Source organism: Plantactinospora sp. GCM10030261 (assembly GCF_042666615.1).
Taxonomy (GTDB): Bacteria; Actinomycetota; Actinomycetes; order Mycobacteriales; family Micromonosporaceae; genus KBS50.
Genome location: NZ_JBHTDD010000022.1, coordinates 57,235 through 114,905 on the forward strand (window position 1 = coordinate 57,235; position 57,671 = coordinate 114,905).

Below are 57,671 nucleotides of genomic sequence, written 5' to 3' on the forward strand. Positions count from 1 at the left end.
CGGACGAACGACTCACCGGAGGGCATGTTGCAGTCCGGCTCGACCCACCAGCCGCCCACCATCTGCCAGCGTCCTTCCGCCACCCGCTCACGGATCCGGGCGAAAAGCTCCGGATCGGACTCCTCCACCCAGGTCAGCAGGACTATCTGGTTGCAGGTGAAGACGAAGTCGGGGTACTCGTCCATCCGGTGGATCGCGGACCAGAACGTCGCCCGCGCCTCCTGGTAACCCTCCTGCCACGGCCACAGCCACACCGGGTCGAGGTGTGCGTTCCCGATCATGTGCAGGGTGCGGTCCGGGGTGGCGGCGGGACGGTCGGCGGGGCGCAGCTCCGCAGGCTGGTCCCCGGACGGAGCGTTGGAGACCGGTGCCTCCGGCCGCTGCCGAGGCACCCGCCCAGCGCTGCCGATCCGGTCCTCGGTGTGTCCGGTCACGGGGTGGGCTCCTCTCCCGCGGCCCAGGCGTCGACCATCTCACTGATCACGTGCAGCATCAGCGTGTGCATCTCCTGGATCCGCTGGGTGCTCTTGGACGGGACGAGCAACGCCCGGTCGGCGTGGATCCGGGCCGGACCCCCGTCGCCGCCAGCGAACAGCAGGGTCGTGGCGCCCTTCGCCTGCGCCGCGGCGAGCGCCGCGACCACGTTGGACGACCGCCCCGAGGTGGTGAACGCGACCACCACGTCACCCGGCCGGGCCAGCGCCTCCACCTGGCGGGAGAAGACATCGGCGTACTGGTAGTCGTTGGCGATGCAGGTCATCGCGCTGGCGTCGGTGCTCAGGGTGACCGCCGGCAGTGGTCGCCGGTCCCGCTTGTAGCGGCCGATCAGCTCGCCGGTGAGGTGCTGGGCGTCGGCCGCGCTGCCGCCGTTGCCGAACGTAAAGACGGTGCCGCCGTTCGCGAGCCGGTCCCGGACCAGCGTCCCGACCTCCCTGATCTCGTCGGACAGGGTGGCCGTCGCCTCGGCGACGGCCAGGTGCTCGCCCAGTTGGGTCGTCAACCAGTCAGACATGTGCCCGTTCCACCTCAAGATTCTGGTCAGGCCGTCCGGTGCGTCCACCGCCGGACGGGTTGAGATCGGGGGATCCGTCGAGGGTCGCGCCGGTCAACAGGTCGTAGCCGATCGCTCCGGCACCCACGACACAGACCAGGTCGCCGAGGTCGGCGAGGACGACCCGCGCGGCGCGGGCCGCGGGCGCCATGGCCTCCCGGGCGACGAGGTCGCGGACCGGGTCGAGCAGCATGGCACCCGAACGGGTGACGCCGCCGCCGAGGACGACCAGATCGGGCTCGAAGACGTTCACGAGGTCGGTCACCGCCGCGCCGAGCAGGTCGATCGTCTCGGCCCAGATCCGCACCGCCAGCGGATCGCCGGCCACCGCCGCCGCGGAGACGTCCGCCGCGGTCAGGGTCGGCACCGCGGCCAACGACGACGGGGCGCCGCCCGCCAGCGCCTCCCGGGCGCGCTGTGCGATGGAGGTGCCCGAGGCGTACGCCTCGACGCATCCGCGTCGCCCACAACTGCAGAGCCGGCCGCCCCGGTGGACGGTCAGGTGCCCGAACTCGCCGCCGTTGCCGGCCGACCCCCGGTGCAGCTGGCCGTTGATGATCGCACCGCCACCGACGCCTGTCGACACGGTGAGGTAGAGCATCGTGTCGGTCCCGCGGCCGGCGCCGAACCGGTACTCGGCGATGGCGGCCACGGTGGCGTCGTTCTGTAGCGCGAACGGGACCCCGAAAGCGTCCGCGGCCAGCGGACCGATCGGCACGTCGAGCCAACCGGGCAGGTGCGGGGGACCGAGCAACCGTCCGGACGGCACGTCCAGCGGGCCGCCGCAGGCGATGCCCACGGCCCGGACCGGAACCGTCCCGGCCAGATCGATGGCGCGCCGGCCCATGTCGAACAGGCGACGGGTCACCACTCGCCAGCCGTCCTCGCGGCGGGTCGGTTCCACCAGGAGACCGTGGGCCGCACCGTCGGCCGTCACCACGGCCACCGCCAGTTTCGTGCCGCCGATGTCGAGGGCCAGGACCGGCCCCGGATCGCCGTCGGGCGGCGGGGCGGACGGTTCAGGGTCGGTCATGCGAGTCCTCTCGGTCGGCCCTGCGCCGGTGGGGGGAGGGTGTCTCCGTCATGGCGCCGGTCCGCGGGTCAGGAGAAGTGAGACCATCTATGGGATCGATCCCAGACAGAGCCTATGAGGCACCCCGAATGCCGTCAAGTGACAGCCGACCGGATGGTCCACGGTGCGCCCGAGCCGCCCAGCCACGGCCCGGCCTGCGAAGATGCCGGCTCGGCTCAGCCCGCCGGCGGCGGTGCGGTCGAGCCGCGCGATGCCACCCTGGCCGACAACAGCACAGTCCGCACGGGTGCGAGCGGTGCCTGGATGCGTTCGAAGAGTTGCGAGATGGCGGCCTCCCCGAGGGCGACCGGGTCCTGGGCGACCGCGGTCACCCCCGGCCGGACCAGACTCATCCATGACACGTCGTCGAACGACACCAGGCTCAGCTGCCCGGGGATCGACAGGCTCAACTCGGCCGACGCCCGCCAGACGGCCTCGGCCAGCACGTTGTTCGCGGCGAACACGGCCGTCGGCGGCTCCGACCGGCTGAGCAGCTTGTGCGCCTCGATCCGGGCGGCCTCGACGTCCCACCCGGCGGTCACCACGAGCGAGTCGTCGAACGGCACGCCGGCAGTGGTGAACGCCGCCCGGTAGCCGGCGAGCCGGTCCCGGCCGGTGGTCCAGTGCATCTCGTCGATCACCAGGGCGATCCGGCGATGTCCCAGCTCCAGGAGTTGGGTGGTGACCCTGCGGGCCGCGCTCTCGTTGTCGACGACCACCGCGTCGCAGGCGCCGGCGGCGAACTGCCGGTCGACCTCCACCACCGGAATCCGTTGCCGGGCCAGGTAGGTGCTGATCTCGGCCGAAACGGGCGTCACGATCACGCCGGCGACCCGGAGCGCGACGAACGCCTCGGCCGCCTCCGCCTCCACCTCCGGCGACCCGCCGTCGTCGGCCAGCATCATCGTGTACTGCCGTTTGCGGGCCTGTTGGCTGATGCCGGCCGCGAGCCCGGCGTAGAACGGGTTGTTCAGGTCCGAGACCAGGACGCCGATCGACTGGCTGGCCTGTTGCCGCAGGTGGCGGGCCGTCGCGTCGGCCACATACCCGAGCCCGCGAGCCACCTCGCGCACCCGGTCCCGCACCGCCGGAGCCACGTAACCGCGGCCGGTCAACGCCCGGGACGCCGTCGACCGGGACACCCCGGCCGCGTCGGCGACCTCCCGTATCGTCGCCCGGCGCGGCGGGTACACCTCGTCGGGTGCCACCGGCCCACTCTTCATTCGGCCACCTGTCCAGCCATCGTCACGTCGACCCGCTGTGGGTCACGTCCACCAACGCCTCCGCGTGCTGGCCCAGTCGGAGGTCGCCGATGCTCACATCGACAGCCATTCTGGCCCGGCGCCGCGTCGGCCCGCCCACCGTCACCTCGACCTCGACCTCTTCCCTGCCCAGCGGGGGCAGCGAGATCGATGCGACGTCCGGCACGGCGACCCAGCCTACCGGCAGCACGAGACGTACCACCGCCTTCTCGGTCGAGGGGCGCGGGTTGGTTACGCCGACCCGGAAGCGCACGACCGCTCCAGTCTCCGCCCGCGAGTAGTAAGGCGCAATCCTGGCGAGTACGCCATCGGCGCCGAACTCGTACTCTTCGAGCGGGAGCAGGTCGTGATGGATGCGGACCTGCTCCTCGCCCTCGTGGGTGAGCATGTCGAGGTAGTCGTCCGTCACCCACCGTGGCGACCAGTGACCGGACACCATCAGGCCGGGCGCCACCCGGCGGTACAGGTCCGCGCTCGCCTGGTAGTCCCCGATCCGGAACCGGTTTCGGTACTGGTAGTTGAGCACCTCCCGGCGCCCTCCCGGAACCCCCGTCCCCACCTGCTGGTCGCTGGTGACCAGCACGGTGACCCCGTCCACCACGAACTCGTACGCCGCGGCGTAGCGGGTGTGTCCCGGCAGGTCGTGCACCGTGATCTCGTACTCGTGCCAGGTGAAGCTCTCGCCGAGGGGGAGTTGCCGGTCCACCGGGATCGGGTCGTACCAGGTGCACGGCAGGTCCTGGACCATCGGCGCCTTGAGGATCCCGGCCACGTTGGCGGGGGCCCAGATCTGGGTGCCCTCGACGTCGCGGAGCAGGTTCAGGCCGGCCACATGATCATCGTGGTAGTGCGTGGGCAGCGCCACCTCCACCGCGGTCACGCCGTGGTTGCGCCGCAGCGCCGGGAGCGAGGCGAGCCAGGGACGGCGGGACGCCCGGTCGCCGCCGGCCGGCAGGCCGGTGGTCATGTCGTACCCGTAGTCGAAGAACAGGGCCGCGCCGGTCTCGGACAGCAGCACGTAGCTGCAGGAGTTGCTGCTCCGGTTGAGCAGCAGGTGCTCGGTGAGCGGGGTGAACGGGTTGTCCAGGCGGTCCCGCAGGTCCCACGGGTAGGGCCGGCGGGAGTCGACGTACCGGCTCATCCGGGTGGCTAGCTGGGCGAGGGCGAGCTGCGGCCGGCCCATCGGCTCGCCGTGCGAGGGCAGCAGCAGGTCCAGGTCGCGTTCCATGAGTTGGTAACAGCTCAGCACGGTCATCGCCGGGCCTTCATTGTCGACGTACGACCATTGGGTGGCGGCCAGCGACCAGACCTTGCCGGGGGCGTAGATGAGGTCCCCCGTGAAGGCCAGGCGACGCCCGTCCCGCTCGACGAGATAGCTGACCGATCCGGTGGTGTGGCCCGGGGTGGGTACCACCTCGACGGGCGTCCCGGCGTACGTCCGGGACCGGTACTCGGGGACGACGTCGTGCACCGGTACGGACTCCAGCAGCGAGAACTTGTCCTGTCGCAGGTTGTAGTCGTTGTAGAGGGTGCGGCCCTGCCACATCTCCTCGACGTCGGCGAACAGGTCCCGTTCCACCGGCGGGACATGGATCCGGATGTCCTCGGCGACGGCGCGGGGGAGGCCCTGTCCCTGATCTCGATGGTGATGGGTCATCAGGACGTCGGTGATCCGGTCGACACCCATCTCGTGCAGATGATCGAGGACCAGGCCGGATCCGAAGTCGATGGTGAAGGCGGTGCGTCCGCGAGCCGCGGATTCGTCGGCGTTCGCCGGGGAACACACCACGTAGACGTTGCAGGTGTCGGCTACGCGGAAGATGCCGGGCGCTATCTCGGATACGGGCGACTCCGTCATGCCGGGCATGGTATCGATTCCATCCCATCGTGAGAAGTTCGGTTATTTCCACCAGGACAAGTGTTTCTAGAAAAGGCGAGAGGCCGCTGATAACGTTCCCATGATGTCGGCCTCCCCCTCAGTCACTTCTTCCGCCATTCGCGAAAAGCCAAAGCTGTCGATGCGTGGCACCGTGGAGGGTTTCTACGGTCCACCGTGGCCGCACGCCGAGCGGCTGGCACACCTTGAGTTCTCCGCCCGGATCGGCTTGGACACGTACGTGTACGCGCCGAAGGACGACCCGCACCACCGGGCGCGATGGCGCGAGCCATACCCGCACAGCGAACTCACCCAGCTCGCCGAGTTGGCCGCGACCGCCCACGGACTGGGCATCCGGTTCGTCTACGCGATCAGCCCGGGACTCAGCATGCGGTTCACCGACGACGGGGATCACCGGGCGCTCGTCGACAAGGCCATCCAGGTGTACGACGCCGGCATCCGGTCGTTCGCCGTGTTCTTCGACGACGTACCCATCGAGCTGTCCCGGCCGGAGGAACTGGAGCGGTGGCCCGGGTCGGGTGCGTCGGGGGCCGCGCATGGCGAGACCTGCGCCCGGTTCGTCGCCGACTTCCTCGCCCCGCACGGCATCCGGGAACCGCTGCTGGTCTGCCCGACCGACTACGCCGGGACCGACGACACCGACTACCGCCGGCACTTCGCGCGGACCGCCCCGCCGGACGTCCTTGTCGCCTGGACCGGTCGGGACATCGTGGTCGGCGACGTGAGCCGTGACGACATCGACCGGGCGGCGGCCAGCTATCGACGCCGCCTCGTGTTGTGGGACAACTTCCCGGTGAACGACTTCGAACCGAGCCGGCTCTTCCTCGGCCCGCTGACCGGCCGGCCCGCCGACCTCGCCGGCTCTGCCCTGGCCGGGGTGCTCACCAACCCGATGGTGCAGGCCGTGCCGTCCCGGATCCCGCTGGTGTCCGTGGCCGACTGGTCGGTTGATCCGTCCGGCTACCACCCCACCGAGTCCGCCGAGCGGGCCCTCCCGCTGGTCGCCGGCACCGGGGCGGCCGACCTGGCCCCCCTGGTCCGGGTCTGCGCGTCCTGGCCACCGAGCGCCGACCAGGACGCCGAACTGGTGGACGCGGTGGACGGCACACTCGCCGGGCGGACCGGTGCCGTCGAACTCCTCACCGCCCGTCTCGACGAGCTGGCGGTGCGCAGCCGCGCCGCGGTGGAGCCGGAGCCGCTGGTGACCGCGCTCCGACCATGGTTGGCCGCGGCGGGCGCCATGGCGGAGGCCGGGCTGTCCGCCGTACGCCTGCTGGCGGCAGCGACCGCCGCCGGCACCGGGGCCGCCCCGGCGGGGTCCGCGGGCGAACGGATCACCGAACGGCGGGACGAGACCCGGCGGGCGCTCGCGGCGGCCGAGAGCCACTACGCCAACGTGCTGCGTTCCATCATTCCGCCGTTCGTGCGGGACGTGTTGGACCGGACCCGACCGCCCGGATCCGGGGACGACGACCTGCCGACGGGAACGGCACCGGCGACCGACACGGCAGCGGTGCCGGAATCGGCACGGGCGACCGACACGGCAGCGGTGCCGGACGCGACCACGGCGGGCGACGGCCCCGCAGGCGACCGCCCGGTGGCGTTGCTGGTCACCGGCGCCCGGCGGACCGCCAGCGACGAGGCCCTCACCGAGCTGCTCGGCCGGCGCGGCCACCGGGTGCGGCGCCGCGCCGAGCCGCAACCCGGCGACCTCGCCGATGCCGCCGTCGTGCTCGTCACCCGGGGCGCCACCGATCCGGCGATCGAGACAGTGGCCCGAGCGAACGTACCCCTGCTGGCCTGGCACGGTCTCGTGCCGCTCGGTCTCGCCCGCAGCCACGAGGTCCTGCTGGCCCGGCACCGGGTCCGGATCGTGGCCCCCGACGACCCGCTCGCCGCCGGCCTCGACGGCGTCGTGCCGGTGTACCGCGGCCCGGCGAAGCTCACCACCGCGGTGGTGGGACCGGACGCGCGGGTGGTGGCGCGGGTGGTCGACGAGGACCGGCCGGCACTGTTCCGTTACCCGGCCGGGGCCCGCCTCGCCGACGGAACCGTGGCGCCCGCGTCCCGGATCGGCCTGTTCCTCGGCGCCGACGGGCTCGCGCCCTGGCTGTTGACCAGCGGCGGCCGGGCGCTGCTGGACGCCGCGCTGGACGCCTGCCCGGCCCGGTAGTCCCGCCAGGTGCCGGCCACCAGGGCCAGGTCGTCGTCGGTCAGCTCCTCGCCGGAGCGGTCGATCCGGTCGACGTAGTAGAGCGCCGGTACCCCGAGCCGGTGCTGCGCCTCGACGTACCCCCGCCACTCGACCCGGTCGGCGATCGGCCACTGATCGGTGTCGACCAAATGCTCCGGCAGCGAGGCGGTGACCACCGCGTGCCGGAAGGCGAGCTGGTCCGCGGCCGGGACCACGCCGCCCTGCGGGTCCCGTTCCAGGACGTCGTTGAGCCGCACCATGTCGCACACGTCGGCGAAGCCGGGGTGCGGCGTGTGGGTGACCACCAGGGCGTCGGGCTTGGCCGCCTTGGCAGCCCGGTACAGCGTGTCGAGCATCCGGTGCAGGGCCGCGACACCCCAGGGCGCGTCCGGCGTCGCCCCGGGCCGCCGCAACCCGCGGCCCGCCGGGGCCCGCTGGGTGAAGTCAATCTTGAAGCCGTCCGCGTCCAAACCGTCCGGACCCAGCAGCCAGGACACCATGCGGGCCAGCCGTTCCCGGTACGCCGGACTGCCGGGATCCACGGCGATCGGCACCCCCGCCGGGTCGGTCACGCACTCCGCCGCCGGCAGCCCGGTCGGGTCCCACGCCTTCCACCACAGCAGCACCCGCTGACCGGCAGCGTGCCGCTCGGCGATCCAGCCGCGCAGGTCGGGCCAGCGCTCGGGATCCGGCTCGCCGGTTCCGTACGCCAGTTGCCAGCGGTCGTCGATCACCACCGTGCCCGGCACCACCCCGTGCGCGGCGAGCCGTTCCAGCCAGCCGTCGTACCGGTCCTGCCGGGCCAGGTCGAAGGCGACCGGCAGCCCGTCCGGCACCACCGCCGGGCCGAGATCGTCCAGATAGTACGGGTGGGACATCGGCTGGCCCGGGATCGGCGCGGCGGCACACTGCGCCCCCCAGCCGCAGAAGATCGGCTCGGTCCACCAGTCGGCCGGCGCCGCCACCGGTCCGGCCGGCGCGAACCCCCGCGCCACCAGATCCTCCCGGTACTCCGCCAGCCCCCGCCACGGGTCCGCCGCGGGCCGGAGCACCACCGTGGGGGTGACGAACGAGCCGGTCACCTCGGTGTGCCCGTCGTAGTCGAGTTCGAGCAGGAAGCCGCCGTCCACCGGGTCGTACCGCAGCTCGGTGAAGCGCAGATCCTCGACGGCGGCCACCAGCCCGGCGGTGAGCCAGCCGCCGTCCGGGACGTGCGTGGCGTGCCGGGCGGGTTCCCGACCGAACGCGAGGCACAGCGGCGGCGGCGAGAAGATGCCGTGCAGCCGGCCGGGCGACGCGTCGCCGACGACGCCGAGAGCGACACCGGCGGCGGCCGGCCGGACCACCTGCACCGGCTCGGTCGGGGTCGGGTTGAACACCGAGGCGTGTTCGATGGAGGAGCGGAAAGTGCCGCACGCGCCGGTCGGCAGGATGGCGCGACCGCCGAGCAGCCGCACCTCGCCGAGCGGGCCGGAGCCCTCGACGTGGACCGACACCTCCACCCGGTCGGAGTGGCAGCGCAGCAGCACCGACTTGGCCGACCAGGCGGTGCTGCGGCAGGCCATGGTCACCTCGACCACGTCGGCGCCGTCGACCGACCCGGCGGTCACCTCCGGTTCGCCGAGGTCGAACGACTCGTCCGGCAGGTCGGCGCGGTCCACCGAGCCGAGCAGGCTGAGCCGCGACCAGATCCGGCCGTCCGGATCGGCGAGCACGGCGACCCGCTGCGGGACGCGTACCTGCAACAGGTATCGGGCCGCGGTGATGGTGTGGACGCCGGGCCCGGAGGTGAACTGCATCGAGAGGCTCCTTGCACTGATCGGTGTCGGAGGTCAGCCGAACGGGGTCACGGGAGGGCCGGCCTCGGGAAGCCGGCCGGTGGCGGCGATCCGCGCGTACGCGTGGCCGGAGTCCTTGACGGTGAGCCGGCCGGACGGGTAGTCGACGTGCACCAGCCCGAACCGGGGCCGGTAGCCGAGCGCCCACTCGAAGTTGTCCAGCAGCGACCAGTGCAGGTAGCCGCGGACGTCGGCCCCCGCCTCGATCGCCTCGGCGACCGCGCGCAGGTGGTCGATCAGGAAGGCGGTCCGCCGCCCGTCGTGCACCAGCCCGTCGTGGGTCGGCGTGTCGCCGTACACGCCGCCGTTCTCGGTGATCATCATGGGCACGCCGGGGTAGTCCCGGTGCAGCCGGATCAGCAGGTCGCGCAGGCTGTCCGGGGCCACCTCCCAGCCCTCGTCGGTGCGCCGCACGTCGCCGGACGGCCCCACCACCCGCCACGGGAACGGCCGGTCCGGGCCGGTGGGCGCCGCCGCCATCACCCGCCGGGTGTAGTAGTTGACGCCGAGGAAGTCGCTGCGGCCGCCGATCCGCTCGACGTCACCGGGCCGGATGATGTCCTCCAGACCACCGCCGAGCGCCCGCTCGTAGTGCCCCCACATGTCGGCCGGATAGCCCGCACCGAGCAGCGGATCCAGGTACCACCGGTTCACGTACCCGTCCGATCCCCAGGCGGCTGCCCGGTCCGCCGGCTCGCCGCTGGCCGGGTCGCACGGGAACAGGCTCAGTGCGCAACCCACCCGCGCCCCGGACGCCCGCTCCCGGATGGCGTCGGCGCCGGCGCCGTGGCCGAGCAGGACGTGGTGCCCGGCCGCAACGGACCCGCGCAGGTCCCGGATGCCGGGGGCGTGCAGGCCGAGCTGGTAGCCCAGCAACGCGATGATCCACGGCTCGTTCTGGGTGATCCACCAGCCGACCCGGTCACCGAGCCGGTCGGCGACCGCCGCCGCGAACTCGGTGAAGGCGTCCACACTGGACCGATCGACCCAGCCGCCGTCGGTCATCAGCGCGTCCGGCATGTCCCAGTGGTTGAGCGTGAGAACCGGGGTCACCCCCCGGTCGAGCAGCGCGTCGACGAATCGTTCGTAGTGGTCGAGGCCGCGCGCCTCGATCCGGCCACGCCCGTCCGGCACGATCCGCGCCCAGGAGACGGAGAACCGGTACGCGGACAGTCCCAGCCCGGCGATCAGGTCCACGTCCCGGCGCCACCGCCGGTACGAGTCGCAGGCCCGCGAGCCGTCGCCGCCGCCTTCCACGGCCCCCGGCCGGGCGGCGAAGGTCTCCCACACCGAGCGGCCCCGCCCGTCGGCGCCCAGGCTCCCCTCGATCTGGTACGCGGACGTCGCCGCGCCCCACAGGAACCCGGCCGGGAAGGTGGTCGTCATTGGTCCTCCAGATCGAGGGTGCCGGGCAGGTCGAGGGTGACGGGCTCGGTGTTCCAGGCTTCGACCCGCACGGCGGCCGGCGACGGGGCTCCGGCGGCCGTCCCGAGCACCGGCTCGGGGTGCCCGCCCGGCGGCCGGTGGTGCACCGCGAAGGTGCGGGTCTCGCCGGGCAGCAGCGGCCGAGGATCGCCGTCGGCGACCAGCCAGCCCGGCGCGTCGACCGGCCGGTCGTCGACGACGCGCAGGCCGACCACGGTCGGCCCGGCCCGGTGGGTGACCTCGACGCCGCCGCCGCCCGCGCGCACGTCGAGGGTCGCGGCGGGCAGGTCGAGCAGCGGCGCGAAATCCGCACCGGTGCAGGCCAGCACCGCCTCCCGGTCGATCGGTTGACCGTCCGCCGACTCCCAACGCAGGTCCCACACCACCACCGCCTCGCCCGGCACGTCGGCGGCGGTCACCTCGATCGTGCCGACCGGCCGGGGGTGACGGACCGGATCGTCTATCCGCCACCGCCGCTCGCCGAGGACCGTGCCGTCTGCCGTGAGCAGCCGCGCGGAGACCCGGCTTCCCGACCCGACACCCCGGTCCGCCCAGACCCACGGCTGCGCTGTCAGCCGCTCCGCGCCAGCCCAGACCGAGGTCGGCACCCGCGCGGTGACGCGGCGCGGCGCGAACGCCCGGGCCACCGCGTGGAAGGCCGGCTTCGGCTCGCCCCGATGGTCCACGCAACTCGTGCAGAAGGCGTTCGGGTACGACTCGTTGAGCTGCCACGGCAGCACCATCGAGCAGGCCGGGAACCGTCGCCGGTCGGCCTCGACGGCGTACGCCAGTCCGGTCGCCTGGAGCAGTTGGCTGGCCCGCAGGACCGCGTCCAGATCGGTGAGCCGGTGCCCGAAGCTCTCCTGCACCAGCGGCGTGTTGATCCACCAGTCGCCGAGGTGGCGGTACGCGGGGTTGGTCCGGTCGGCGGGCCACCGGTCCGCCTCGGGCAGCAGGTGGTCCAGCACCCGCCGGTTCGTCATGCCCTCCACCCCGAACTCGGTGTGCGCGAGGGACGTGCCGGCGTTGGCGAGCGTGTACTGCTCGCGCGGCCCCTGGTGCTCCCACGGCCCGTGCACGTCGTGCTGATCCCCGGGCGCGGCGGCGATCACGTCGAGCCGATTGTGGAACACCGGGCCGGACGGCGAGGTGGGCAGCCAGGCCCGGTCGGGATCCAGCCGGCGTACGGTGTCCCGCAGCGCCGTCAGCACCGGTGACCGCTCCTCGGTCAAGGGCACCCCGTCGGCGTCCAGTTCGTTCCCGCCGCCCCAGACCAGCAGCGAGGGGTGGTGCGCCCGGGCCGGCACGACGGCCGCCGCCTCCTCGGCCATCAGCGCGACGAACTCCGCGTCGGTGGCCGGCGCGCTCTGCATACCCGAGCTGGACTGCGAGAACTCCTGCCAGACCAGCAGCCCGGCCCGGTCGCACGCGGCGTAGAACTCCTCGGTCTCGACCAGCCCACCGCCCCAGATTCGCAGGATCCGGGCGCCGGAGCGCGCCGCCAGGTCGACGAGGTGCCGCACCCGCTCGGGGTCGACCGAGCCGTACTGCGCGTCGGCCGGCACCCAGTTCCACCCGACCAGCGGCACCACGGTGTCGTTGACCAGCGCGGTGTATCCGAGCGCCGGCGCCGGAGCGCCGGCGTTGGCCACCAGGGTGGCGCGCCGGAAGCCGACCAGTCCCTGCCACGCCGGTTCCGCCGCCCCCGCCAGGCACAACCGGGCGGTGTACGTCGTCGGAGCGCCGAACCCCCGCGGCCACCACAGCTCGGGTTCGGGGATCGTCAGGTCCACCCGGAAGTCCTCGGTGACCTCGACCCGGTCGGCGGCCACCACCCGGCCGGCCGTGTCGAGAAGGGTGACGTCGGCCGGCACGGGACGGTCACCGCTCGTTTCCACCGACCCGGTGAACGTGACCACGCCGTTGTCGGAGGCGTCGAGCCGGGCGGTGACCGAAACAGTGGCCAACTGCGCCGCGCCGACCACCAGCCGGACGTCGCGCCAGATGCCCTGGTGCGGCAGGCGCGGGCAGAAGTCCCAGCCCTCGGTCATCCGGGGCCGGTGGGTGCGGACCAGTTCGGTCCGGCCCACCTGCGGCTGCGACGGCGGCACCGGGTCGACCACGACCGCCAGCCGGTGCGGCCCGGGCGCGGCGGCGTCGGCCGGCAGCGAGAACCGGGCGCTGCGGTAGAGACCGGGAACCCGGCCAAGCGGCCGGCCGTCCCAGAACACCGTCCCGGACGGGTCGATGCCGTCGAACTCCAGGACCGCCCACTCGTCGTCGGCCAGCGCCGGCAGGTCCACGGCCCGGCGGTAGACCCAGGAGCGGTCGCCGGTCCACTCGGCGGCCCGGCTGTTCCGCCCCCGGTACGGGTCCGGCAGCTCACCGGCCCGCCACAGGTCGGTGACCACCGAACCCGGTACGGTGGCCGGCCACCAGCCGGGCGCGGACCGGCCCCGGTCGGCGGCGGTCGCCACGTTGTTGTGCCACTCGTCCAGCGGTGCGTCGACGTACCAGCGCCAGGTCTCGCCCAACGCCTCGCGCACCGTCCACCATGGACCCGTCAGGTCGCGTACGGTCATCGGTCCCACATCCGAGCGGCGCCGGCCACCTCGGGCACCGAGTCCGTCGCGGTGCCGGTGCCCCGCCCGTCGTCGGTGACCAGCCGTAAGGCGGGCGCCCCGGGCGTCAGGTCGGCGGTGAGCACGGCCCGCGCGGTGCCGTGGGTCCAGGCCAGTTCGATTCCGTGCGGACCCCGCCCGGCGAAGGTGAACTCGCCGTCGAACGCGGGATGGTGCGAGCGGAGCCCGACCAGCGCGAGCTGTGCCTGGGTGAGGCTGCTGCCGAGCGCGGCCCGGACCTCGTCGGGGCCGTAGTGGTGCCGGTTGACGTCACGCCCCTGGCCGGTGCGCTCGAACAGCGCCATGTCGTTGGTGCCGCCCAGCAGCCCGACGTAGTAGACCTGCGGCAGCCCGGGCAGGAAGAGCTGCACGGCCCGGGCCAGCAGGTACGCTGTGGCGTCGCCGCCCAGCACGCTGAGGAATGTCGAGTTGACCTGGTGCGGCAGCGCGGCCCAGGCCACCCGGTGGGACGCGCGAGCCGACTCGCCACCGGTGAGCTGGCCTGCCCGGTCGAAGACGGCCGCCATCTGGGCGTGGTCCAGCAGGCCGGGCCGGTCGCCGGCCGGACCCGCGTCCACCACCCCGATCCCGTCGTGCGTGTCGAGCACCGTGATCGCGTTGGTCGGCCGGATCCGCAGCCAGCGCAGCAGGGTATTGACGTCGCCGGTGCCCAGCGCGTGCAGCAGCAGCGGGGGCAGCGCGAAGTCGTAGACGTAGTCCACCAGTGGCGCGATGAGTTGCTGCAGGCTGTAGTGGGAATGCACCTCGACCAGCACCCGCAGGCCGTATTCGCGCGCCATCGCGGTGATCCGCTCGACGAACGCGAGCGTGTGCTCGGTCATGAAACTGTCGGTGCCGGGCGTCTTCACCGCGTACCCGACCGCGTCGAGCCGGACGATGCCGATCCCGTTGGCCGCCAGGACGCCGAGGATCCGCCGCAGGTACGCCTCGGCCGCCGGATGGCGCACGTCGAGGTCGACCTGGCTGGGCATGAACGTGGTCCAGACCAGCCGCCGCGAGCCGTCCGCGAGCTGGTACGGGGTGAACGGCAGGCCGACCCGGGGCCGGTAGATGGCCACGATGTCGCGTTCCCGGGCACCGGCCGGGAACACCGTGTCGTAGGTGAGGAACATGCCGTCCCAGCGGGACGCGGGCCCGTGCGCGATCCAGTCGGTGAACTCGGCCGAACTCGCGGAGACGTGGTTCACGATGAGGTCGGCGGTGACCGTGCCGCCGGCGGCGAGGGCCCGGACGTCGGCCCAGTCGCCGAGGCGCGGATCGACGGCGCCGTGGTCGACCGGGTCGAAGCCGGCGTCGGCCCCGTCGTACGGGACGAAGAACGGCAGCAGGTGTACGCCGGAGAAGGCGGCGAGCGGCCCGTCGACCAGCAGCCGACGTACGCCGGACAGGTCGCCGGCCAGCCGGTCGGCGTACGTCAGCAGGTGCACCCCGGGATTCACGGTGCCGCCTGACCGTGCCCGACGGCGTGCAGCAGCGCCGCCACGCCACCGGCCGGGGAGCTGAGCACCGGCACCGGGACCTCGGCCAGTTTCGCGGCGCGGGCCATCGACGCCTGGGCCAGCACCACCACGTCCGCCTCGGCCGCGGCGCGGCTGACGGCGGCGGCGACCAGGCTGTCCACCCGGTCGCGGTCGCCCGCGTCGTGCGCCTCGGCGGCGCTGGTCACCACGTCGGCGGTCACCGCGACGGGCCGCGACGCGGCCCCGGTCGCGCGTTCGACCAGCCGCCCGGTGGGTCCGAGGGTGGACGACAGGGTGGCCAGCACCGCGATCCGGCCTCGGGCTTCCGGTCCGCTGGCGATCGCGGTCGCCTCGTCGGCCATCGCCGCGTCCACCCGGATCACCGGTACGCGTACCGCCGCGCCGGCCGCCTCGGCCGCCTCGCCGATCGAGGAGCAGGTGACCAGCACCGCGGCCGCGCCGAGCGTTTCGAGATGCCGGATGTGGTCCAGCACGGTCGCCCGGACGGCGTCGGTGACCCCGGTCCGGCGGGCGGTGTCGAGCAGCCAGGCGTCGGCGAGGTGGATCCGCCGCAGCTCCGGCGCGGTGGCGCGGATCAGGTCGTCGAACGTCGTGGCCAGCGCGGGAACGGTGTGCAGCAGGCCGACCGCCACGGAGGCCTCCGTCATCGGGCTGGCTTCCGCCCCAGGGGCCTCCGTCATCGGGCTCACGCCTTCCGCCACGGGGTCGCCTCGCGGTCGACCACCTCGACCAGCTTCTCCAGCCGGGGCACCGAGATATCCGCCAGCGCCCGGTCGGTATCCGGCCGGCCCACCACATCGCTCCACAGCGCCCGGCCGGCGAGGAACCCGCTGGCCCCGCCCTGGCACGCCGCCCGCACCGCGGTCAGGAAATCGTCCCGGTCGACGCCCTGGGAGAGCACTACCCACGGCCCGTCGATGGCCGATCCGAGCGCCTCGGCGGCGCGCCGGAGCTCGGTGAGCGTCCCCTTGCCGCGCCGCGGCACCTGCGCCTTGTAGAGGCTGGGGCGGAGCGGGGAGAGTTCCCGGGCCGCCTCGACGATGGCCCGGTCCTCGTCCCACCGGCCGGCGGACAGCTCGTCGGGGGTGGGTCGCACGACCGGTTCCAGCACCGACAGCACGCCCCGCTCGGCGGCCAGCGCGACGAACCGGCGGGCCAGTTCGACGCGTTCCTCCCGGTGCGCGTCGCGGCGCCAGAGCAGCAGCAGCTTGATCGCCTGTACGCCGGTGAGGTCGTACTCCGGGTCCGCCACCACGTCGTCGATCCAGGTGTCCTCGACGGGTTGACCTGGCTCCTGAGCCAGGGCGTCGGCCGCGAGGATCAGTCCGCAGCCGGCGGGCAGCATGCCGGCGCGTACCCGGTCGAAGCCGAACTCCCGGTCGATGAGGAACCCGGACGCCAGCGGACCGAGCGCGCGGGCGACGGCGATCTTGAAGTCGACCAGCCGCGCGTCGTCGGCCGGGCCGGCGCCCACGTCGGCGAACATCGTCCGCAGGCTCTCCCGCTGGTCCATCGCCACCATGGCGAACCCGCCGGATGGTCGCGCGATGGCGTCCAGCGTGGGAGCCGAGCTTCCGGATGCCGTCACGTTGCCTTCTCTCGTTGTTGATCCGGGTCCGTGGCGGACGCCACGAACCGGGCGAACGACTCGTCGTAGTCGGTGCCGCCGGTGCCGGTCGGCGAGGTCGGATGCCCGTCGAGCGTGGGCACCACCGGCCCCACAAGTCCGGCCCGGGCCGCGGCGATCACCGCCGCGCCGGCCGCCACCGGTTCGGCCTCCGGCACCACCCGCAGCTCGTCGGGCAGGACCTGGGCCTTGATCCGCACCCAGGCCGGGTTGGCCGCGACGGCACCGCCGAGCAGCGTTACCCGGGCCGGATGCGACCGGCCGGCGAGCCGGGACTGCTCGGCGAGCATCCACCGCGATTGCAGGCACAGCCCTTCGAGCATGGCCTTGGCCAGCTCGGCAGTGGTGTGCGTCGGGCGTCGCCCGAGCACCCGCAGCCGGGCCGCCGGGTCGGGCTCGGGAGCCTGCCGTCCGGACAGGTACGGCAGCACGATCACCCCGGTCGGCTGGTCACCGGCGGCCAGCACCCGGTCGAACAGCTCGTCCGGGGCGATGCCGCCGGACTCGTGAGCCAGCCACCAGCCGACGGTGGCGCCGGCACTCGACGACCCGGCGAGGATGGCCCGGTGCCGCCCGCTGACCGTCACCACGGTGCTCATGCCGGCCCGGCCCACCTCCACCGGGTCGGGCGGTTCGGCGACCACGGACATGATCGCCTCTGCCGTGCCGAGCGAGTCGGCGACGTCGCCGGGCTCGCGCACCCCGCAGCCGTACGCGCCGACGGCATGGTCGTGACCGGCCACCACCACCGGCGTGCCGACCGGCAGCCCGATGGCGACGAAGTCGGGGTCCTCGACGTGACCGGCGACCTCGTCCGGCCCGGCGACCGCGGGCAGCCGCCTCGGGTGCAGTCCCACCTCGGCCAGCAGATGCTTGTCGAAGCCGGCCGGCGGTGCGTCGCCGGGTCGCGGCAGCCGGTAGGCCATGGTGCGGCCGGCCAGCGTGTGGTCGGTGACCAGGCGTCCGGTGAGCAGCCGGCAGCAGAGGTCGGCCACCCCGGCCCAGGCCGCCATCGCGGCCCACCGGTCCGGCTGCCGCGCACGGAGCCAGGACCAGGTGGCGAGCGGCACCTTGGCGGCGGGTCGGACGCCGGTGGCGGCGACCAGTTCGGCCCAGCCGAGCCGCCGGGCCAGGTCGTCCGCCTCGGCGCCGGCGCGGTGCCCGTCCCACCGCAACCATGATCCGAGGGGTACGCCGGACCGGTCGAGCGGCACACCCGTCTCGGCCATCGAGGCGATCCCGATCGCCTCGATGGCGGGGGATCCGGTCAGCACCTGCCGGAGCAGCGCGAGCAGGACCGGCTTGAGCGTCGCGGGCTCCGGCGTGGGGGCGGTGGCGACGGCGCGCACCCGAAGCTGTGTCGCGTCCACCATGACGAGGGCGACCTTGGTATTGGTCGTCCCCACGTCGATGCCCACGGCGAGGCAGCTCACCGACCCATTGTGTTCACTTTCGAACGAACGGGTCAAGGTCAGTTGTTCGTATATTGACAAACATCCGAGGGCGTCCTTGGATGGACGGGTGCGTTACACGCAGGCCCCGGACCGACGCCGTGAACTGCTGCGCCGGGTGTCCGAGGCGGGCTACGTCGCCTCCGGCGACGCGGCGACCGCGCTCGGCGTTTCCGAGATGACCATCCGTCGCGACCTGCGGCAACTCGCCGCGGAAGGACTCGTGAACCGGGTCGCGGGCGGCGCCAGCCTGCCCACCGCCGCCTCCGGCGCACCGTTCGAGGAGCGCCGGGACGCCGCGCCCACCGAGAAGGAGGCGGTCGCGCGGGCGGCGGTCCCGCTCGTCTCGTCGGACGCCGTGGTGGCGCTGGACGCGGGCACCACCGTCGCCGCTATGGCCGCTCAGTTGCCCGGCGGCCGGACCGTGGTCACCCACTCCGTCCCGGTCATCCAGGTCTGCGCCGCCCGCACCGACATCGACCTGATCGCTCTGGGCGGTGCCTACCACGCGGCGACCCGGTCCTTCACCGGCCCGATCACCCGGGCCAGCCTCGAAGACCTCGCGGTGGACGTCGCGGTGCTCTCCGCGACGGCGGCCGGGCCCACCGGCGTCTACTCCGCGAACGCCTCCGACGCCGATACCAAACGTGCCATGGCCCGCAGTGCCGCGCGGGTGATCCTGCTGCTGGATCACGGCAAGCTGACCGCGCGGGCGCCCATGCGCTTCCTCGACCTGGCGTCCGTCGACGCGGTGGTGATCGACGCGGGTGCGAGCGCCGCGCAGGTGGAGCGGCTGCGGGCCGTCTGTCGCGAGGTGGTGGTCGCGCCGCTGGTGCCGGACCAGCGGAGCGCTGGCGAACCGGCCCGGACGGCGGCCCGATGACCCGCCCCTGGCTGGGGGTCGTCGCGGACGACCTCACCGGCGCCGGCGACCTCGCGGACGCGGTGTGCGAGGCGGGCGGGTCGGCGATCGTTGTCGTCGGTACGCCCGGCGCGCCGCCGCCGGACTGCGACGCCGCGGTGGTCGCGCTGAAGTCCCGCACCGCGCCGCGGGACCGCGCCGTCGCCGAGTCGCTCGCCGCCGGGCGCTGGCTGGTGGACGCCGGCTGCACCACGCTCTACCAGAAGTACTGCTCGACGTTCGACTCGACCGACGACGGCAACATCGGCCCGGTGGCGGACGCGCTGGCGGACCTCGTCGCCGGAGACGGCACGGCGCCGGTCAGCGTGGGAACGCCGGCGACGCCCCGGGTGGGGCGCACCGTCTATCAGGGACACCTGTTCGTCGGCCGGCAGCTGCTGTCCGAGTCGCCGCTGCGCGACCACCCGCTCACCCCGATGCGGGACCCCGATCTCGTCCGGGTGCTCGGCCGGCAGACCGCGGCGCGGGTGGCGCTCGTCGACCGGGCGACGGTCGCCGCCGGCCCGGACCGCGTCGCCACCGCCATCGAAGCCGCCCGCCGGGACGGTGCCCGACACGTGCTCGCGGACGCAGTCGGCGACGACGACCTGGACACGATCGCCGCCGCCCTGCTGCGGGGGCCGACCCGACCGCTGGTGGGCGGCGCCGCCGGGCTGGCCGCCGCGCTGGCCCGGGCCCGGTCCGGCGCCACCGCCCCGGCGTCGACCCCGGGTCCGGCGTCGGGCGGGAGCGGAGCGGTGGCTTCCAGTTCGGCACCGGCCGGAAGCGAGGCGCGGGCTTCCAGTTCGGCGCCGGCTGGGAATGACCTGCCGGCGGCCCGGGTGGTTCCGGTGGTGCCGGCCGGGCGGCGCCTGATCCTGTCCGGGAGCTGCTCGGCGCGTACCCGGGAGCAGGTCGACACGTTTCCCGGCCCGCGGATCCCGCTGTCCCCGGTCGACCTCGACGTCGACTTCGCGGGCGCCGTGGCCGGTGTCCTCGCGGCGCTGGACGCGGCGTACCGGTCGGTGGAGGAGCCCGTGCTGGTCTCGTCGTCGGCCGATCCCGCGCAGGTGGCCGAGTTCGAGGTCCGGCTCGGAGCCGGACGCTCGGCCGAGCTGCTGGAGGCGGCGACCGCGGAGATCGCCGTCCGCGCGGTGGCCGACCTGGCGGTCCGGCGGTTGCTGGTGGCCGGCGGGGAGACTTCGGGCGCCGTGGTGCACGGCCTGGGCCTGGGGGCGCTGCGGGTGGGACCGGCGGTCGGTCCCGGGCTGCCGTGGATGGTCCCGGATCCCGGTCCACGGCTGGCGCTGCTGCTCAAGTCGGGCAACTTCGGCGACCCGGACCTGTTCACCACGGCCTGGCACCGCTGTCCCTGACAAGCCCCGCTGCTCGCCCCTGCCGGTGCCCCTGGACGTGCCCGCCGCCCTACGTGGTGCCCCCGGGACTGGGCGTCGGGCTCCCTTTGCGCTGCTGCAACCCACGCAACACCGATCGTCCGATAATCGGACAACAGGTGTTGCGTCCGCTACAGCAGCGCAAAGTCTTTCGGGGCCCCCTACACGGCGCCGCGGGTGACGGGGACCGGCCGAACCATTGCCGGCAATGCCTCGTGTCGGATGCCGTGGGACGGGTCGACTCAGCGCGGGCCGTCGGGGTGCCGGTCGACGAACGCCGCCCACGGGTCCTCCGGCGGGGACGGGTCCTGCCACGGCGTGCCGGCCGGTGTCGGAGGTGGCTGCGGTGTCGCCCCCAGCGCCTCGGTCTGCCGCGGTACCTCGGCCGGGGCGGCGGCCGGACCCGCGACTCCGCCGGTCGCCGGACCGGTGGCGGTGACCGGCGCCGCCTCCACGGCCGCCCCGCCGGGATCCCAGCGGGTGGCGAGCAGCGCGGCCAGCGCGGTGGTGATCGGTACGGCGGACACCAGACCGATCGTCCCCACCATGCTGCGGATGAGTTCCTGGGCGATCAGCTCCGTGGTGAGCAGCTCGCCGACGGGCGTGTTACCGGCCGCGAAGAGCAGCATCAAGGGCAACGACGCCCCGGCGTAGGCAAGCACGATGGTGTTGATGACCGAGGCGATGTGCGCGCGGCCGACGCGGGTCGCGGCGCCGTACAACTGGCGGAAGCCGTACGCGGGGTTGGCCCGGGCCAGTTCGGTGACCGTGGCGGACTGGGTGACCGTCACGTCGTCTAGCACCCCGAGAGACCCGATGACGATGCCGGCCAGCAACAGGCCGCGCATGTTGACATCACCCTGGGTGATGTTCAGGTAGCTGGTGGCCTCGTCCGCTATGCCGGACAGGTGGGTGACGGCGATGGACAGCGCGGACAGCACCGCCGTGATGGACAGGCTGGCCAGCGTGCCGGCCACGGCCACCGTCGTGGTCATGGTGAAACCGTGCGTGAGGTACAGCACGGTCAGCATGATCGCCGCGGCGCCGACCACCGCCACCAGCACCGGGGACCGGCCGTCGAGGATGGCCGGGACGATGAAGAGCAACAGCACCGCGAAGGTGATGCCGAGTCCACCGAGCGCGGTGACCCCGCGCCACCGGCCGAACGCGATGACGGCCAGGGCGAAGGCCGCGCCGAGCAGCCACAGCCCGGTGGACCGCTGGTGATCGACGATCGAGTACGTCGGCTCGCCCCCCGGCTCGTCGGAGATTTGGAGCAGCACCACCTCGTCGCCGGAGGAAACGGTGACTGCCCCGGGGCCGGCCGGAATCTCGGTCGCCACCTGGCTGCCGGCACCGGCACCGTCGGTGATCCGCACCGCGACGGTGCCGCAGACCGGCGCCGGAACCCCCGTTGCGGCCTCGCCCTCCGGAGCTTCCGGCAGCTCGGGGTTTTCCGGGCACGCCTCGGGCGTCACGGCCAGCACCGTGCCCATGGCCCGGACCGTCTCCCCGCCCGTCGGCGTCTGCGGCGGGTCCTGCGGCCAGAGCAGCACCATGCCGATCGCGGTCAGCACCACGGCCGGGATCAGCAGCGCCAGGGTGAGCCGGCGGGCCGTCCCGGACATCGTCTCGCGATCCCGCTCGGTGTGGTGATGGTGCCCAGGGCTCATCGCTGTCCTCGTCCTCACGACCGGTAGCCGACCCGACGAGGGTACGACCAGCCGGAGGTCCGAGCCGACATCCCTCCCGTCAGCGGGGTGAGCGGCCTCATATTCGATCTTCTCGGTTCTGCTGCTAGCGTTTCCCGCAGGTCATGAGCGCCAGCGTCAAGCCCCGGCTCGCTGGCCGGCAACCCTCCTCCGCGGTGGGGTGCCCCGGGTGAAGACCAGGCACCGGCCAATCCCCGGTGCAAGCGTGGCCTGGTTTCCAGGTCATCGACCTGGAGGAACCATGTCTGCTCGCGCTGCGGCGCCACCCCGCCCGGTCCGGACCCTGCTGGTGAAACGCCGGCACGTCGACCTGATGCGGGTGCACAGCGCCGGCTGTCGCCGCCGCCAGGCGTAACAGCAACCGCGAAACCCCTTCCCACCGGTACGCCGATCCGGCGCGCCGTCCATCGACCGTGCCCATGGCCGGTCGTGCTTGATCCTGGAGTTCTCCATGCGCATCCGTTCCATCCTGACCAGGGCCGCCGCCGCTGGCGCGGCCGTCGTTCTCAGCCTCACCACGCTGACCGGGTGCGGTGACAACGCCGCCTCGGCCGACAACCCGTACAAGTTGGTGCAGGCCGGGGTACTGCGCGCCGGCACGCTTACCGACGCACCGCCGAACGTCTTCCTGAAGGACCGCAGGTTCACCGGCTTCGACAACGACCTGCTCACCGCGGTCGCCGCGAAGCTCGACCTGCGGGTGGAGTTCGTCGGCACCGACTTCTCCGCCCTGCTGTCGCAGGTCAACAACCGCAAGTTCGACGTCGGTAGCTCGTCCATCACGATCACCGAGGCGCGCAAGCAGACCGTGGACTTCGGCAACGGCTACGACTTCGGCTACTTCGGCCTGGACGTGCCGGCCGGCTCGTCGATCACCGGCTTTGACCAGCTCGGCGGCAAGCGGGTGGTCGTCGTGCAGGGCACGGTGCAGGACGACTACGCCACGAGGCAGAACCTCGACCCGGTGCGGGTGCCCGACTACAACGGCGCCGTCAACCAGCTCAAGGCCGGCACCGCCGACGCCTGGATCGCCCCGGCCGAGATCGGCGACAAGTCCGCCGCCGACAGCGGCGGCAAGATCAAGGTGGCGGCCAAGGAACTCAGCCCGGCGCCCACCGCGTATGCCGTGGCGAAGGGCAACGACGCGCTGCGCGAGGCGCTGAACAAGGCCCTCGACGAGGTCATCGCCGACGGTACGTGGAGCCGGTTGCAGGAGCAGTACTACCCGGGCCGGCCGATCCCGGCCGACTTCAGGCCGGGCAGCGGCGCGGTCGCCGTCCCCAGCGGGGCCGCGGCGACCCCGACCGGCGCGGTGACCCCGACGACCACGCCGGCTTCCTGACCGGTACGCGACGCAGGGAGGCGGTGACCGACCGATGGACGTCCTGAGCACGTTGTGGTCGACCTTCTTCGACTGGTCGGCCATGAAGCAGGCGTTTCCCGAGATGCTGAAAGTCGGGTTGCGCAACACGCTTGTGCTGTCGGTCTCCGCCGCCCTACTCGGCTCCGTACTCGGGATGCTGCTCGCCTTCGCGGGCCTCGCCCGTACCCGATGGTTGCGCTGGCCGGCGCGGGTCTACACCGACGTGTTCCGCGGTCTGCCGGCGGCGGCGACGATCCTGCTGATCGGGGTCGGGCTGGCCCCGGTCGGCATGGAGATCTGGGGACCTAACCCGTACCCGCTGGGCATCCTGGCGCTGTCGCTTATCGCCGCCGCCTACATCGGGGAGATCTTCCGGGCCGGCATCCAGAGCGTCGAGGCAGCCCAACTGGAGGGGGCCCGGGCGCTCGGCCTGTCCTGGGGCGAGGCGATGCGCATGGTGATCATCCCGCAGGGGATCCGCCGGGTGCTGCCGGCCTGGGTGAACCAGTTGATCTCCTTGATCAAGGACTCCAGCCTGGTGTACTTCCTCGGCCTGCTGGCCAGCCAGCGGGACCTGTTCCGGATCGGTCAGGACCACGCGGCCAACACCGGCAACGAGTCGGCCCTGCTGCTGGCCGGGCTCTTCTATCTCGTGCTCACCGTGCCGCTGACCCACGCGGTGAACTGGATCGACCGCCGGCTGCGCGACGGTCGACCCGCCCCCGCGCCGACCGGGGACGACGACACCGACCTGGCGCTGGCCGGCGAGGCCGCGCCGCCTACTCCTCGACGGGAGGACCGCTGATGACCGGCACCACGAGCGCGAACCCGGGGAACGCCCCCGTGACAAACGTCCCGACCGTGACCACCGCGACGGACCGCTCCGCGACCGGGGACGAGGCCGCCGTGGACGCGGTCCCGGTCAGCCTCAGCGTCCGGGACGTGCACCTCGCCTTCGGCGCCAACCGGGTGCTGCGCGGTGCCGAGCTGGAGGTGGCGCGGGGCGGGACGGCGTGCGTCATCGGGCCGTCCGGATCCGGCAAGTCGACCCTGCTACGCACGATCAACCGGCTCATCGAGCCGGACCGGGGAGACATCCTGCTCGACGGGCGCAGCGTGCGCGCCGACAACCCGGACGCGTTGCGGCAGCGGATCGGCATGGTGTTCCAGCAGTTCAACCTCTTCCCGCACCTGACCGTCCGGCGCAACATCACGCTGGCGCTGCGCCGGATCAAGAAGCTGGCCGCCGACGAGGCCGACGCGGTGGCTCGGGCCCAACTGGACCGGGTCGGGCTGGCCGACAAGGCCGACGCCCGCCCGGCCCAGCTGTCCGGTGGTCAGCAGCAGCGGGTCGCCATCGCCCGGGCGCTCGCCCTGCGACCCCAGGTGATGCTCTTCGACGAAGCCACCTCCGCGCTGGACCCCGAGCTGGTGAAGGGGGTCCTCGCGGTGATGGCCGATCTGTCGGCCGGTGGCATGACCATGGTCGTGGTGACCCACGAGATGGGCTTCGCCCGGCAGGTCGCCGACACCGTCGCCTTCATGGACCGCGGCATGGTGCTGGAGGCTGGGCCGCCGGCAGCGGTCTTCGACGAGCCGCGCCATCCCCGGCTCCGGCAGTTCCTGTCCCAGGTGCTCTGAACCGGTCCAACCCCGGCCGACCCGTTCGTCAGGACAGTGGCTTCCCACCGGTCACGCCGAGCACCTCGCCGCTGACGTAGCTCGACTCCTGGGACGCGAAGAAGACGTACGCCGGGGCCAGCTCGGCCGGCTGTCCGGCGCGGCCGAGCGGGGTGTCGCCGCCGAACTTCTCCACCTTCTCCTCCGGCATGGTGGCACTCCCTTCCCCCAAGGATCGCCGGTAATCGAGGCACGGGTCACCATCCCGTCGGTGATCCTCAGCTGCGGAAGCTGGCCCGGAGCACGTCCGGCTCCACGTCTGTCCACAGATCGTCCGGGGCGACCCAACCCACCGCGTACGCCCGCTTGCCCGGTCGCCCGTACAGCATCCGCACGCTGCGCATCCGCTCACCGTGCGGCGCGGTCCAGCGCAGCTCCCACTCGGCTCTGTCCCGGCGTGCGGTGAGCCCGATCCGTTGGTAGTCCGGCAGCGTCCCATCCCCGATGGCCCGTTGCTCCTCGGCGCGGAAGTGACTCACCGGATCGATCGTCAACGAGACGGCTGGGTCGACACTCAGGGCCTGGCTGGACCGGGGATCCTGAAAACAGGCGACGCTGCCCTCCCGGAAGTAGCGCCAGCCGACCGGCACCGCGAGCTGGAAGCCGGCCGCGTCGAAATGCCAGGTCCAGCCCCCGGGCGGGTCGAAGGTGTCGCCGAACGGAGGTTGGGTCGTGGCCACTGTCCGTTCCGACTGACCCGGGCGTAGACAGGCGAACGGAGGTGGGGGCTTCCGACCGTGCGGCGGTGGAGGGCGGTCGGCACCATCCGGCCCGGCATCGCCCGGTTCGGGTGTCCACATCGGCGCGGTGGCGCGGTCCTCGGGAGTGTCATTCCCGTCGAGGGTGATCACCAGGATCGTGCCGACGCTGGCGAGGATGGCGAGTACGGCCGCAAGCAGCGGGATCCACCAGCGCCAGATCGAGCGGCGGTGGTGGGGGCGCCGCGAAGCGACCGGATCGTCATCCGAGATCTCGATCGGGCCTCGGCCATCGGTGTCCGGGGCAGGCCCGGTCGTGTCCCCGCCGCCGGTCTCGGTCGGCCGTCCGAGGTCGGCCCAACTGGGCGGGGTCGACGATCCGTCCGGCCTGACCTGCAGTCCCACGGGCGACCCCGTGGCCCCGGGAATTGCCCCCGCGGCCTGGGCTGCCGTCTGGTCGAGGAGCGCGCGCACCCGCCGCCCGACCTCCGCCGCGCGCGCGTCGGTGACCGCGCCACCGATGGCCGCGCGCAGCATCCGTTCGACCTCCAGGGCGGCGAGCCGGCGACGGGGGTCGCGGCGCAGCAGTCCGGCGAGCACCGGCTCCAGTGGTCCCGCGTGCGGGGCCGGATCAGGTGGCGCGGTGGCCAGTGCGGTAAGCGTGGCCATCGCGGTGGACCGGGCGTAGGGGGACTTTCCCTCGACGGCCGCGTGCAGCGTGGCGCCCAGCGACCACAGGTCCGTGGCGACCGTGGAGACACCCTCGGCGGCCCGCTCTGGCGCCACGTACTCGGCGGAGCCGAGGATCATGCCGGTCCTGGTGAGACCGTCGGTGCCGTCCTCGATGGTGGCCAGACCGAAGTCGGTAAGCATGATCCGCCCGTCGTCGGCGATCAGCACGTTGCCCGGCTTGACGTCCCGATGCAGCACGTTGGCGCGATGCGCCGCGGTCAGCGCGGTCAACACGGCCAGGCCGATCTCGGCGGCCCGCCGGGGCTCCACCGGTCCGGCCCGCAGCACCTCCTGCAGCGACTTGGACGGGACGTACTCCATGACGATCCACGGGCTGCCCTCGTGACTCACCACGTCGTGCACGCTCACCACATTGGGGTGGTTCAGCCGCGCGGCGATGCGCGCTTCCCTGATCATCCGGGCGGCGAGGTCGTCCTGCTCGTCATCGCCGAGGAATCCCGGCGGATGGATCTCCTTGACGGCGACGTCCCGGTCGAGGAGTTCGTCGCGGGCCACCCACACCCGCCCCATACCACCCCGGCCCACCAGGTTCAATAATCGGTAGCGCTCCCCGATCAGCACCGCCGCACCACCGTTGTCCCTTCGCCTGCCGTGCACACAATTGCTAGTGACGCTAGTTGATCGGTTCAGTGGATCGTAGAGCCGTCAGAGCTTGCGCGGACAACCATCCTGACAGAGCCGGACGGGTAGGCGTCTCCCCCGCCCGTCCGACCATCGTGGTCGATCGGCAGATGGCATTCTCTTGATGACCGTGCCACGAATTGACAACCTGGGTGATCCCGTGGAGCGGGTCCGGCGCGCACGTCGCACGCCGGACCCGCCCATTCCTGTTCAGCCGGCGGGCGCGGTGCAGGGCGCGCCGCCGCAGGTGTCGACGAGTTCGCCGGTGTCCAGGAAGTGGGCAATCATCGCCCGGATCTGCGGCGAGTTGGCCGGATGGCCGTGCGGATCCACCCCCGCGGTGTTGGGCCGGTTGTCGGGTGGCGGCGCCGGTGTACCGCTGTCCACGACGACCAGCGCAGAGCCGGCGTACGGGAAGTTCGACACCGTCGGGATTCCCCAGTAGGGCGTCACGTCGATGCTCCGGCCGGGGGCGAGGATCGGCGTGCGGACCCGGGCGCCGATGGTGCGCGCCTGCACCTGGGTCGCGATGTTGGCCACCTGGTGGTCGCCGAACGCCTCGACGAGGATCACCCGCTTGGCCGGCGTGCCGGGCAGCGGGTCGGCCGTCAGGTGGTGCAGGTAGCCGTTGGCCTCGCCACGGTCCCACACCATCTGGATGAGACCGAAGATGAGCTGCCGATCCACCGGGTCCGGATAGGCATTGTCGAACACCGGCAGGAACTGGTCGAAGTCCACGCTGCGGTTGAGTAGCGTCGAGTAGTTCGCCGCCGGCACACCGAGCGAGCAGCGGGTGAAGTCCTTGGCGATCGCGCAGAGCGAGCCGCCGAGGATGCCACCCTGGCTGTTGCCCAGGTATACGAGTTGGCCAGAACCCGCCCTCGACAGTGCCTTACCCGAGCCGTCGCGGAACGCGGACCGGGTGGTGAAGCCGGCCCACGTGTGAATCATCGCGCGGCCGAGGAACAGGAAGTTGAGGAACGACTGCTGCAACCGGTCTGGAATCGATGGGAACTGGGAAAACTCACCGATCGAGTAGATGACATTGGGAATGTCCTCGGTGGCCATCCCGATCCACGGCGTGGCGCAGAACATCGTGTTGTGTTCGAGCATGTACTGCTTCAGCCGGCCCGAATTGATCTCCGCGGGGTCGCCCAGCAGGCCGTGGCCGTACAGCGCGGGTCGGGCCGGGTTGGCGGCGCTGGCGGAGCGCGGGATGTTGCAGACGAACCTCGCGAGTTGGGTGTTGACGTTCAGCTGTTCGGGCAGGCCGTCGGAGCCGTAGTTCAGCCAGGATCCGGGCGGACCGAGGGTGTTGTTCAGGTAGCTGGGGACGTACACGGTGCCCTGGATCTGCCGTTGCAGGTACGGCTCGGCCGCCGGATCCGGATAGTCGGTGGTCGAGTCGATTGTGAACACCGGCGCGAAGATGCCGAGCCTGCCGAACGCCTCGTCGCGCATGTGCAACACGCGCTCGGTGAGGCTGCGCCGGCTCGCTACGGTGAAGTCCCAGGCGACGTGCAGTCCGGCGGTGCCGATGCCCGCGGCGGCCAGCGAGCCGAGCGCGCGTTGGGCGTACTCCCAGCGCCTGTGCAACGCCGGGTCGTTCGGGGCGGACGGCGCCAGCAGGCTCGCGAACACCGGCTCGGTGCCGATGGCGCCGCCGCTGGCGGTCCGCAGGTTGCGCAGCGCGACCACATACCGCGTGCCCTCGTCGAGGTTGCGCGCCGGACGGATGATCAGCGCCTGCCGGCCGGGGTTGCCGGCCGCGTTCGCGTCGAGTTCAGCCCAGTACGGGTGCCGGGCGCCGGTGGCGGTGTTGATCAACACGATCGGCGCGTCGGGGGCCAGTGACCGGGCGATGTCGACGGAGGTGGCCACGCCACTCGCGGCGAGGTCGATGCCCGGTACGTGGACCAGCAGCATCGAGCCGGGGGAGAAGCCGTCGTTGCGGTTCCACTCCCAAGGGTTGATGTTGGTGCCGAAAATGTTCTCCGGCATCGCGGAGCGCTGGAGGTTGACCCGGATGCCGGTGGCCGTTCTGGAGTCGGCGACCGTGTAGTAGTCGCTCGGGAACGGCAGCAGGCAGCTCGCGGCGTCGACCGGATCGCAGCCGTTGGCCAGGCTCGCCGGCTCGACGGCGGTCCGGCCGGCGGTGGCCGGGGTGGAGACGGTGGCGATGGTGAGGACGACGGTGAGGGCGGATGACAGCAGACGGTGACGCATCACACCTCCCCGGGTGACGGGTTGGGGGTTACCGGTGGGAAACATTCGACACCCGAGAGATATCGACGTCAATGGTTTGACGCTCCGTCACCCGGTCGCCGAGCCGTCGCGGGGCTGCTCGTATCCTGCTACCGGTAACCGTCAGCCGCCGGAGGGACGCCGTGAGCAACAAGGTCGAGACATTGGAATTCCAGGCCGAGGCACGCCAGCTGCTTCAGCTGATGGTGCACTCGATCTATTCGAACAAGGACATCTTCCTGCGTGAACTGATCTCCAATTCCTCTGACGCGCTCGACAAGCTGCGCATCTCGTCGCTTGTCGACAAGGATCTGGAGGTCGACACCACCGACCTGCACATCGAGATCGAGGTGGACCGGGAGCAGCGCACGTTGACGGTGCGCGACAACGGCATCGGCATGACCCGCGACGAGGTCGTCCAGCTGATCGGGACGATCGCCAAGTCCGGAACCGCCGAGCTGCTGCGCAGCATGCGTGAGGCGAAGGACTCGGCGGCCTCGCAGGAACTCATCGGGCAGTTCGGCGTCGGCTTCTACGCCAGCTTCATGGTCGCCGACAAGGTCACCCTGGTGACCCGGAAGGCCGGCCAGTCCGGCGGCACCCGGTGGGAGTCCGCCGGCGAGGGTACGTACGTCGTCCAGGATCTCGACGACGCGCCGCAGGGTACCGCCGTGACCCTGCATCTCAAGCCGGAGGACCAGGAGGACCACCTCTTCGACTACGCGGCCGAGTCGAAGATCCGGGAGATCGTCAAGAGGTACTCCGACTTCATCGCGTGGCCGATCCGGATGACGGTGCGGAAGGGCGACGAGGGCGAGACCGAGGTCCAGACGCTGAACTCGATGAAGGCGCTTTGGGCGCGCTCCCGGGACGAGGTCGACGAGGCTGAGTACCACGAGTTCTACAAGCACGTCGCCCACGACTGGACCGATCCGCTCGAGATCATCCATATGCGGGGCGAGGGCACCTTCGAGTACGAGGCACTGCTGTTCATCCCGTCCCACGCGCCGTTCGACCTGTTCGCCCGGGAGGGCAAGCGCGGCGTGCAGCTCTATGTGAAGCGCGTCTTCATCATGGACGACTGCGAGGCGCTGATGCCCGAGTACCTGCGCTTCGTCAAGGGGGTGGTGGACGCCCACGACCTTTCGCTGAACATCTCCCGGGAGATCCTCCAGCAGGACCGGCAGATCAGGGTGGTCCGTCGGCGCCTGGTCAAGAAGGTGCTCGGCACGGTCAAGGAGATGATGACCAAGCACCCGGACCGGTACCGGACGTTCTGGGCCGAGTTCGGTCGGGCGGTCAAGGAAGGACTCATCAGCGACCCGGACAACCAGGACGCCATCCTGGACATCGTGTCGGTGGCCTCGACCCACGACGCCGACGAGCAGACCACGCTGCGGCAGTACGTGGAGCGGATGAAGGACGACCAGACCGACATCTACTACCTGACCGGCGAGTCGCGCTCGATGATCGAGAACTCGCCGCACATGGAGGCGTTCCGGGCCAAGGGCTACGAGGTTCTGGTCCTCACCGACCCGGTGGACGAGGTATGGGTCGAGCGGGTCGGCCAGTTCGACGGCAAGCCGCTCCGGTCCATCGCCAAGGGCCAGATCGACCTGGGTGCCGAGGACGAGAAGGCCACCGAGCCCGAACGGGAGCAGCGCCAGAAGGACTTCGACGCGCTGCTGACCTGGATGGCCGGCGCGCTCTCCGAGGAGGTCAAGGAGGTGCGGTTGTCCACCCGGCTGACCACCTCACCGGCCTGTGTGGTCGGCGACGCCCACGACATGACGCCGACCCTGGAGAAGCTCTACCGGTCGATGGGCCAGGAACTGCCGCCGACGAAGCGGATCCTGGAACTCAATCCCACCCATCCGCTGGTCACCGGCTTGCGTACCGCCCACGACCAGGGCGGTGACCAGGAGGCGCTGAAGCAGACGGCCGAGCTGCTGTACGGCATGGCGCTGCTCGCCGAGGGCGGCGACCTCAAGGATCCGGCGAGGTTCACCCGGCTGCTCGCCGACCGGCTGGCGAACACGCTGTAGAGCCTGACGGCCCCTTCCCGTCATGGACGGGAAGGGGCCGTCGCCGGTGGTCCGGTTGCCCGGGGAGGGGAGTTCCCCGGGCCCCCGATTACCGGTCCACCGGCAGCCGGTGCACCCCGGCGTCCACCGTGCCGGCGAACAACCACCGCCCGTCGGGACTGACCGCCAGGCTGGTGACTGACGTCGCTTGCAGGCCACCCGAGACGTTCTCCCAGGTTCGACCGCCGTCGGCACTGCGCAACACGCCGCGTCCGTGGCGCGGCAACCCGTTGGCCGAGTACGCGTCGGTGCCCGCGTACAGCAGGTTCGGCGAGCCCGGCACCGCCACCACGTCGCTGACCCGCATCGGCAGGCCGCCGGTGTCGGCGATGGTGAACGACTTTCCACCGTTCCCGCTGACCCGGATCTGGTCCCCGCCGATCACGATCCGACCACCGGCGCCCAGGTGGATCGCGGAGACCGGGCCGTCGGCCACCTTCCTGATCGTCTGGCCGAGGTCGTCGGACCGGTACAGCCCGTTCGCGTTTCCGAGCCACAGCCGGTTCCGGTCGCCCGGATCACCGACAACGACGTCGAACGTCATGCCGTGGTAGAGGGTCCGCCAGGTCGCCCCGCGATCCCGGCTCACCAGCAATCCCTGGCCGTACATGTCGGCGACGCTGGCCACCACGCGGTCCGTGGCGGCGGGGTGAGCGGCGAGCGCGGAGAGCCCACCCCTGGTCCGGGTGACGGTGGTCCAGGTCCGGCCGCCGTCGGTGCTGCGCTGGATGTCGTGACTCACCTGGAACGGGTAGTAGAGCGACTTCCACACGACCCGGGAATCCCGCGCGGTGCTGAGGAACTGGTCGGCGCCACCGCCCGCGCGCCCCTCTTCGGCCGTACCCCATTCGACGTCCCCCGGCGTGATCGTGCCGGTGGGCAATGATCGGGCATAGCTGTCCGAACTGGTCATCGCCACAAGCGTGGGCACGCCGTCCGGGCCGCGCGCCACGGTCACGTCGTACGCGGTGAGACCGGGCACCCCGATGCGCCGGTATTTGGAGCCCTTGTCGGGGCTGCCGAACAGTCCGCCCTGCTCGGCCGAGACCAGCAGGCTGTCGGGTTGATCCGGCCAGCTGTCGAAGTCTGACAGCATCGGGCCGTTGATCGGGCTGGGCAGATCCGCCCAGGTGCGGCCGCCGTCCTGGCTGACGAGGTTCCGGCCGGCACAGGCCACGTAGACGTCCCCGTTCACCGTGCGGATCTGGCTGGGGAACGCGCCATCGGGCAGCGTGGACAGCTTCGTCCACGGCTTCGTCACGTCGGTGGCGCCCCAGACGCTGCCGTCCTGGTGCACGCTCACCGCCCCGTCCTCATCGGCCGCCACCCCGACGATCCAGTCCTCGCTCCTGGCCGGGTCGACCAGGCGAGCCGGTTTCGGGTGGCCGAACACGTCGACCACCGCGTGGACGCCCTCGGGAGCGGCGACCAGTAGCGTTCCCCCGGCCAGCGTCGCGCCGTGCAGGTACGGCGCGAACGGATCCTGGTGGAACACCCAGGTGCGACCCCGGTCGTGGCTCAGGTGGTATCCGCCGCTGGTCACGGCGACAAGTGCCTTCCCGTCGGGCGAGCCAAGCAGGGCGAACACCTGGTAGTCCGCGAAGTCCAGGGTGGTCCAGGTGCGTCCCCGGTCCTCGGTGTAGAGGATCTTGCTGTGGTAGGTGGGGTCGAACACGTGCTGGATCGGTCCGACCGTCGAGTGGCCGTTTATGGCGTACCACATCCGGCGATCGTCCGTTGGATCGACAACTAGCGATCCCATCCCACCGCCGGCGATGGGCATCCGCCCGGTCTGGTGCCAGGTGGCGCCCCGATCGTCGGTCAACCACAGCGCCGGGGACCCGGCCAGGCTCAGCACCGCCCGCGACGGCGCCTTCGGAATCGTGGTCACCTGCCAGGCGGTGGAGTTCGGGCCGACCGACTCCCACCGTCGGCCACCCGGCCGGTTCGGCGGGGCGACCACCTCGAACGCGTCGGTCCCGACCAGCCGGGCACCCACCGTCGCCCGCGCGTACGCCTCGACCCGGTACGGTCCGGAGGCGAGGTCGGTCAGCCGTGCCCGGAACCAGTTGTTCTCGTCAGGCTGGGCCACCACGTCGCGCTTCCTGCCGTCCCGGGAGATCACCCGGACGGTCGGCGCCGAGCGAACCGGCGCGGGACTCCACACGAACACCTCGGTGGTGCCGTCGCTCGGATCAGGGGTGCTCTGCACGATCAGCGGCCGGGCCGCGAGCAGGTACGGCGTCCGCAGGTCGCGATCGGTCCCCGCCACGTCACCGACCAGCCAGCCGGACAGGTCGCTGTCCCGATCCGGGTCGATGGCCGATGCCGTGACCGAGACGGTCACCCGGGCGGACCCGCCGGCCGGAATGGTGGCGGTCCGGGGCGACACCGTGGCGGAACCGATCGAACCGGGTGCCCGCTGCACCGTGAAGGTGACCCGGGCCGGCTTGTCACTCAGGTTGCGCACCACGACCTTGCCGCCGGCACTGGTGCCGGAACCCGGCCCGGGCAGGTCGGCGAGCCCGAGACTGAGGGTCGCCGGTTCGGCGATCAACCGGGCGTCGACGGCCTTCGCCACGTTCAGCCGGCCGGCGCCCTGCTGGGTCGGACCCAGATCGGCCAGCGGAGCGGCCGACCCGACAAGGGCCGCCCGAACCTGCGCCGGGGAGAACTCGGGGTGTGCCTGACGGAGCAGCACGGCGGCGCCCGCCACGTGCGGCGCGGCCATACTGGTGCCGCTGAGCCGGAACTCACCCGGCGCCCAGAACGCCTTCGGCCAGGTCGACCGGATCTCGTAACCGGGCGCGGTCAGGTCCGGCTTCAGCCGGAAATCGGGAGCCGGTCCCCGGGAACTGAACCCCGCCAACTGGTCCGTCACGTCGGTACCCTCGACGACCATCCGCACCGGCCCCTTGGCGAGATACCGGGCCAGCACCTCGCGCTGGGTGGGGTCGATGGCCAGCGTGACGAGCCGGTCCAGCCGGAAGCTGTCGCCCGACTCGGCCGTTCCCGGCCGGGCTGGCATCGTCCCGGGGGCCGCCACCGGGTTCAGCATCTCGTTGTAGGTGAGCGCCGCGATCGCCCCGCGCCGCTCCACCTCCTTGGCCTTCGCCAGCTCGCTGGGCGGGGTGCCGCCACCACCCACGGGTGTCTCGGCGAACATGACGACGACCTTGCCGCGGAGATCACCGGCCCGATCCAGCTCCTCCGGCGTGGCCGTGCCGACATCAACCACCTCGCCGGAGACGGGCTTCGCCGGTGGGTTGGCCGAGATTCCGGCCCGCTGGGCCTGAACCTTCTCCCGCACCGGGCTCTCCAACCGGGCGGTCGGCATCCGTACGCCGCTCGTCGAGGCACCGACAGAGATCACCCCCTCGGCCAGTGCCGGGGAGGTGACGGTTCGCGGGCCCGGTCCTCCGTTGCCTGCGGCGGCCACCACCACGACGCCCGACCTGGTGGCGGCGGTCGCCGCCTGACCCACCGGGTCAGTGCCGTCGCCGCCGAAGGCGAGGCTCAGGTTGACCACGTCCGCGCGGTGCGGGTTCGCCGGGTCGACGGCGGCCTCCAGGCCGGCCACCACCCAGGACGCGTAGCCCACGCCCTCGGCGTCCATCACCTTGTACGCGGTGAGGTCCGCCTCCGGAGCGACGCCTGTCACTCCGCCGTTACCGGCCGCGATACCAGCCACGTGCGTACCGTGGCCGTTGTCGTCCATCGGGTCGGCGTCCTCGTTCGCGAAGTCATACCCACCGACCACCCGCTTTCCGGGACCGAATCCGCCCCCCAGGTCCGGGTGGGTGTAGTCGACGCCGGTGTCCACCACGGCCACCGTGATGCCCCGCCCCCGCACCGCTGTGCCGTCGCTGTCCTTGCGCTTCCACACGTCCGGCGCGCCGACCAGCGGCACGCTGACGTCGACGGACGTGTGGACCGGGCCGTCCGGGTGGACGGCGACCACTCCGGGCAGTCCGGACAACCGGGCCACCTGTGAGGCGGGCACCCGCATCGCGACCGTGTTCACCAGGAGCGTGGCGGACCGCTCGTCGCTGATCCGGATGCCGGCCTTGCGGGCTCCGTCGACGAGGCCGCGGTGCCGTCCGGCAAGGGCGTCGCGGGCGGCGGCGACCCGCTGGACCTGCCGAGCGTCGAGAGTGGTCGGCCCGCCGATCGGCACCGATTCGATCGCGGCCGGGTCGGCCAGTTCAACGATGACGCGGCGGAGCGGATCGTCGTCGGCGGCGCCGGCCGGGGGTCCGGCCACCACCGCGCCGGTGGTGCCGAGTACGCCGGCGAGTGTGCCCGCCAACCAGCGGATGTGTCTGGAGCGTGCGGGGCGTGGGGGACGTGGGGTTCCTGATCGCTGTGACATCGGGCCTCCGGGAACGGGTTGATCGACTCTTCCTAGCGCTCCCGGCACCCGGCACACCATGGAGTGACGTGGCCCATTGCTGTCCCCGTCACCTATGGGCCAGGCTTTCGTCCGTGGCCGAGGAAAACGGGGACCTGGCCGGTGTCGGCGTCGATGCCTTCGACGAAAGCGTCTATCGCGCCGTTCTGGTCCGGGGCGTCGTCACACCGGCGGACCTGGCGTCCGTGCTCGACGAGCGCCCCGGCCGGGTGGTCGCCGCCCTCGACCGGCTGCGCGCGCTGGGACTGGTCAGCCGGCTCGCCGGCCGCCGCCGCCGGTACGCCGCCAACGAGCCGCGGGCGGCGCTGGAATTGCTGATGCGCCAGCGGATGTCCGAACTAGACGGTGTGCGAGACATCGTCGAAACGCTGCACCGGGCGTTCGCCGTGGCCCGAGCGGAGAACCGGTCCGGCGACCCGGTGGAGACCATCATCGGACGGGAGGCGCTAGGGGGTTGGTTCGCCCGAATGCAGCAGGAGGCGTCCGAGGAGATGCTCGTCCTCGACCGGCCGCCGTACGCGCTCGCCGCGGAGAATCCGGTGGAGCCGGTGACCCTCGGCCGCGGAGTCCGGGTACGCGCCGTCTACGCCCCGGCGGCCCTGGAACTGCCTGGAGCGTTGGACGAAATCGACCGGTTGACCGCGCACGGCGAACAGGCCCGCGTCCTGCCCGGTCTGCCCATCAAACTGGCGATCCAGGACCGCCGGCTCGCGTTGATGCCGCTCACCCTGGACATGAGCACGGTCCGGGCCGTTCTGGTCCGCCGGTCGACGTTGTTGGACGCGCTCATCGAGGCGTTCGAGAGTTACTGGCGGCAGGCGCTGCCGCTGCGAATCGTGACCGGAGAGCCGGCGGACGCTGTCGACGCGGACGACCGGATCCTGCTCCGGATGCTGGTGAGCGGCCTGAAGGACGAGGCCATCGCCCGCCAGCTGGGGTGCTCGCTGCGGACCATGCGCCGGCGGATCCGCCGGCTGCTGGACATCCTCGGCGCGGAGAACCGGTTCCAGGCGGGTGTGCAGGCGAGCCGTCGTGGTTGGATCTGAGACCGACCGACCGACCGGGCGGGTCGGGCGGGCCGGGCGGGCGGGATGCGGCCGCGACGTTGCCAGGTGTCAAGCTCCGCAACCGGCAGGTTAACCTGCCGGTAGGCCGGGGCGACCTCGTCACCAGGCCGGTCCGCGTCCGGTGACCGACAGGAGCGATGGTGAGCGAGCGACCGTACGTGCTGCTCAGCTGCGCCATGTCGATCGACGGTTATCTGGACGACGCGACCGGCGAGCGGTTGCTGCTGTCGAACGACGCGGACTTCGACCGGGTCGACGCCGTGCGTGCCGGGTGTGACGCGATCATGGTCGGGGTCAGCACCATCCGCCGGGACGACCCCCGCCTGCTCGTCCGGTCCGACCAGCGGCGCGACGACCGGGTCACGCGCGGGCTGCCGCCGTCACCCATGAAGGTCACCCTGACGGGTCGTGGCGATCTCGATCCGTCCGCCCGGTTCTTCACCGCCGGAGACGCCGACAAGGTCGTCTACTGCGCCAGTTCCGCCCTCCCCGGGGTCCGTGACCGGTTGGCCGGGGCCGCCACCGTGGTGGATGGGGGCGAGCCGGTTGACCTGCGCCGGGTGGTGGACGACCTGGCCGCCCGGGGCGTGCGCCGGTTGATGGTCGAGGGCGGCAACACCGTCCACAGCCAGTTTCTCGCCGCCGGGCTGGCTGACGAACTGCACCTGGTGATGGCCCCCTTCTTCGTCGGCGACTCCCGCGCACCCCGGTTCGTGGGCGACGGCAGCTACCCGTGGAATCCGGACAACCGGGCGCGACTCGCCGAGGTCCGCCAGATCGGCGACGTGGTGCTGCTCCGCTACGCCCTCTCCGAGCGCTGCCCGGCGGCTGAGCCGCCGCCGAGTCGGCCCGGCGGCTGAGCCGCACGGCTTGGACGGAGGTCAGACCGGTGGCAGCGCGAGCAGGTCCGTGTGGTCGACCACGGCTCGTAGGCCGCCCGCCGCGCATTCGGCCAGCCGCCGGCTGACGTACGCCTCGGCCGGGCCAGCCAGCTCCGGCCGTTGCTCGACAGCCGCGGCCACCCAGCCCCGCAACCACTCCGCGGTGAGCGCGGACCGGTCGGCGTCCAGCCGCCACGGGGTGGATCGGGTCCGGACCAGCGCCCCGTGCCGGGTGAACGCCTCCGCGGCCACCCCGGCGGCCTCAGGCCCGAGCAGCGTTCGGCCCGAAACCGCCCGCCGCTGGTGGTCGTTGAAGGCCACGCTGATCTCGGCGTCCAGCGGATCCGCCGGCGTCAGCTCGACCCCGCCCGCCACCGACAACACCAGCAGGGCCGGGCAACCGGCGGCGACGCAGGCGCCGGCGAGCCGGTCCACCTCGTCCGCGGTGAGCAGGTCCAGCAGCGCGGAGGCGGTCACCAGGGAGGTGCCGGCCAACTCGGCGGCGGTCAGTTCGGTGACGTCCTGCCGCCGGGTCTCGGCGGTGACCGGCCTGCCGTCGGAGGCCGTCGTGGGCAGGTGCCGCACGGCCAGGTCGAGCAGCGCCGGATCCCGGTCGTGCAGGATCCAGTGCTGCGGACCCGGCAGCCGGCCGGCCAGCCAGCGCCCCATCGACCCGGTGCCGCACCCCAGGTCCCGGATCACCAGCGGGTCAGTCCGACGCGACCCGGCGCAGCTGGTGAGCCGGTCGGTCAACTCGGACAGCAGCTCGGTCGATCGGGCAGCGGCGTCCGCGTCCTCCCGCAGGCCCAACCACTCGGGGCTGTAGACACTCATCGAAGATCCTCCAACACCTCGGACAGCACCCGGACGGTCGCCGACCAGCCGGCGAGCGCGGCACGCCGGTGGGCAGCGGCGGTACGCACCCGGTGCCGGAGGTCGGGCTCGGTGAACCAGCGACGCAGCGCCGCGGCCAGCGCGGCCGGATCGTCCGGCGGCACGAACATTCCCGGCACGGCGCCGTCCGGTGCCCGCCCCACCGCCTCCGGCACCCCGTCGACGGCCGTGGCCAGCACCGGGATGCCGCGGGCCAGCGCCTCGGTGAGAACCATCCCGTACGGTTCCGCGCGGGACGGTAGGATCAGCAGGTCGGCGGCGGCGTACGCGGCGTCCAGCTCGGCACCGGCCAGCGGCCCGGCGAGGCGTACCCGCTCGTCGAGCCCGGCCGCCTCGATCCGCCCTCGGACCCCTGCCGTGTGCTCCGGCGCCCGGTCCAGTCCACCGGCGCACACGCAGGTCCACGACTGGTCGGCCACCGCCGCGAGGGCTTCCATCAGCACGTCGTGGCCCTTGCGCGGAATCACCGCGGCGACGCACAGCAGTCCCGAGGTGCCGTCGGTGCCGGGAGCCGACTGGGCCGGGTCCACCCCCGGCGCGGCCACCCGTACCCGGTCCACCGGGAGCCCGTGCAGCTCGATCAGCCGGCGGCCGGCCCACCCGCTGGTGGCGACGACGGCCGAGGCCGCCCGCAGGGTGGCGCCCTCCCGGGCCGCCAACTCGGCCGCCAGGTCCGGCGCCAGCCCGGTCTCCTCGGCCAACGGCAGGTGCACCAGCACGGCAAGCCGCAGCCGCCGTGCCTGCGGCGCCACGATCTCCGGTACGCCGCAGGCGACCAGCCCGTCGACGAGCACCCGCTCGCCGTCCGGCAGGGCCGCGAGGGTGTCCGCCAGTGCCTTCGCCCCGGTGTCGTCCGGGCGTGGCCAGTCCCCGGCTACGCCGTGCTCCCGCACCGACCAGCCGGCCTCCGCGAGCCCCTGGCAGACCTTGCGGTCGTACCGGTTGCCGCCGCTCGGTGCGCCCGGGTCGTCGATGTCGCCGGGCAGCACCACCGCCACGGCGCGAGCCGGGTTCACAGCGTGCGCTCGTAGCTGGCCCAGGCGATGTGTGACTCGTGCAGGGTGACGGTGATCCCGGTGAGGCCGTCCGCTCCCGGGCCGAACTCGCCAGCGCCGATCCGCTCGGCGAGCCGGTCCGCGATGATCCGGGCGAGCGCCTCGGTGGAGGTGTTGATCCCGGCGAACGCGGGCTCGTCGTCCAGGTTGCGGTAGTTGAACTCGCCCAGCACGTCGCCGAGTTGCTGCGCGGCCCGGCCGATGTCCACAACCAGGTTGTCGGCGTCGAGTTCGGGACGGCGGAACGAGGCGTCCACGATGAATGTCGCGCCGTGCAGGCGTTGCGCGGGGCCGAAGACCTCGCCCCGGAAACTGTGCGCAACCATCAGGTGGTCACGGACGGTCACGCTGAACATGTGGTTCACCCTTTCTCGTAGCGCACCCGGTGGCACAGGGCGGGCAGTTCACCACTGGCCAGTCGGGGCAGTAACCGCGGCAGGTCGGCGAAGTCGCTTTCCCCGCTGACCAGCGCGTCGAACCTGGCGTCGGTGAGCAGGTCCAGCGCGACCGCCATCCGATCGGCGAAGCCGCGCCGGGACCGCCGGGTCGGCGACACGGCACCGACCTGGCTGCTGCGCAGCACCAAGCGCCGGGAGTGGAAGTCCTCACCGAGCGGCAGGCTCACCCGACGGTCGCCGTACCAGCTCAGCTCCAGCGCGGTGCCCTCCGGGGCGAGCAGTTCCAGGGACCGGGCGAGCCCGGCTTCGGTGGCGCTGGCGTGCACGACCAGGTCGCAGTCCCCGGCCGCGGCGTCGGGATGGGTGAAGTCGACGCCGAGCGCGGCGGCCACCGCCGCCCGCCCGGGATCGACATCGACGAGCTGGACGCGACCGGCCGGGAAGCGGGCCAGGACGGCGGCGACCGAGCAGCCGATCATCCCGGCGCCGATCACCGCGATCCGGTCGCCGACCAGCGGTGCCGCGTCCCACAGCGCGTTCACCGCCGTCTCCACCGTGCCGGCCAGCACCGCCCGGGCCGCCGGCACCTCGTCGGGTACGACGGTGACGGCGGAGGCCGGAACCACGTACCGGGTCTGGTGCGGGTAGAGGCAGAAGACGGTGCGCCCGAGCAGTTCCGGGGGGCCCTGCTCGACCAGGCCCACGTTCAGGTATCCGTACTTGACCGGTGCCGGGAAGTCGCCCTCCTGGAACGGTGCGCGCATGGTCGCGTACTGGCTGGGCGGCACCTCGCCCCGGAAGACGAGCGTCTCGGTGCCGCGGCTCACCCCGGTGTAGAGGGTGCGGACCAGCACCTCGTCCTCGGCCGGTGGTGGGACGTCGACCGACCCGATCTCACCCAGGCCCGGGGACCGGAGCCAGAAGGCGCGCTCCATCGTTCCTCCCTGGCGCTCGTGACGAGCCCCGATGCTATCGGTACCCAATTGCGGCCATACCGGGGCGTCTGTGTCGCGCGCCGCAGGCGCGAGGACCAATCGTCGATCGTTTATGTGCGCGTCATGCTGATCGCTCACAGGCGCCGGACCGGCCGGTTCCGCGGGAAGTTGGTCGGAGACCCGACACATTGACCGACAGCATCAGTCGTTGGGCCGGAAATGATTGTTTGAACGGACCCGTCCGGACTCGACGTCATGCCCGATAACGGATCCGTACGGCTCCGGTCACTGGCCACGCTTGCTTCCGGTCCCCATCATGGAGGGACGCGGAAGGGGCGAACATGCGGACGGTGGGGCTCAGGCCGATATCAATCGTCGTTCATCTGGTGCTGCTCGCCGTCCTGGCGTACTCGTTCAATCTGCCCGCCTCGCCGGCGATAATTGTGTTCGCGGTTCTCCTTGGCGCACTTCTCGGACGTATCGCGTTGTTCGCTGTGCGCAGGCGGCGGCGCACCGCCCCGCCGGTCTCCGTCGTGCCGGGCGGCCTCGCGCACCCGGCCGACCGGCCCCGCCGCCGCCGGGTCACCCCGGCCGAGCTGCCGCCACCGCCGGGCGTGCTGTTCGGCCGGGACGGCGAGTTGGCGCGGATGCGGGCGCTTCCGGCCAGGCCCGGGTCGGGCCCGTGGCTCATCTCGGTATTCGGCCCGCCCGGGGTCGGAAAGACCGCCCTGGCGGTGAGCATGGCGCACCGGGTGACCCGCGACTATCCGGACGGCCAACTGCTCATCCGGTTCGATGACGCCGAACCACCCGACGTCGGCGAATCCCTCGCGACGTTCGTCCAGGCGCTGAAGGGTCCGCAGGACGTGGTCCCAGAGGTCGAGCACCAGGACTGGTACCGGCGGCACACCGCGAAGCGCCGCATCCTGGTCATCCTCGATAACATCGCCGACCCGGAAGTGATCAGGACGCTGCTGCCGACCGGCGACCGTTGCCTGACCATCGTCACCTCGACCCAGGAGGTGCGCGGCGTCGGACCACACCTGCCGGTGCCCGTCCGCCCACTGCCGGCCGCAGCGGCGATCAACCTGCTGGACAAGGTGGTGGGTGGTGAGCGGGTGGCGGCGGAGCCCGGCCCCGCCCGCGCCATCGTGGAGGCCGCCGCAGGATACCCCATCGCCCTACACATGGTCGGTGCCGCCCTTGCGGTACGCCGGAACTGGACGCTGGACATCGCGGTGCGCCGGATGGAGGACGCGGCGGTGGACCGTCGCCCGGCGGACACCGTTCCCTTCGTCCGTGGCCTGGATCTGGCCTTCGGGTTGCTCACCGAGGAGGAGCAGGAGATCCTGCTGCTGCTCGCCGTGCCCCGCCGTGGTCCGGTCGAGCCATGGATGGTGGAGGCCCTGTTCGAGGGCGCCTTCGCGCCCCGGCCACTGCCGCCCGGGGCCGCGTCCGCGTTTCTCGAACGGCTGGTCCGAGCCAGATTCGTCAAGCGACGGGTGGATGACGAGACCGGCCTCCCGGCCTACGACCCACCCAGCTATGTGGACGACTACGCCCGGGCCCGGGTGCCGACCCGACTGAGCCCGGCGCAGCAGGACCGGGCCCGGCGGCGGCTCGTCGCCGAGCGGCAGCGCCGGGTGCGCAGCAGCGTCGACGAGTTCCTGGTCCGGAACGTCTTCGAATGCCTGGACGACGGTCACCTGGACCGCGCGCTGGCCGCCGCGCGGGAGTCTCTCGCGCTCTGCCGGGAACGCGCGGCCCGGGTCGCCGAGGATGACTCGGGCGGGATCCTGGCCACCGAGGAGGCGCTCACCCTGGTCGCGCTCGGTGAGGTGTACGCGGAACTCGGCTGGATCGACGAGGCGTTCACCTGCGCCGCGGACGCCCGGCGACGGCCGACACCGGCCACCTCGATGCGGGCGATGCGACTGACCGGTGGGTTGCGTCGCCGGCAACGCCAACTCGTGCTGGCCGACGAGGAACTGGTCGGCGCGTACGACAAGGTGCGGGCCAGCGCCGACCGGTCCGAGCGGATCCGGGTGCTGTGCGAGCTGATCGAGCTGGCGGCGGTACGCGGTGACCTGGCGACCGGCGAGCCGTACGCGGCCCAGGCCCGGCAGCTCTGCGACCAGGAGCCGGCGGGGACCTGGTCGCAACGGCCGGCGGTCCTGCTGGCGTACGGGCGGATGCTTCGCTCCGGCGGAAAGCTCGACCGGGCGGCACAGGTCCTGTTCGAGGCGGAGCAGACGCTGGCCGACGCGGAGCAGCGCCGCACCGCGCCCGGCGACGCCGCCGACCGGCGGACACCGGCGGCACCGGGCGGCCTTCGCCGACCGTGGATCCGTCTCGAGCGGGCACTCGTGCTGCTGGACCAGGGGCGGTACGACCTGAGCCGGGAGTTCAGCCTCACCGCGTTGGACGGGTTCGACGGGTTGCGGCACCGCTACGGGGCCGCGCACGCCCGGTTGGCGCTGGGGCGTGCCCAGCTGGCCGCCGACCGGGTGGGCAAGGCGACCGCCGTCCTCCAGGAGGCACACGCGACGCTCCGCGGCTGCGGCGACCGGTGGCTGGAGGCGGACGCCGCGACGGTCCTGGCCAGCGCGTACGCGCGAGCGGGGCGGAGCCAGGAGGCCCTGTCCCTGCTGCAGGCCGCGGAGCAGGTCTTCGTCCGGTTGGGCGACCCGGACGGCATGGGACGGGCCAGTTACCTCCTGTGGCAGGTGGAGTCGTCGTTCCCGAGCCCTCGACCGCGCCTGCCGCTGCCGGTCCGGGGTGGACTCGCGCCCGTGCCCAGCGGCTTGAGCGGGCTCACCGCGTCCCGCATCCGTCGTTGATCCGTCGTCCACCCGGAGGATCCTGGTGTCGATTCGATCGTCATTTCGGCGGACCCGACGCCGTCTCCGCCGCTACCGGATGTGGTTGGCCGCGGGTCTGACGACCGTCACCGGTGTGCTGAGCACGGTGTACGAGGGCATCCCCGTCGCGTTCCAGGTGCCGACCGTGGTCTTCATGGGGGTGATCGGTGCGATCGCGGTGGTGCTCACCGCCGATCCACCGGAGGCCGGGTACGGGTCCCTCGCCGCCGACCCGCTCCGCCTGCCGGATTCGACCGCGCGGCCCCAGCTCGGTGCGGGTGGCGGGCGTCCCGCCGGCGGTGGTGTCGGCGACGGCCGGACCGGCGATGGTGGGTCGGAGGGTGTCGACCGGCCGGCCCGGCGGGCCCGGTGGTGGGATCCGGTGCCGGTGCTGCCGCCCCGCCTCGAGCTGTTCCGCGGCCGCGACCGGGAACTGGCCGACCTGCTGACGCTGCACGACCGGCTGCGAGACGCCCGGACGATCGTGGGCCGGCCCGGCCGCCGGCGCCGGGGGTCTGATCGGCCGGTGGCGCCCGGCGTCAGCGGCCCGGTGGTGCTGTTGATCCACGGCAAGCCGGGGGTCGGCAAGACGGCGTTGGCCGACGAGTTGGCCCGCCGCCTGGCACCGCAGTACCCGCACGGTCAGGTGTCGGTGAATCTCGGCACCGCCGGCGGCGCCCGGACGCCGAAGGAGATCCTCAAGGATCTCCTGTTGGACCTGGGCTGGAGTGAACAGGAAATGCCGCCGACAGCGGTCTCCCGAGCGATGGTCTTCCGGTCGCTCACCGCCGGGAAGCGGATCCTTTTCGTCCTCGACGCCGCCCGGCACGCCGATCAGCTTCGTCATGTGCTGCCCAGCGACCCATCGGCCGCGGTGATCGTCACCAGCCGCCAGGACCTCGGATCCGACACGCTGGACGGACCGTCGTACGCGCTGGGGGTGCCCGATCAGGACGAGGCGCTGTCGATCTTCCGGGCCGCCTCGCGGACGGCCGAGAGCGTCCGTCCCGAGTGCGCGGTGCAGGTGGTCGAGCTGTGCGGTCGGCTGCCGCTCGCGATCCGGGCCGCCGCCGAGCGGGTGAGCGAGGACGGCGCCGACGTCTGCCAGGTCGCCGGGTTGCTCCGGGATCCCCATACCAGGTTGGACTGGCTCGATCGGCCGGGCCGTCCGCTGCGCACCCACTTCGAGATCGAGTACGGCCGGTTGGTGCCCCGGGAACGGCGGGCGCTGGCGGCGCTGTCGTTGATCCCGTCATCGACCTTCATCCCCTGGGTTCTCGGTCCGCTGCTCGACCTGCCCCCGGCCGAGGTGGAGGCGCTCGTGGTCCGGTTGGCCGCCGCGCAACTCCTCGACGACCTCGGCACCGACGAGATTTCCGAGGTGGCCCGCTACGGCATCCATCCGCTGGTCCGGCTGTTCGTCGTCGAACGGGTGGCCACCGAACTGACCGTCGATGAGCGGAACGCGGCGTTGGCCCGGTTCGACGACGCCTACCACGAGGTCGTCTCGGCGGTACTGGACCGGCTGCACCCGGACTACCGGGACGTGCGACCCCGACGGTGGTTGGCGGAGGACTCGAAGTTGCCGGGGCGGATCGCCGATCGTCCGGAGGCGTGGGTGCGGGCCGAGTACCCGAATCTCCTGAGGGTGATGAGCCGGCCCGAGGCGGGGAACGAACTGTGTTGGCGGGTCGGACTCTGGTTGAACGGGTGCGTGGCCACCGGGGTGGCGGCGACAGCCACCCTGGACGCGTACGACCGGGCGATCCGGGCCGCTGAACGGGACCGGCAGGACGTCGGCGTGGTGGATGTGCTGCTGGCCAAGGCCACCTTCCTGATCGCCATGGAGCGCTACCGGGACGCGGACGGGTGCCTCCACCGGGTCTTCGAGCTGGCCGACCGGCTCCGCGGCTCCGGCGATCCGGCGTTGGTACGCGAGGCGGACCGGCGCGTCCTGGCCGCCATCCGCAAGCAGGGCGAGGCCTACCTGCAGGCGGCCTGCTACCGGCAGGGCCTCGCCGTGCTGGAGGACGCGTACCGGCGGGCGGACGCCCTGGACGACGCCGACGAGCAGCGGTTGCTGCGGATCCTGCTCGCGGAGGCGCACCACGTCGACACGCCGGAGGTGGTGCACGACGAGCTGCTCGACCCGCGGCTGACCGACGCGGTCCGTTACCGGATCTACCTGGCCCTGGCCGAGGCAGCGCGGCGGCGGCGGGAGTGGCAGGTGGCCGGCGACTACTTCCGGGAGGCGTTGCGATTCGTGGCCGGCGACCTGCGGCGGATGGCCACCATTCAATACCGGGAGGCGCGGCTGCTGCTCGAACAGGGCACCGAGCAGGCCGAGCACGATGGCGGGTCCCCGGAATCCCCGGCGGGACCCGCGGTTCGGGCGGTGCGCCGGGCCGCCGCCGCCGCCGTGACGTTCGCCGAGATCGGCAATCCGGTGGGTGCCCTCCGGGCACACTGCCTGCTGGCCCGGACCGTGTTGGCCCTGGGGCACCCGGTGGAGGCGGACCACCTGACGCGGGCGGCGGAGGGTGAGCTGTCGGACCTGCGGAACTCGGACGAAAAGCCGGAGGTGCTGGTGCCGCTCGCCGCCCGGCTCAACCGGCTCGCCGGCGAACTCCGGCTCAGCGTCGGTGACTACCAGGCCGGCCGGCATCTGCTGCTGGAGGCGGCCACCGAGTTCGGCGACCAGCGGAACTGGGCCGGCCTCGCGGGTGTGCTGCGGCTTCTTGAGCGGCAGGCACCCGCGGGATCGGCGTCGATGCCGGTGAACGGCCACGACCGGCCCGTGCCCCGGGTGCCGGCCCAGCGGCCCGAGCCGGTCACCCTGGCGCCGGCCGCCGCGGAGCAGGTGGCCGCCCGACTGAGCGGTCAGCTGCTCGACCGGATGCGGCACGAGATCCGGCAGGCGTTCGTCCCGGCGGAGCCGGTGGCGTTCCGCGGCGCGGTGGGCGTCACGCTGGACGGCGTCCGGGTCGACGGGGACGATCTCCCGACCTGGCGGGTGCCGGTGGGCACGGTTGTCGAGTTGACCGTCCTCGTGGTGACCGGCCGGGACACGTCCGTGGCGGCCGGCGACGGGTCGGAGCTGTCCGGCGCGCCGTGCTGGCGGGACCTGTTGGTCAGTTCCGGTGTCGAGGCGGAGGAGGTGGCTGTCACGCTGCTCGTCGACGCGCCGTTCGTCGAGGTCATCGATCCCGAGTTGCACGCCACGTGCCGGAGCGAGGGTGGGCGGGTCCGGCACGACTGCCTCGTGGAAGCCGCCGAGCCGGGCGCGTACGACCTGCGGGTCACCGTGCTTTCCGGCGGCCGGTTGGTGCAGTCGCTGCCCATCGTGCTGCGGGTGGACGACGTGGCGGGCGGTGCGGCGGGTGCCGCTGGCGGCGCGGCCGGTTCGGAACGGCGATGACCAGGAGTCCGGATGTGACCGCGTACACCTCGGCCAACGACGGCGGTCTTTACCTTCGGCTGTTCTCGCCGCGGGTCGGCGCGTCGCTCACAGTCCAACTCCAAGGTACGGATGTGGTTCGCGACCGGTGCGCGAAGCTCGGCACCGACCTCGGCAAGGTGACCTCGGCGTTTCGCGCCCGCCGCCCGCTGACCGCCGCCGAGGCCGGCCGCGAACTCGGCCGGATCGCCAAGATCGGCCGGAACTTCCTGTTCGGTGCCCTGGCCGCCCCGTTCGAGGACTTCCACCGGCTCGCCCAGTTCCTCCGCGCCGCCTGCCCGACGTGGCGGGACCGGAGCCTGCCGCCACCGCTGCTGCACTGCGTGGCGGAGTTGGACCGGTACTTTCCGTGGGAGCTGTTGCCGTTGTTCGAGCCGGACGCCACCATGACGGACGTCCGGGACCAGCCCGGCCTGGAACGGGCCGGCCTCGCCTTCCCGGGGTTCGCGGCGATCGTGGAACGGGTCGACCCGGATCACATTCCCGACTCGTCGTTCCTCGTCGGGTGGCGACCGTTGCCCATTCGCGTGGTGTACGACGGCAGCTATCCCGGCGCCCACGAGGAGGTGGGGTTCTTCCGGGGCAACGGGCAGCTGTTCCGGCTGGAGGGCCCGTACCCCCGGGATGTCACGGATGGCGCCGCGCCGTCGCTGGCGGAGCAACTGTGCGACCCCGCCCTCGGGGTGGACGGTCGCCGGACCGCGACGCCGGACCAGGTCGTGCACTTCGCCTGCCACTGCGCGGCCCCGACCGGCGACACCAGCGGGTTCGGCTACCGACTCGCGGACGAGAATGGCCGGCTGTTGATGGTCCGCCTCGACGACCTGGCGGACGAGATGATGCGCCAGCACTGGCGCCGCCGTTCGCGTTCCGGGGACGCTCCTGGGGATGGCGGTGCGTCGGTGGCTGGCGGCAGCCGGTCGCCGGTTCCCAAGCCGCTGGTGTTCCTCAACGCCTGCGGCACCGCGGTGATGGACCCGGCGAGCGCGGTGTCGCTGCTCAGGCCGTTTCACGCCAACCGGAACCGCGGCGTCATCGGCACCGCGGCCAACGTCCCGGACCGGGCCGCCGCCAAGGTCTCCCGGTGGTTCTACACCGATCTGGTACGCGCCGGAGCCGAGGTCGGCGAGGCGTTGCACGCCGCGAAATGGCGACTGCTCCAGGACCTGGGCAATCCGCTCGGCCTGCTCTATTCCGTCCACGCGTTGGCCGCGCTGCGGCTCACCCCCATCCCGTACCCGAGAGCGAGAGGCAGCCATGAAGGCACTCGTCACCAGTCTCTGGCATGAGACGCGCGGCCAGTTCGAGCGGTTGCCGGTCTGGCTGCCCGGCACGCCGATGGGGCTCGGCGACGTCGGCGAACTGGGCGACGGAGGCTGGATCAGGCAGACCACTCTGGCGGAACTCGGCGTCAGCGTGCGGACCCGGCGGTCGACCGAACCGGTGGACTACGACTACTCGTCAAGCCATGGCGCCGAGGTGTCCACCACGGTGGCGGCCGGTACGGACCCGGCGTTGGCGGGTGTGGTCTCGGGCAACGCCGCCCTGCGGGTGCGGTTCACTCGCCCAGGTGCCTTCGTGCTGCGGGCCGCCAGCGTACGGATCCACCGGATCGTGAACCTGGCCGAGGTCGAGGAGCGGATCCTGGAGATGTTCGACGCCGGGCGGTGGCGACGCGAGTGGGTGCTGGTCAGCGAGGTGGCGCGGGGCGGGCCGACGCTCACGCTCGTGTCCAACGGCACGGACGGGGAGGCCGTGGTGGATCTGGGAGTCACCGGGGCGGCCGGGGTGCCGTTGGCCCAGGCGCGGGCCGGGCTGCGGATCAGCAGGGAGCGAGGGCTGGCGGCGAAGTTCGTGGGCGCGGGCGAGAGTGCCGTGCTCTGGCGCGGGCGGCGGGTGCGGGACCCCTGGTTCGGCGTTCCCCGGGTGGCGGATCGGGGTGATCAGGAGGACGTCCAGCAGACCGAAGACCGCGGCCGGCTGAATCGATACATGCTCGACATCGAGCATCCCGAGGACCTCGCGGACTAGGACCGCCGGTCCTTCCCTAGACTCGTCGACTGTGGAGCTGCCTCGGGATCTGCCTGTCGAGGAACGCGATTCGGTGCGCCTGGTGGTGCTCGACCGCGAGGAGCGGGTGTTGCTGTTCCACACCCGGGAGATCACCCGCCCCGAGTACGGCTTCTGGTGGGAACTGCCGGGCGGTGGCATCGACCTGGGTGAGACGTACCGTGAGACGGCGGTGCGGGAGTTGCGCGAGGAGACGGGTTTCCGGATCACACCGGACCAGGTGGGCGAGCCGACCTGGCGACGTACCGCCACGTTCCTGTTCCGGGAGGTCCGGAGGCTGCAGCACGAGGTGGTGGTGCCGGTTCGGCTGACCGAGACCCAACCGGCTATCGACGCGACCGAGCAGCTGATCGAGGAGCAGGAGGACTACGTCGATTTCCGCTGGTGGTCGGTGCCGGACATCGTGGCCAGCCGGGAACGCTTCTATCCGGGTCGGCTGCCCACACTGCTCACCCCGTTCCTTGCCGGTGAGCGGATTGACGAGCCGTTCGAGGTGTTCTCCTAGCCGCCGGCGGTGGCCAGCAGCACCACCCCGGCGGTGATCACGACACTGGCCGCGATCCGCAGCCGGCTCAGCGACTCGCGGAACACCACCGCGCCGATCAGCGCGGCGACGACGACGCTGCTCTCCCGCAAGGCCGCGATGGCGCCCAGGGCACCCTTCGTCTGGGCCCAGAGCACCAGGCCGTACGCGCCGATCGACAGCATGGTCACGGCGATCGCCTGACCCCAGCCGACGCCGGCCGCCGAACCGGCGGTCGGTCCGTTCGCGGCTTTGCGCCGGGCCCACCAGGCCAGCAGCGGGATCGTGCCGAGGCCCTGCAGGCCGACCAGGACCAGGGTGTACGCCCCGGCGTTGCCGCTGAGCCGTACGCCGATGCCGTCGATGACGGTATAGCTGCCGATCGTCAGCCCGGTGAGCAGTGCGGCCACGACGGCGGGTCGATTGGCCCGGACCCGGTGCCAGGGGGTCAGGCCGAGGACCGCGATCGCCGCGCTGACCAGCAGCACGCCGACGAGGGCAGGCGGCGGCAGCGGCTCGGCGATGGCGAGGTAGGCGATGCCGGTGGCGATTACCGGGCCGAGCCCGCGGGCCAGCGGGTACGTCTGTCCGAAGTCACCGAGCCGGTACGCGGCGAGCAAACCGACGTTATATCCGATGTGGATGATTGCCGACGCGATCACCCATGGCCACGACTCCGCGGCGGGCAGCCCGATCCAGGGCAGCGACACGACGGTGATCGTCGCCGACACCACGCCCAGACGGGTGAACAGCTTTACCTGGTCCGCCACCCCTTTGACAAGCGCGTTCCAGGTGGCGTGCAGGACAGCCGCGACGAGCACGGCGGCCACGACGACAGTGCTGATGGAGGTCCCCCGATCATGCGTTACGCCCGTCGACCGTATCCGTCCCATGCGGACGGCCGCTGGGGGGAGAGCGCGGACGTGACGGTAGCCGCACCGATCCGGAGGAGTCCGGCCGGACCGAACACCGAGGCGAGGTTGCCGGGGGAGAAGTACGCCGACCTCCGGACCGACCCGGTGACCATGCCGAGAAACCGGGAGATCTGCGCGGGTCGCCCGGCCAGCGCCGTGGTCAGGATCCGGGACGCCATCCCGGGCGGCCGGAACGTTGCGAGGTCCGTGGTGAAGTCGAAGACGGGACGTACCGTGGCGTCCCGATCCCGGTGGAACCGGGCGTACGCGTCCCGAGCCGGCTCGACGCCGTACCTCGCGGAGATGACCGCCGTGGCGAGGAGTTCGGCGTCCCGCAACGCGTTGCTGATGCCCTGCGCCGTGATGGAGTCGAGCACCACACCGGCGTCGCCGACAAGTGCCCAGCCCGGTCCGTACGGCATCCGCATGGCGTTGGGCTGCTCGGCGGCGATCCGGAACCGCTCGACGCGGGTGGCGGCGCGGACCCGGTCCGCCAGGTCGCCGCAGCCGTCGAGGGTGCGGGTCACCTCGGCACCCGGGTCCCGGCGGAACGCAGCCAGCTCGGCGCGGGGCGCCGCGACGTACACCATGGTGAGGTCGTCGTTGGTGGGGAAGACGGCGATCGCCCGCCGCGGTCGCTGGTACATCTCGCCGAGCGGGGCCGGCAGGTTCGTCCAGTACGCGTAGCAGGCGACGGCCAGCGCCGGGCGCTCCCGGTAGGCCCGCGCCCGCACCGCCGTGGCGACGATCGACCGCTTCCCGTCGGCCCCGACGACGAGCCGGGCCGGGATGTCGACGGGTCGGCCACCGGACCGCCGGTGGCCCCGCACTCCCACCACCCGGGTCCCGTCCCAGCACAGCTCGGTCACCCGGAACTTCTCCCGGATCTCGACTCCGCTCGTCTCGGCCGTGGCGACCAGCAGGGCGTCCAGCACGGTGCGTCGCGGGCTGTACATCTCGGCGATCCCGTCGTACGGCGGGAGGTCACCTTCGAGCACGGTGTGGCCGGTGTCCAGCCGGATCCGGTGGGTCGCCGGGGTCCCCGCCGCGCGTAGCTGGTCGAGCACGCCCAGCCGGCGCAGTCGGGCCACGCCCGGCACCTGCACCTGATGGCTGGAGAGCGTGTCGCTGGGAAAGGCGGCCTGGTCCAGCAGCAACACCCGAAGCCCGGCGCGGGCCAGGTGGATGGCGGTGGCCGCGCCGGCTACCCGCGCGCCCACGATTACCGCGTCGTACGCGTGCGTGACGTGCTCTCCCATCCGCGTTTCCTCCCGGGATTCGCGCGCGGCCTGAGCGTCGAGGCCGGCGGCGGGAGTCCCGCATGGTGGCACGTCGGGCCGGTATGCGCTCCGGCTCGCGTGCCACCATACGCCCCCGTACGGTGAGCATACGGTAGCGTATGGAGCATGACCAGACCCGCGGCGCGACGACTCACCCGGGACGACTGGGCGGCGGCCGCGGCGGCGGCGCTGGCCACCGGCGGGCTGGCCGCCGTCGCCGTCGAACCGATCGCCGCCCGACTCGGTGCCACCAAAGGCAGCTTCTACTGGCACTTCGCCAACCGTGATGACCTGGTGCGGGCCGCCCTCGGGCACTGGGAGCACCGCCTGACCATCGACGTCCTCGACCGGATCGAGACCCTGGAGGTCGATCCCGCGACCCGACTCCGGCTCCTGATCCAGGAGGTGACCAGGAGCGTGCAGGAGGATCGGATCGCCTTGGCGCTGCTGGCCGACGCCGACCACCCGATCGTCGGCCCGGTGCTCGCGCGGGTCGCCGAACGGCGCGTCAGCGGCGTCGCGCACATCTTCGAGGAACTCGGGTTCTCGCCGGACCAGGCGCGACGGCGGGCACTGCTGGCGCACAGCGCCTACCTCGGTCACGCGTACCTCACCAGCGCGGCGCCGCCGGTGCTGCCGCCGGACCACGAGGCCCGGGTGGCGTACCTGGACGAGGTGCTCGCCGTCCTCACCGTCGAGCTACCGCGGGTTGCGTGAACGCTGGCGTCGAAGCTGTGTGAGAGGCAGGACGGATGGCCCGTCCAGTTAGCATGAGGCCATGAGCGCCGAGGCCGTTGGCATGCACATGCCCCCCGTCGTCACGCTCGCCGACGTGGCGGCGATGAACGCCGCCGATCCCTACGGCCATCGCTACGAGACCAGCCCCGAGGGGGTCTTGTCCGTCATGCCCCCACCAGACGTCGAGCACGCGACGATCGCCAGCCGGATCTTCGCCTGGTTGATCATGGCTGGATGGTCGGCGGAGCAGGTTCTTCAGGTGGTCGGCGTACGAATTCCGGGACCGGACGGTGACGGGGGGCGGATACCTGACCTCACCGTGTGGCGGGAACCCCCGGTCCGTGGCGTCTGGTCGCCGGTGACGGGCCTGCTGCTGGCGATCGAGATCGTCTCACCCGGGTCCGAAGCCATGGACTCCGTGACGAAACTCCGTGAATACGCGTCGGCGGGGATACCGCGATACTGGGTGGTGGACCGGGACACGGCCCACACCGTGACGATGTGCCGCCTCGACGCGACGGGGCGCTACGCCGAGCGAGCCCGGATGCCGTTGGCGTGGCTGTTGCGCACCGTACCGGCGGAACACCTCGACTGAGCATCCCGGCGGGCTGGGGCGCGTCGATCCGCTCGAACCCCGGGCGGATCAAGCGTCGGGTGTGGTCGTCAGATCTCGGAGTCGGGCCGCTGCACCGTCGAGGGCGCGGGCGACCGTTCGCCGGTCCGCCGCTGACAGGTCGCCGAACAGCTCGTCGGCCAGGGCGTTCGCCTCCGACTCCAGGCGTTCGGCCGCCGTCGCGCCCTGCGGCGTGAGGCGGACCAGGACCGCGCGGCGGTCGCTGTCGTGGCCGGTACGGACGACGAAGCCGCCCTGTTCCAGGGCGTCGATCAGCTTGGTGATGTTGCGTGGCGTCACGTGCAGCAGGTCGGCGAGTTGCCGCTGCGTCGTCGGGCCGTGTCGGGCGATCTCCCACAGGGCGTTCGCGCGTGCCCGGGTGAGCCCTCGATCGGCCAGCCCCTTCGCCATGTCTTCGGCCATCAGGATGGACACCGCCAGCAGGCAGTCGAAGGTCTGCCGAGACGATGTACCAGGTTCATGATGTACCATGGTCAACAATCCTTCGAGAGTGCATGGAGATGGTGATCATGACTACGATGACCTCCGAAAAGAACGTCGACCTGCTGCGCCATGCCTTCCGGTTACTGGACAGCGGCGACCTCGACGCGTGCGGGGATCTCCTCACCACCGACTTCATCGCCAACATCCCTGGCCTGCCCGGGCCCCGCACCGGACGGGAGAGCTGGAAGGCCGGCGTGCGGGCCATGCGCGACGGGTTCCCCGATCTCCGGGTGGACGTCGAGGACATCTTCGGTGTCGGCGACAAGGTCGTCGTGCGCAGCCGGCTCCACGGCACTCACGGCGGGGCGTTCCAGGGTATCCCGCCGACCCATCGGAAGGTCAGCATCACCAGCATCGAGATCTACCGGGTGGTGGGGGACAGGATCGCCGAGGAGTGGGTTTCCCCCGACATGATGAGCCTCTTTCGGCAGATCTCACCGCCGGGCGAGGCGTGAGGGGCGAGTGTCAGGACCAGCCAGCAGATCGAGTGACCGTCCCCGCCTCGCCCGGAACCGGCTGCACCGGCCGACCCTCGTACGGGGTGGAGAGCACCACGTGCGAGTTCATCTCGCCGTGCTGGCCGAGGCGTTCGAGTAGTGCTTCGAGGTGCGCCATCGACGCCACGCGCACCTTCAGCATCGAGCACGAGGTGCCGGTGAGCTTGTGCACCTCCACCACCTCGGGGAGGTCGGCGGCAGTGGTGGTCTTCAAGAGGCAGCGGGTGAGAGCGCAGCGGAGCTGGACGAATGCGGTGAGCGGCTGCCCGGCTCGGGCCGGGTCGACCCGGGCCTGGTAGCCGGTGATCACACCGGACTCCTCGAGGCGGCGTACCCGTTCGGCGACCGCTGGCGAGGACATGTTCACGAGTCGCCCGAGCTGGTTGTACGAGAGCCGCCCGTCCCGTTGCAACTCCGCCAGGATGCGCCAGTCGGTCTGATCCAGTGGTCTGTCCATCTGGAAATCATCACGGCCGTTTGGCTTCCGATCAACAGGTCAACCCACGGTTCTACCCTCCGCGGACCATGTCTCTTCCGCTTATTGGTTTCTAGGGTGGTGTCCATGCTCAGCACCATGCCGGCACCACCGGTCCAGGCGACGCGACAGCGGGCCATCGCCGCGCTTGTCGTCACCACCGCCGCCATGAATGCCGCGATGGCGGTCGCGAGCCCGGTCGGGACGATTCTCGCCGCGGACCGGCTCGGTACGGGCTGGGCAGGTCTCCCCAACACCGCCGGCATCGTGGGCACCGGCCTCGGCGCGTTGCTGTTGACCACGGTGGCTGCCCGTCGTGGCTGGCGGGCCGGGCTGACCACGGGGTATCTCGTGGCGGTCGTCGGTGCGGCCGTCGCCGTCGCGGCGGCGGCCGTTGGCGCCGTCGCGCCGGTCAGCCTCGGCCTCCTGCTGCTCGGCATCGGTAACGCTGGAGCCCTGCTCGCCCGGTACGCCGCTACCGATCACTACCCGGTTCGGTGGCACGGGTTCGCGATCGGAGTCGTGGTGTGGGGCGGTGCGGTCGGCGCGGTGGGCGGTCCACTGCTGCTCGCCACCACGGGCACGGTTGCCAGCCACCTGGGTTGGCCGGCGCTCTGCGGCCCATTCCTGTTCGCGGGCCTCACCAGCGCCGCGGCCGCCGCCGCGATGCTGGCCTTTCCGGCCGGCTCGGGCGCGGGGCCGCGCCTCGGCCGATCCGACGGCGAACGCGCTTCGGTGCCCACGGTCCACCCGTCGGTCGCTCCGGCGGAGCGGGCCGATGCGAACGTCGGCAACTCGGCCACCGCCACGGACCGGTTGTCCCTTGCCGGTCTGGTGCGGGCGCCGGCAGCCCGGTCGGCGTTTGTGGTAATGGCCGCGGCCCAGGTGGTGATGGTCGCCGTGATGACAGCGGCACCCGTCGATCTGCACCGGCATCAGCACGGGCTCGGCGCCATCGGTGCCGTCATGGCCGCCCACACGTTCGGCATGTTCGCCCTGTCGCCGATCACCGGGCGATTGGCCGATCGGCTCGGCACTCGGCCGGTGATGGTTGCCGGGCTGGCTCTGCTGGTGGTCAGCGCCGTGCTCACGGCGGTGGTGCCCCGATCCGGCACCACGCTGCCGGCGGTGACGCTGTTCCTGCTCGGCTACGCATGGAACCTCTGCTTCGTCGGCGGCAGTACGTCGCTCGCCGGGCAACTGCCTCCCGCCATGCGTACCAGGGTGGAGGGAGCCGTGGACGCGGCTGTCTGGGGCGCCGCGGCGGTGGCCGGAACGGGTGCCACGGCGCTGCTCGCCGTGGGTGGTCAGGCGCTGCTCGGCTGGACCGCGGCAGGGCTCGCCGCGCTGCCGGTCGCCGTCCTGCGTCGCGGCGGCCGATGATGATCTTGTCGCTGCTCGACATGACGAGGCTTGCGGTGTGTGGGGTGCCGCGCGTCGCGCGACGCGCGACACCCCGAGCTACCGTCTCGATACTCGCCGGGCCAACGGCCCGCGATATGCCGGGCGCATGGAGTCGAACCGCGCGACCGGGCGGCTCGACAGTCAGTCGAGCAGCTCGGTGACCGTGCCGCCGGCCACGGTCCGGCCGCCCTCCCGGACGGCGAAGCCGAGGCCGACGTCGACCGCCACCGGCCGACCCAGTTCCACCGTCAGGTCCACCGTGTCGCCCGGCGCGACCATCGGGATGTCGCCCAGGTCGATCGCGCCCGGCACGTCGGTGGTCCGGATGTAGAACTGCGGCCGGTAGTTCGCCAGGAACGGCGTGCGCCGGCCGCCCTCGTCGGGGGTCAACGCGTACAGCTGGGCCCGGAACCGCTGGTGCGCGGTCACGCTGCCCGGCGCCGCCACCACCTGTCCGCGCCGCACCTGGTCGCGCTTGACCCCGCGGAGCAGTACGGCGGCGTTGTCGCCGGCCTCGGCGACGGCCAGCGACTTGCCGAACGTCTCCAGGCCGGTCGCCACGGTGGCGAGCGTCTCCCCGAGCCCGACCACCTCCACGGGCGCCCCGACCCGCAGCGTGCCGCGCTCGATCGCGCCGGTGACCACCGTGCCCCGGCCGCCGATGGTGAGCACGTTCTCGATCGGCATCAGGAACGGCGCGTCCAGTTCGCGCGGCGGGACCGGCACGTACCGGTCCACCGCGTCGAGCAGGTCCGCGATGGACTGGATCCAGCGCGGGTCGCCGTTCAGCGCGCCCAGCGCGCTCACCGGCACCACCGGCACGTCGGCGCCGGGGAACCCGTACTCGCTGAGCAGCTCGCGCAGCTCCAGCTCGACCAGCTCGAGCAGCTCGGGGTCGTCGACCGCGTCCGCCTTGTTCAGGGCGACCACCAGGTAGGGCACGCCGACCCGTCGGGCGAGCAGCACGTGCTCGCGGGTCTGCGGCATCGCCCCGTCCAGCGCGGACACGACGAGGATCGCCCCGTCCACCTGCGCCGCACCCGTGATCATGTTTTTCACGTAGTCGGCGTGGCCCGGCATGTCCACGTGCGCGTAGTGCCGGGTGGCGGTCTCGTACTCGACGTGCGCGATGGTGATGGTTATGCCCCGGGCGACCTCCTCCGGCGCCCGGTCGATGCCGTCGAACGCCACGAACCGGTTGGCGGCCGGGTCGCGGTCGGCGAGCACCCTCGTGATGGCGGCGGTCAGAGTCGTCTTGCCGTGGTCGACGTGACCCATCGTGCCGATGTTCAGGTGTGGCTTGG

General features: G+C 72.2%; 42 protein-coding genes, 1 pseudogene and 1 riboswitch (2 of these 44 only partly in view). Of the genes and pseudogenes, 18 read left to right on the forward strand and 25 right to left on the reverse strand.

Translation table 11 applies throughout. From position 1 onward, the window contains the following. The 5 genes from ACFQUZ_RS23435 to ACFQUZ_RS23455 form a co-directional block, all read right to left on the reverse strand. On the reverse strand, positions 1–434 hold the 5' portion of the coding sequence (locus tag ACFQUZ_RS23435; protein WP_377445879.1) for an alpha-mannosidase. 2,470 nt of this gene lie to the left of the window's left edge; the window shows 434 of its 2,904 coding nt (coding positions 1–434); it begins with the start codon at positions 432–434; its stop codon lies off the left edge, out of view. After that, positions 431–1,012 carry an SIS domain-containing protein gene (locus tag ACFQUZ_RS23440; RefSeq protein WP_377445881.1) on the reverse strand — a complete coding sequence of 194 codons (582 nt, stop codon included), beginning with the start codon at positions 1,010–1,012 and terminating at the stop codon, positions 431–433. The genes ACFQUZ_RS23435 and ACFQUZ_RS23440 overlap by 4 nt, the downstream gene beginning before the upstream one ends. Beyond that, positions 1,005–2,084: an ROK family protein gene (locus ACFQUZ_RS23445; RefSeq protein ID WP_377445883.1), complete on the reverse strand. Its 1,080-nt coding sequence runs from the start codon at positions 2,082–2,084 to the stop codon at positions 1,005–1,007. Before ACFQUZ_RS23445 ends, ACFQUZ_RS23440 begins: the two co-directional genes overlap by 8 nt. Positions 2,085–2,299: 215 nt before the next feature. Continuing rightward, a complete protein-coding gene (locus ACFQUZ_RS23450) occupies positions 2,300–3,346 on the reverse strand; it encodes a LacI family DNA-binding transcriptional regulator (protein WP_377445885.1) in 1,047 nt (348 codons plus the stop codon). Positions 3,347–3,368: 22 nt separating this feature from the next. Continuing rightward, on the reverse strand, positions 3,369–5,243 hold the full coding sequence (locus ACFQUZ_RS23455) for an MBL fold metallo-hydrolase (RefSeq protein WP_377445887.1): 1,875 nt from the start codon (positions 5,241–5,243) through the stop codon (positions 3,369–3,371). A 160-nt stretch (positions 5,244–5,403) separates the two neighbouring features. Here ACFQUZ_RS23455 and ACFQUZ_RS23460 point away from each other — a divergent pair, with 160 nt between their 5' ends. Beyond that, a complete protein-coding gene (locus tag ACFQUZ_RS23460) occupies positions 5,404–7,455 on the forward strand; it encodes a beta-N-acetylglucosaminidase domain-containing protein (RefSeq protein ID WP_377445889.1) in 2,052 nt (683 codons plus the stop codon). 1,853 nt (positions 7,456–9,308) lie between these two features. On the opposite strand, the gene ACFQUZ_RS23465 is transcribed toward ACFQUZ_RS23460, so the two are convergent. Genes ACFQUZ_RS23465 through ACFQUZ_RS23490 form a run of 6 tightly spaced genes read right to left on the reverse strand, consistent with a single transcriptional unit; the run spans position 9,309 to position 17,922 of the window. Beyond that, positions 9,309–10,700: a GH1 family beta-glucosidase gene (locus tag ACFQUZ_RS23465; RefSeq protein WP_377445891.1), complete on the reverse strand. Its 1,392-nt coding sequence runs from the start codon at positions 10,698–10,700 to the stop codon at positions 9,309–9,311. Next, positions 10,697–13,321 (reverse strand): glycoside hydrolase family 2 protein, encoded by a 2,625-nt coding sequence (locus ACFQUZ_RS23470; RefSeq protein ID WP_377445892.1) that lies wholly within the window; start codon positions 13,319–13,321, stop codon positions 10,697–10,699. Before ACFQUZ_RS23470 ends, ACFQUZ_RS23465 begins: the two co-directional genes overlap by 4 nt. Next, positions 13,318–14,820 (reverse strand): sucrose phosphorylase, encoded by a 1,503-nt coding sequence (gene gtfA, locus ACFQUZ_RS23475; RefSeq protein WP_377445893.1) that lies wholly within the window; start codon positions 14,818–14,820, stop codon positions 13,318–13,320. The genes ACFQUZ_RS23470 and gtfA overlap by 4 nt, the downstream gene beginning before the upstream one ends. Then, the gene (locus ACFQUZ_RS23480) at positions 14,817–15,509 is read right to left on the reverse strand and encodes an aspartate/glutamate racemase family protein (RefSeq protein WP_377445895.1); all 693 of its coding nucleotides are present in this window, start codon (positions 15,507–15,509) and stop codon (positions 14,817–14,819) included. Before ACFQUZ_RS23480 ends, gtfA begins: the two co-directional genes overlap by 4 nt. A 38-nt stretch (positions 15,510–15,547) precedes the next feature. Beyond that, entirely contained in the window at positions 15,548–16,450 is a 903-nt protein-coding gene (locus tag ACFQUZ_RS23485; RefSeq protein WP_377445896.1) for a hypothetical protein, read from the reverse strand. Further along, positions 16,447–17,922, reverse strand: coding sequence for an L-fuculokinase (locus ACFQUZ_RS23490; protein WP_377445898.1), 1,476 nt, complete (start codon positions 17,920–17,922; stop codon positions 16,447–16,449). The genes ACFQUZ_RS23485 and ACFQUZ_RS23490 overlap by 4 nt, the downstream gene beginning before the upstream one ends. A gap of 88 nt (positions 17,923–18,010) precedes the next feature. On the opposite strand from ACFQUZ_RS23490, the gene ACFQUZ_RS23495 reads away from it, so the two are divergent. Together ACFQUZ_RS23495 and ACFQUZ_RS23500 are read left to right on the forward strand one after the other, a co-directional pair. Then, positions 18,011–18,823 carry a DeoR/GlpR family DNA-binding transcription regulator gene (locus tag ACFQUZ_RS23495; protein WP_377445899.1) on the forward strand — a complete coding sequence of 271 codons (813 nt, stop codon included), beginning with the start codon at positions 18,011–18,013 and terminating at the stop codon, positions 18,821–18,823. Next, the gene (locus ACFQUZ_RS23500; RefSeq protein WP_377445900.1) at positions 18,820–20,217 is read left to right on the forward strand and encodes a four-carbon acid sugar kinase family protein; all 1,398 of its coding nucleotides are present in this window, start codon (positions 18,820–18,822) and stop codon (positions 20,215–20,217) included. The genes ACFQUZ_RS23495 and ACFQUZ_RS23500 overlap by 4 nt, the downstream gene beginning before the upstream one ends. Before the next feature lie 260 nt (positions 20,218–20,477). Here the strand turns inward: ACFQUZ_RS23500 and ACFQUZ_RS23505 are convergent, their stop codons facing one another. Further along, the gene (locus tag ACFQUZ_RS23505) at positions 20,478–21,908 is read right to left on the reverse strand and encodes a YibE/F family protein (protein ID WP_377445902.1); all 1,431 of its coding nucleotides are present in this window, start codon (positions 21,906–21,908) and stop codon (positions 20,478–20,480) included. Positions 21,909–22,047: 139 nt separating this feature from the next. After that, a riboswitch (SAM riboswitch) is annotated at positions 22,048–22,159 on the forward strand. A 239-nt stretch (positions 22,160–22,398) separates the two neighbouring features. Between ACFQUZ_RS23505 and ACFQUZ_RS23510 the strand changes: the two genes are divergently transcribed. From ACFQUZ_RS23510 to ACFQUZ_RS23520, 3 genes are read left to right on the forward strand one after another with little or no spacing between them, the layout of a single operon-like run. Next, on the forward strand, positions 22,399–23,289 hold the full coding sequence (locus ACFQUZ_RS23510) for an ABC transporter substrate-binding protein (RefSeq protein WP_377445903.1): 891 nt from the start codon (positions 22,399–22,401) through the stop codon (positions 23,287–23,289). A gap of 34 nt (positions 23,290–23,323) precedes the next feature. Continuing rightward, positions 23,324–24,115, forward strand: coding sequence for an amino acid ABC transporter permease (locus ACFQUZ_RS23515; protein ID WP_377445904.1), 792 nt, complete (start codon positions 23,324–23,326; stop codon positions 24,113–24,115). After that, positions 24,115–24,951: an amino acid ABC transporter ATP-binding protein gene (locus tag ACFQUZ_RS23520; protein WP_377445906.1), complete on the forward strand. Its 837-nt coding sequence runs from the start codon at positions 24,115–24,117 to the stop codon at positions 24,949–24,951. The genes ACFQUZ_RS23515 and ACFQUZ_RS23520 overlap by 1 nt, the downstream gene beginning before the upstream one ends. 28 nt (positions 24,952–24,979) lie before the next feature. Here ACFQUZ_RS23520 and ACFQUZ_RS23525 read toward each other — a convergent pair. The 3 genes and pseudogenes from ACFQUZ_RS23525 to ACFQUZ_RS23535 all read right to left on the reverse strand — a co-directional run. Continuing rightward, positions 24,980–25,147: pseudogene (locus ACFQUZ_RS23525) on the reverse strand (SDR family oxidoreductase); the annotation flags it as partial. Between the two features lie 61 nt (positions 25,148–25,208). Next, complete coding sequence (locus ACFQUZ_RS23530; RefSeq protein WP_377445908.1) at positions 25,209–27,002, reverse strand: protein kinase; 1,794 nt, start codon at positions 27,000–27,002, stop codon at positions 25,209–25,211. A gap of 270 nt (positions 27,003–27,272) precedes the next feature. Then, positions 27,273–29,288 carry a hypothetical protein gene (locus ACFQUZ_RS23535; protein WP_377445909.1) on the reverse strand — a complete coding sequence of 672 codons (2,016 nt, stop codon included), beginning with the start codon at positions 29,286–29,288 and terminating at the stop codon, positions 27,273–27,275. Positions 29,289–29,449: 161 nt separating this feature from the next. Here ACFQUZ_RS23535 and htpG point away from each other — a divergent pair, with 161 nt between their 5' ends. After that, complete coding sequence (gene htpG, locus ACFQUZ_RS23540; protein WP_377445911.1) at positions 29,450–31,351, forward strand: molecular chaperone HtpG; 1,902 nt, start codon at positions 29,450–29,452, stop codon at positions 31,349–31,351. Positions 31,352–31,439: 88 nt separating this feature from the next. On the opposite strand, the gene ACFQUZ_RS23545 is transcribed toward htpG, so the two are convergent. Then, positions 31,440–35,699, reverse strand: coding sequence for a S8 family serine peptidase (locus tag ACFQUZ_RS23545; RefSeq protein WP_377445913.1), 4,260 nt, complete (start codon positions 35,697–35,699; stop codon positions 31,440–31,442). Positions 35,700–35,875: 176 nt separating this feature from the next. Between ACFQUZ_RS23545 and ACFQUZ_RS23550 the strand changes: the two genes are divergently transcribed. Beyond that, positions 35,876–36,847: a TrmB family transcriptional regulator gene (locus ACFQUZ_RS23550; RefSeq protein ID WP_377445914.1), complete on the forward strand. Its 972-nt coding sequence runs from the start codon at positions 35,876–35,878 to the stop codon at positions 36,845–36,847. Between the two features lie 161 nt (positions 36,848–37,008). Beyond that, positions 37,009–37,728: a RibD family protein gene (locus ACFQUZ_RS23555; RefSeq protein WP_377445916.1), complete on the forward strand. Its 720-nt coding sequence runs from the start codon at positions 37,009–37,011 to the stop codon at positions 37,726–37,728. Positions 37,729–37,749: 21 nt separating this feature from the next. On the opposite strand, the gene ACFQUZ_RS23560 is transcribed toward ACFQUZ_RS23555, so the two are convergent. Genes ACFQUZ_RS23560 through ACFQUZ_RS23575 form a run of 4 tightly spaced genes read right to left on the reverse strand, consistent with a single transcriptional unit; the run spans position 37,750 to position 41,031 of the window. Next, entirely contained in the window at positions 37,750–38,583 is an 834-nt protein-coding gene (locus ACFQUZ_RS23560) for an SAM-dependent methyltransferase (RefSeq protein ID WP_377445917.1), read from the reverse strand. After that, positions 38,580–39,659: a glycosyltransferase family 4 protein gene (locus ACFQUZ_RS23565; RefSeq protein ID WP_377445918.1), complete on the reverse strand. Its 1,080-nt coding sequence runs from the start codon at positions 39,657–39,659 to the stop codon at positions 38,580–38,582. The genes ACFQUZ_RS23560 and ACFQUZ_RS23565 overlap by 4 nt, the downstream gene beginning before the upstream one ends. Continuing rightward, a complete protein-coding gene (locus ACFQUZ_RS23570; protein WP_377445919.1) occupies positions 39,656–40,054 on the reverse strand; it encodes a 6-pyruvoyl tetrahydropterin synthase family protein in 399 nt (132 codons plus the stop codon). Before ACFQUZ_RS23570 ends, ACFQUZ_RS23565 begins: the two co-directional genes overlap by 4 nt. Positions 40,055–40,059: 5 nt before the next feature. Continuing rightward, positions 40,060–41,031 carry a zinc-binding alcohol dehydrogenase gene (locus tag ACFQUZ_RS23575; protein ID WP_377445921.1) on the reverse strand — a complete coding sequence of 324 codons (972 nt, stop codon included), beginning with the start codon at positions 41,029–41,031 and terminating at the stop codon, positions 40,060–40,062. 341 nt (positions 41,032–41,372) lie between these two features. Here ACFQUZ_RS23575 and ACFQUZ_RS23580 point away from each other — a divergent pair, with 341 nt between their 5' ends. The 5 genes from ACFQUZ_RS23580 to ACFQUZ_RS23600 all read left to right on the forward strand — a co-directional run bounded on the left by ACFQUZ_RS23580 (position 41,373) and on the right by ACFQUZ_RS23600 (position 49,924). Beyond that, complete coding sequence (locus ACFQUZ_RS23580) at positions 41,373–43,871, forward strand: NB-ARC domain-containing protein (RefSeq protein WP_377445923.1); 2,499 nt, start codon at positions 41,373–41,375, stop codon at positions 43,869–43,871. Positions 43,872–43,986: 115 nt separating this feature from the next. Further along, the gene (locus ACFQUZ_RS23585) at positions 43,987–47,310 is read left to right on the forward strand and encodes an NB-ARC domain-containing protein (protein WP_377445925.1); all 3,324 of its coding nucleotides are present in this window, start codon (positions 43,987–43,989) and stop codon (positions 47,308–47,310) included. Beyond that, on the forward strand, positions 47,307–48,638 hold the full coding sequence (locus ACFQUZ_RS23590; RefSeq protein WP_377445927.1) for a CHAT domain-containing protein: 1,332 nt from the start codon (positions 47,307–47,309) through the stop codon (positions 48,636–48,638). Before ACFQUZ_RS23585 ends, ACFQUZ_RS23590 begins: the two co-directional genes overlap by 4 nt. Then, the gene (locus ACFQUZ_RS23595) at positions 48,607–49,380 is read left to right on the forward strand and encodes a hypothetical protein (RefSeq protein ID WP_377445928.1); all 774 of its coding nucleotides are present in this window, start codon (positions 48,607–48,609) and stop codon (positions 49,378–49,380) included. Before ACFQUZ_RS23590 ends, ACFQUZ_RS23595 begins: the two co-directional genes overlap by 32 nt. Before the next feature lie 31 nt (positions 49,381–49,411). After that, on the forward strand, positions 49,412–49,924 hold the full coding sequence (locus tag ACFQUZ_RS23600) for an NUDIX hydrolase (protein ID WP_377445930.1): 513 nt from the start codon (positions 49,412–49,414) through the stop codon (positions 49,922–49,924). Here the strand turns inward: ACFQUZ_RS23600 and ACFQUZ_RS23605 are convergent. Together ACFQUZ_RS23605 and ACFQUZ_RS23610 are read right to left on the reverse strand one after the other, a co-directional pair. Beyond that, on the reverse strand, positions 49,921–50,772 hold the full coding sequence (locus ACFQUZ_RS23605; protein ID WP_377445932.1) for a hypothetical protein: 852 nt from the start codon (positions 50,770–50,772) through the stop codon (positions 49,921–49,923). The two genes, ACFQUZ_RS23600 and ACFQUZ_RS23605, sit on opposite strands and share 4 nt — an antisense overlap. Positions 50,773–50,807: 35 nt before the next feature. Beyond that, positions 50,808–52,115, reverse strand: a complete 1,308-nt coding sequence (locus tag ACFQUZ_RS23610) for an NAD(P)/FAD-dependent oxidoreductase (protein ID WP_377445934.1) — start codon at positions 52,113–52,115, stop codon at positions 50,808–50,810. A 147-nt stretch (positions 52,116–52,262) separates the two neighbouring features. On the opposite strand from ACFQUZ_RS23610, the gene ACFQUZ_RS23615 reads away from it, so the two are divergent. After that, positions 52,263–52,853, forward strand: coding sequence for a TetR/AcrR family transcriptional regulator (locus ACFQUZ_RS23615; protein ID WP_377445936.1), 591 nt, complete (start codon positions 52,263–52,265; stop codon positions 52,851–52,853). 61 nt (positions 52,854–52,914) lie between these two features. After that, the gene (locus ACFQUZ_RS23620) at positions 52,915–53,469 is read left to right on the forward strand and encodes a Uma2 family endonuclease (protein ID WP_377445938.1); all 555 of its coding nucleotides are present in this window, start codon (positions 52,915–52,917) and stop codon (positions 53,467–53,469) included. A gap of 48 nt (positions 53,470–53,517) precedes the next feature. On the opposite strand, the gene ACFQUZ_RS23625 is transcribed toward ACFQUZ_RS23620, so the two are convergent. Then, positions 53,518–53,979, reverse strand: coding sequence for a MarR family winged helix-turn-helix transcriptional regulator (locus tag ACFQUZ_RS23625; protein ID WP_377445940.1), 462 nt, complete (start codon positions 53,977–53,979; stop codon positions 53,518–53,520). A 47-nt stretch (positions 53,980–54,026) separates the two neighbouring features. Between ACFQUZ_RS23625 and ACFQUZ_RS23630 the strand changes: the two genes are divergently transcribed. Next, a complete protein-coding gene (locus ACFQUZ_RS23630; RefSeq protein ID WP_377445942.1) occupies positions 54,027–54,446 on the forward strand; it encodes an ester cyclase in 420 nt (139 codons plus the stop codon). Between the two features lie 10 nt (positions 54,447–54,456). Here ACFQUZ_RS23630 and ACFQUZ_RS23635 read toward each other — a convergent pair whose 3' ends face one another. Further along, positions 54,457–54,945 carry an Lrp/AsnC family transcriptional regulator gene (locus ACFQUZ_RS23635; RefSeq protein ID WP_377445944.1) on the reverse strand — a complete coding sequence of 163 codons (489 nt, stop codon included), beginning with the start codon at positions 54,943–54,945 and terminating at the stop codon, positions 54,457–54,459. Between the two features lie 105 nt (positions 54,946–55,050). On the opposite strand from ACFQUZ_RS23635, the gene ACFQUZ_RS23640 reads away from it, so the two are divergent. Next, positions 55,051–56,346, forward strand: a complete 1,296-nt coding sequence (locus ACFQUZ_RS23640; protein ID WP_377445946.1) for an MFS transporter — start codon at positions 55,051–55,053, stop codon at positions 56,344–56,346. Positions 56,347–56,508: 162 nt separating this feature from the next. Here ACFQUZ_RS23640 and tuf read toward each other — a convergent pair whose 3' ends face one another. Continuing rightward, positions 56,509–57,671 carry the 3' portion of an elongation factor Tu gene (gene tuf, locus ACFQUZ_RS23645; protein ID WP_377445948.1) on the reverse strand. Its footprint extends 25 nt past the window's final position, so the window shows 1,163 of its 1,188 coding nt (coding positions 26–1,188); its start codon lies off the right edge, out of view — the gene reads right to left on this strand; it ends in the stop codon at positions 56,509–56,511.

Coding starts and splice junctions, on each gene's coding strand:
- ACFQUZ_RS23510 (WP_377445903.1), top strand. CDS start 22,399: ATGCGCATCCGTTCCATCCTGACCAGGGCCGCCGCCGCTGGCGCGGCC.
- ACFQUZ_RS23635 (WP_377445944.1), bottom strand. CDS start 54,945: ATGGACAGACCACTGGATCAGACCGACTGGCGCATCCTGGCGGAGTTG.
- ACFQUZ_RS23440 (WP_377445881.1), bottom strand. CDS start 1,012: ATGTCTGACTGGTTGACGACCCAACTGGGCGAGCACCTGGCCGTCGCC.
- ACFQUZ_RS23465 (WP_377445891.1), bottom strand. CDS start 10,700: ATGACGACCACCTTCCCGGCCGGGTTCCTGTGGGGCGCGGCGACGTCC.
- ACFQUZ_RS23640 (WP_377445946.1), top strand. CDS start 55,051: ATGCTCAGCACCATGCCGGCACCACCGGTCCAGGCGACGCGACAGCGG.
- ACFQUZ_RS23515 (WP_377445904.1), top strand. CDS start 23,324: ATGGACGTCCTGAGCACGTTGTGGTCGACCTTCTTCGACTGGTCGGCC.
- ACFQUZ_RS23455 (WP_377445887.1), bottom strand. CDS start 5,243: ATGACGGAGTCGCCCGTATCCGAGATAGCGCCCGGCATCTTCCGCGTA.
- ACFQUZ_RS23625 (WP_377445940.1), bottom strand. CDS start 53,979: ATGGTACATCATGAACCTGGTACATCGTCTCGGCAGACCTTCGACTGC.
- ACFQUZ_RS23595 (WP_377445928.1), top strand. CDS start 48,607: ATGAAGGCACTCGTCACCAGTCTCTGGCATGAGACGCGCGGCCAGTTC.
- ACFQUZ_RS23535 (WP_377445909.1), bottom strand. CDS start 29,288: ATGCGTCACCGTCTGCTGTCATCCGCCCTCACCGTCGTCCTCACCATC.
- ACFQUZ_RS23505 (WP_377445902.1), bottom strand. CDS start 21,908: ATGAGCCCTGGGCACCATCACCACACCGAGCGGGATCGCGAGACGATG.
- ACFQUZ_RS23570 (WP_377445919.1), bottom strand. CDS start 40,054: ATGTTCAGCGTGACCGTCCGTGACCACCTGATGGTTGCGCACAGTTTC.
- ACFQUZ_RS23610 (WP_377445934.1), bottom strand. CDS start 52,115: ATGGGAGAGCACGTCACGCACGCGTACGACGCGGTAATCGTGGGCGCG.
- ACFQUZ_RS23470 (WP_377445892.1), bottom strand. CDS start 13,321: ATGACCGTACGCGACCTGACGGGTCCATGGTGGACGGTGCGCGAGGCG.
- ACFQUZ_RS23445 (WP_377445883.1), bottom strand. CDS start 2,084: ATGACCGACCCTGAACCGTCCGCCCCGCCGCCCGACGGCGATCCGGGG.
- ACFQUZ_RS23620 (WP_377445938.1), top strand. CDS start 52,915: ATGAGCGCCGAGGCCGTTGGCATGCACATGCCCCCCGTCGTCACGCTC.
- ACFQUZ_RS23480 (WP_377445895.1), bottom strand. CDS start 15,509: ATGACGGAGGCCTCCGTGGCGGTCGGCCTGCTGCACACCGTTCCCGCG.
- ACFQUZ_RS23615 (WP_377445936.1), top strand. CDS start 52,263: ATGACCAGACCCGCGGCGCGACGACTCACCCGGGACGACTGGGCGGCG.
- ACFQUZ_RS23575 (WP_377445921.1), bottom strand. CDS start 41,031: ATGGAGCGCGCCTTCTGGCTCCGGTCCCCGGGCCTGGGTGAGATCGGG.
- ACFQUZ_RS23500 (WP_377445900.1), top strand. CDS start 18,820: ATGACCCGCCCCTGGCTGGGGGTCGTCGCGGACGACCTCACCGGCGCC.
- ACFQUZ_RS23560 (WP_377445917.1), bottom strand. CDS start 38,583: ATGAGTGTCTACAGCCCCGAGTGGTTGGGCCTGCGGGAGGACGCGGAC.
- ACFQUZ_RS23580 (WP_377445923.1), top strand. CDS start 41,373: ATGCGGACGGTGGGGCTCAGGCCGATATCAATCGTCGTTCATCTGGTG.
- ACFQUZ_RS23590 (WP_377445927.1), top strand. CDS start 47,307: ATGACCAGGAGTCCGGATGTGACCGCGTACACCTCGGCCAACGACGGC.
- ACFQUZ_RS23630 (WP_377445942.1), top strand. CDS start 54,027: ATGACCTCCGAAAAGAACGTCGACCTGCTGCGCCATGCCTTCCGGTTA.
- ACFQUZ_RS23520 (WP_377445906.1), top strand. CDS start 24,115: ATGACCGGCACCACGAGCGCGAACCCGGGGAACGCCCCCGTGACAAAC.
- ACFQUZ_RS23450 (WP_377445885.1), bottom strand. CDS start 3,346: ATGAAGAGTGGGCCGGTGGCACCCGACGAGGTGTACCCGCCGCGCCGG.
- ACFQUZ_RS23460 (WP_377445889.1), top strand. CDS start 5,404: ATGCGTGGCACCGTGGAGGGTTTCTACGGTCCACCGTGGCCGCACGCC.